Source organism: Lipingzhangella rawalii (genome assembly GCF_031628175.1).
GTDB lineage: Bacteria > Actinomycetota > Actinomycetes > Streptosporangiales > Streptosporangiaceae > Lipingzhangella_A > Lipingzhangella_A rawalii.
On sequence record NZ_JAVLVT010000005.1, the window covers coordinates 346152 to 392519 of the forward strand.

A 46368-nucleotide genomic window follows, 5' to 3' on the forward strand; every position below is an offset into this window, starting at 1 on the left:
CGTTCCCCCCGGGGGAACGTCGGATGCGGGCGCATCCCTCCAGCCGCGCCGTGGGCGTTGTTGCACGCCCGGGGGCTGCCCCCACACGGTCCCCCGGGTGGATGCGGGCGCATCCCTCCAGCCGCGCCTGGGCGAATCGGCGCGCATCAGCACAGCCAGCAGCCCCCATGCGGCCCCCGGAGAGAGTTCCCGGCCTGCCCCATCCCCACCGAGACGGCCCGAGCAGCGTCCCACCCCACCCCACAGACCTTCCAAAACACCTGCCCGAACCGGGGCGTGCTCAGCGGTCGACCTGGAAATAGCCGTTGAAACTCAGTGCGCTCCAGAACCGTGCCTGGGTGTTCCAGGTGGCCTGGTGGGTGCGCCACGGTGCCGGAGATCGGGACCAGGCCCGTTCCGCCACCCCCACCAGCCGGGGGAGTAGCAGAAACGCGAGATCGTCCATGCTGGTGAGGGTTTCCCCCCACATGGCCGCCTCCACCCCGGCGACGGTTGCTCCCTCCGGGGCGATCTCGGCGGCGAGCCCGTCCGGGGTCCAGGAGTAACTCTGTTCCAGGGTGGTCGGTCTGTAGGCGGGTAGCCCCAGGCGGCTGCGGTCGTGCTCCTGGGAGGACGTGGCGGCCTGTTCGGAGTACGGCCGGTCCAGGTAGATCCGGGAGTTCGGTGACATCAGTAGCGGTACCCCGGACCGTACAGCGGCCGGGGGGTCCCCGGGCGCGGCCCGGAACGTCTCAGCTGCGTGGTCGACCAGTGGGTGGTACTCGGACGGCACGGTGGTTTTGATGGCCTCCGGGTCAAACTCGTCCGGAAGGTCAAGCCAGTACTGCACCACATCCCGATGGTCCAGAACGCCGGTGCGCGCGGTCTCCTGCCAACCCACGACCCGCTTACCGCTCTCCCGGGCCACGGTGTGGACGTGGTGCACGAATCGTGCGTAGTCCTCGTAGTGCATGCCGAACGGTTCGTCCCCGCCGATGTGCAGGAACGGCCCCGGGGCGATCTCGGCGAACTCCCGGACCACATCGGTGGCGAACGACCGCGCCAGGTCGACGTCCGGGTGGAGGAAGCGCAGACGCGGGTGCCGGGCGGGTCGATCTCCCTCCAGGTCCGGATAGGCGTCGATCGCGGATCCCGTGTGCCCCGGCAGGTCCACCTCGGGGATGATCGTCACCTGGCGCCGTGCCGCGTAGGCGACGAGGTCGTTGAATTCCGCACGCGTGTAGTAGTTCCGTGCCCCGGACGTTTCGGATCTGGTCAGTGCGGGCCAGGTGCGGGATTCCAGGCGCCAGCCCTCGGTGTCGGTCAGGTGTAGGTGTAGGACGTTGAGTCCGTACAGCGCCAGCAGGTCGATGACACTCCGAATATCCGCGGCCGGCAGGAAGTGTCGCGCCACGTCCAGGGAGAGGCCACGCCAGGCGTACCTCGGGACGTCTGCCACTGTTGCCGCGTGCGCCCACACCTGCCCCTCGCGCACCTCGAGTATCTGGGCGGTCGTCGACAGTGCCCGAAACGCCGCGGCCGGGGACGCTGCTGTGATGCGGATCCCGGCAGTGGAGGCGACCAGCCGGTAGTGTTCCGCGGCGTGCGGATGCGGACGTGGGTCGATCCCGGAGGGGCTGGGGCCGGGCTGGCTGGGGTCGATGTCCACCACGATGTCGGCGCGGCTGTGGCCGGTGCCGTGGGGGTGGGTGACGTCGATCCCGTGGAGCGTGTTGGCGAGTTCGGTGAACCAGTCGGAGCTGCCCTGGTCCGCCCCGGTCAGTGTGAGATGGCGGCCCGGGGCCAGGCGAATCGGAGGGCCGGCCCGGAGCTGGGCCGGCGTGGGGATGGCGGGCCAGACGGTGGATGTGGTCTCAGCACTGGGCACAGGACAGGCTCTCCAGTTCCTCGCGTCGTTTCTGCTGGCGTTGCGGATCGGCGACGGGCGCCGACAGCAGGAGCCGTTGGGTGTAGGGGTGGTCTGGGCTGCGTGTCACGGTGTCCGCGTCGCCGCTCTCGACGATCTGTCCGCCGCGCAGCACCGCGACCCGATGGCTCAGTGCGCGCACGACCGACAGGTCGTGCGAGATGAAGAGGTAGGCGACCTGGGTCTGCTCCTGAATATCGATTAACAGGTCCAGCACGGTGCGCTGGGTGGTGAGGTCCAGGGCGGACACCGGTTCGTCGCACACGATCAGCCGCGGCGACATCGCCAGGGCCCGGGCGATCGCCACCCGCTGTCGCTGACCTCCGGAGAACTCTCGGGGGAGGCGGTGCAGTGCGTCCTGGGGGAGTTCGACGCGTTCCAGGAGTCTGCTGACGCGGCGACGTGCCTCGATTGGCGAGATGTGCTGGACGGTGAGTGGCTCGGCGAGGGTATCCCCAATGGTCCGGGAGGGGTTGAGGGACGTGTAGGGATCCTGGAAGATCACCTGGAGATCGTGACTCAGCTTCCGACGTTGCCGACGGGACATCGTGTCGATCCGGCGGCCGTCCAGACGGATCCGCCCGGCGGACACGGGGACGAGCCCCAGGATCGCCCGGCCCAGCGTCGACTTTCCCGAGCCGGATTCGCCCACCAGGCCCAGGGTCTCGCCGCGGCGAATATCCAGCGAGACGCCGCAGAGCACAGGTGTGCGGGCGGCCCGCCAGCCACGCCCCGCGAACGACACGTGCAGCTCCTCCACCGCCAACAGGGGCTGGGGAGTCGGAGTGGTGGTTTCGTCGATACTCATCACTGGGCGTCCACCTCTCGGGGGCTCCACGGTTGACGTGCCGGCACGTCGTCGAGGACCGCGTTGCGTAGCTCCTGGGCATGTGTGCTCTCCGGTGCGGTGAGCACCTGCTCGGTGGTGCCCACTTCGACGATCCGACCGCGGTGGAGCACCGCCACCCGGTCACACAGGTCGGCGACCACCCCGAGGTCGTGCGATACCAGCAGCACCGCCATACCCCGACTGGCGCGGAGCCGACGCAGCAATCCCAGAACCTCGGCCTGCACGGTGACGTCGAGGGCGGTGGTGGGCTCGTCGGCGATGACGAGTTCCGCCGAACAGGACAGCGCCCCCGCGATCAGGACTCGCTGGGCCATCCCTCCGGAGATCTGGTGCGGATAGCTGCGCAGGATCCGATCCGGATCGGTGATCTCAACCTGGTGCAGGAGTTCTCGCGCATACTTCCAGGCGGCGGAACGCGGCATCCTGGCCGTGGCGCACAGTGGCTCGACGAGATGGTCACCGATGGTGAAGGAGGGGTCCAGGTTGTTCATCGGTTCCTGGGGAACGTAGGCCACGGTGCGGCCCCGTAGCCGTCGCAGTGTGCGTTCGTTCGCCCCGACCACCTCGGTGCCACCGATCCGGATACTGCCTCGGGACACCCGCCCCCCGGCGGGGAGCAGCCCGAGGATCGAGAACGCGGTCTGGGTCTTGCCCGATCCGGACTCCCCGACCAGTCCCAGGATCTCTCCGGGATGGACGTCCAGGTCGACCCCGCGTACGACCTTGTTGGGGCGCGAGTCCGCCCCCGGGTAGGTGATCGTCAGGTCCCGGACGGACAGCAGCTCGGAACGCGCGCCCGCATGGCGCGGGGTGGTGGGGGTATCCGCTTCCCGGGGGTGTTCCCCAGGCCCCGAGGTGTGGGGCTGGTCGTCCCGATCTTCGAGGACGTCCCGCAGGGCACTGGCCAGCAGAACCAGGGAGCCGCTGGTCAGGCCGAGGGCCAGCCCTGGCCAGAGCATCCCCAGGGGGTTCTGGTGAATGTTGGTGAATGCCTCGTTGAGCATGGCCCCCCACGTGGGGGCGTCGCCGCTCCCGATTCCGAGGAACTCCAGTCCCGCCTGGAGGTTGATGGCGAGGCCAGCAACCAGGGCGGTCTGGATGATGATCGGCGCGCGAACCACGATGAGTACGTGGCGGGCAATGATTCGACTGTCGCGGAGGCCGAACACCCGGGCCGCGTCGACGTAGGGCTCGGCGCGCATGTTGGCGACCGTGCCCCGGACCAGTCGGAAGAAGCTGGGGGAGACGAGGATGCCCAGTACCACCATGAGGACCCACACCGTGGAACCGAGCACCGCCCGGGAGGCGAGGAGTACCACCATCGCGGGTAGGGCCATGATCAGGTTGACCCACCAGCCGGAAACAAGGTCGAACCAGCCGCCGTAGAATCCGGCGGCGAGCCCGGTCGGCACCCCCAGGGTGAGGGCGACCGCCAGGGCCAGGGCGGCCCCACCGAGGGTGAGCTGTCCGCCGTGCAGGAGCCGGGACCACATGTCCCGCCCGGAGGAGTCGAAGCCCAGTGGGTGCCCCGGTTCGGGCCCGCCGAAGGCGGAGCTCAGGTCCGCGCTGGTGGGATCGGGTCCCGCCACGAGGGGGGCGAGGGCAACCAGTGTGAGGATCACCAGCAACACCAGCAGGGACAGTAGCGCCTGCACGTTGCCGATGATCCGGCGGAGGAAGGTCGCGGGGGTGGTCGCGGATGTGGCGGTGCCGCTCATGAGACCCTCGCTTTCGGGTTGAGCCAGCCGATGAGGACGTCGACGAGCAGATTGGCCACGACGACCACAATGACGGTGGTCATGACCACGCCCATGATCATCGGAATATCGCCGCGGACCGTGTACTGCACCGTCATCGCACCGACCCCGGGCAGCCCGAAGATCTGCTCGACGATGACCGCCCCACCGAGGAGCCCGACGAACTGGAGACCCAGCACGGTCAGGGCGGGGGTGGCCGCGTTGCGGAGGACGTGCCGGAAGACGATGCGGGGACTGGACAGGCCACGGGTGCGCAGGGTCCGGATGTAGTCGCGGTGCAGCACATCGATGACGGCGCTGCGAACCTGCTGGGTCACGCCCGCGATCGCCGGGATGGACAGGGACAGGATGGGCAGGGTGACGGTGGCGAGCCAGCCCGTGGGGGAGTCGGTCAGTGCGGTGTAGCCGATGGCGGGGAACCACCCCAGCTGCACTGCGAAGACCAGCACGATCACGAGCGTGATCAGGAATCCGGGCAGGGCATAGCCCACCACGGCCAACACCTGGACCAGTCGGTCGACCAGCCCGCGACGGACCCCGGCCCAAACTCCCAGCGTGAACGACACCACGGCCGTGACCAGGGTGACGCCGAGCATCAGGCTGAGGGTCACCGGAATCCGGTTGGCCAGGGTGGTGCTGACATCCTCGCTGGTGAACCAGGAGCGTCCCAGGTCGCCCTGGAGCGCGGCGGTGGCCCAGTCCAGGTAGCGGACCCAAATCGGCTGGTCCAGTCCGAGCGATGCATTGTGCGCGTCCACGTGCTCCTGCGGTGCCGCCGGGCCGAGGAGGTGCCGTCCCACATCCGTGTCGGGGATCGACAACAGGCCGAAGGTCAGCACCGAGATCACGACCATCAACACGAGTCCGCTGGCGACCCGGCGAAGGACGAAGTTGATCATTTCGATCCTCACGGTCGGCGGCCCCCGGCGGGTCGCCGGGAGCCACCGCTGCTAGTCGAGGGGGGAGTAGTTGTACAGCGAGGGGACGGCCATACCGGACTGGGGTTCCACCTCGACACTGTCGTCGGTGACGTGCTGGTAGGTCATTCGGTAGAAGGGAACGAACCATGCCTCCTCGACGAGGTGGCGGTTGAGTTCCTGGGCCGCGTCGGCGGCCTCACCCTCGGGGGCCTGCTGGATCTCCGCGGTGCGCTCGGCGATGGTGTCGTCCATGGTTCCGAGGAAGTTGAAGGTTCCGGGCAGCACGAGCTCGACGATGGTGACCCACTCGCTGGCGGGCTGCGCATTGTTCATGACCATTCCGGGGTAGGCCTGCTCCACCATGATGCTTTGAATCGCGTCGCCCTCGTCGAGGTTGTCCCAGGTGACGTCGATCCCGACATCCCCGAGGTCGTTCTCGATGCTCGTGGCCAGGGGGTCGCCCACGATCTCCTGCATCTTCGGCAGGGTCAGCTCCACCCCGTCCTCGTGGCCCGCCTCGGCCAGGAGCTCCCGGGCCCGTTCCGGATCGTGGTCGTAGTAGGTGTCCAGCTCCGGGTCGTAGGCGACCGATTCCGGGCCGAAGATCTGGTTGGTGATCTCGCCCTGCCCGGAGCGCAGGTGCTCCAGCATCGCCTCGCGGTCCAGGGCGTAGTTGAGGGCCTGGCGCACCTCCGTATCGCCCAGGGCCGGGTTCATCTCCCCCTCGCGGTCGAACAGGAGCAGGCTCTGCATGTCGATGTCCTGGTCGACGGTGTGCAGGTCCTCGTCGTCGGCGACGACGTCCTGCTGGTCCACCTCCTGGATCAGCGCCGAGTTGATCTGCCCGGTACGCAGGCCGTTGACGAGCGCGTTCTCGTTGTCGAACACGGTGATGGTGACCTCGTCGTAGGGCAGATCCTCCCCCCAGTAGTCGTCGCTGCGGGTGTAGGCCCAGGTGCTGCCGATCGCGGTGTTGCCGGTGTCCAGCTCGTAGGGGCCGGTCCCGTCGGGTTCGGTGGCCAGGGTGTCGTCGTCGAGTGCGTTCGGGTTGGCCATGAGCCCGGCGGCGTCGCTGAGGTAGAACAGCAGCGCGGGGTTGGGCTGTTCCAGGTGGATCACCACGTCGTGGTCATCGACGATCTCGACCTCTTCCAGGTCGGACAGGGTCTGTGCCTGCCCGCCGCCCGCCTCGGGAAAGCGCTCCAGGTTGGCCTGGACCGCCTCGGCGTCGAAGGGGGTGCCGTCGGTGAAGGTCACGTCGTCGCGCAGTTCCAGTTGGAGTTCGGTTCGGCTCTCGTCGTAGGACCAGTCGGTGGCGAGCATCGGGGCATAGCTGCCATCGGGTTCCCGCAGCAGCAGCGTGTCGTAGACCGCCTGGAAGAAGGGCAGAGCGGCCCCCATGGCTTCGGCGGGATCGAGACTCTGCGGCATGGTCATCGTGCCGATGGTGAGCTCTCCGCCAGCTTCGCCGTCATCATCGGCCCCGGTCCCGCAGCCGCTCAGGGCCAGCGCGGTGGCTCCGAGGGCCGCCAACGCGGTGTGTGCGCGTGTTCTTCGCATTCTCCGCAACATCAGTTCTCCGGTAGGTCAAACCCGGGTGGGCGCCGGGTGGGTGGATGCCGAAAAAACTAACCACGTGGTAGGTTCTGTGGCGGTAACCGTACATGACCTACATCACTCTGAAAAGGCCATCCCGTCGGATCACCGCCCTCCTACGCTCGGAGAACCCCAGAGCACCGGCCGGCTCCGCAGTCATGCGGGGCGCGGCGCACCGATCGAAGAGGAGTCCTCCCGTGACCGAGCACAGCCAGGGCACGCCGCGCATGTCGAAGGGCGAGCGCACCCGCTGTCGCATCATGGATAGCGCGATAGAACTGTTCGCCCGCTCCGGCTACCGCGCAGTCTCCCTGCGGGACATCTCCGCCCACGCCGGACTGACGCACGCCGGGGTGCTGCACCACTTCCCGAACAAGGACGCTCTGCTCATCGCGGTACTGCGTCGACGGGACGAGCTCGACGCCCCGCTCGTGCTCGACGAACAGCTCACCCCGCGGGAGCGGCTGGCCAATGTTGTGGCGATCGTGGCCCGCAACATGCGGACCCCCAGCCTGGTGTCGCTGTACACGAAACTCTCCGCCGAAGCCACCGACCCCGACCACCCCGCCCACACGCACTTCGCCTTCCGGTACCAGGTTCTGCGTGACCATCTCGTCCCGGCCTTCGCCGAGCTGATGGCCCACACGTCCGCGTCCGGCGCCCCCACCCCGGTCAGTCCGGAAGTCGCCGCCCAACAGTTCCTGGCCGTGATGGACGGGTTGCAGGTGCAGTGGCTCCTCGATCCCTCCGCCGTTGATATGGCGCTGGCTGTGCGGTCCTACCTGGCATCCCTGGGGATCGACACGAGTGAGCTGGCCGCAGGCGCTGCGGCCCCCGCCACCGTGCACGGCACCGCCGACGATCCAGCCAGCACCACCGTCCGAAACGCAACCGAACCCGAAGGGCAACCATGAGCACCACACCAGACCTCGCGGCCCGGGCCGCCGCCACCTCGGGCAGCGACATGTGGCACACCACGCCCATCCCGGGGGAGCTGCGCCGGATCAGCCTGGCCGACGGACCCCACGGCCTGCGCAAACAACCCGAGGACAGTGACCACCTCGGCATCGGCACCAGTCTCCCCGCCACCTGCTTTCCGCCGGCCGTCGGCCTCGGAGCCAGCTGGAACCCCGAGCTCGTACACCAGGTGGGTGCCGCACTCGGTGCCGAGGCCAGCTCCCTCGGCGTCGACGTGCTGCTGGGCCCCGGGATGAACATCAAACGTTCCCCGCTGTGCGGACGCAATTTCGAGTACGTCTCCGAAGATCCCCACGTCACCGCACGAATCGCGGCCGCGTTGGTCACCGGGATCCAGTCCACGGGGGTCGGTGCCTGCGTGAAGCACTTCGCGGTCAACAACCAGGAGACCGACCGGATGCGGGTCAGCGCCGACGTGGACGAGCGAACCCTGCGCGAAATCTATCTCGCCGCCTTCGAGCAGGTGATCCGCGAGACCAACCCGTCCATGGTGATGTGCTCCTACAACCGCATCAACGGGGTGTACGCCAGCCAGCACCCCTGGCTGTTGACCGAGCTGCTGCGGGGGGAATGGGGATTCGAGGGGCCCGTGGTCTCGGACTGGGGGGCGGTCGCGGACCGCGTCGCCGCCCTCGCCGCCGGCCTGGACCTGGAGATGCCCCCCTCCGGAACCGACGACCGGATCGTTTCCGCCGTACGCAACGGCGATCTGCCCGAGTCCGTGGTGGACACGGCGGTGGGGAGACTGAAGCACCTCCAGGATCGGGTGTCCAGCGATTCGAGCCGGAATGTGGACCACGCCGGCCATGACGCTCTGGCCCGCGCGGTTGCGCGGGAGTGCGCGGTGCTGCTGAAGAACGAGAACGACGTGCTGCCGCTCGATCCCACCAGCTCGCTCGCGGTAATCGGGGAGTTCGCCCGTACTCCCCGGTTCCAGGGGGGCGGCTCCTCGCACGTGGTGCCGACCACGGTGCATGCCGCGGTGGACGTGCTGGACGGTTCCTGCTCCGGTCCGGTGACCTTCGCCCCCGGGTTTCGCCTGGACGGCCAGCCCGATGCGGCGCTGGTCGAGGAGGCGGTGCAGGTGGCCGCGAACCACGACATTGCGGTGCTGTTCCTGGGACTGCCGGACGCGGCCGAGTCGGAGGGCTACGACCGGGAGGACATAGAGCTGCCCGAGGTGCAGCGCGACCTACTGATCCAGGTACGCGGGGTCTGTGACCGGGTCGTGGTTGTGCTGTCCAACGGCGGGGTGGTCTCGGTCAGCGACTGGGAGGACAACGCCTCGGCCGTGCTGGAGGGATGGCTGCTCGGCCAGGCCGGGGGAGCGGCCCTGGCGGACCTCCTCACCGGGGTGGTTTCCCCCTCCGGCCGCCTCACCGAGACGATTCCCCTGCGTCTCGCCGACCACCCCTCCTATCTTTCTTTCCCCGGGGAGCACGGGCACAGCCTCTACGGCGAGGGACTGTACGTCGGATACCGCTACTTCGACACCGTGCAGCGGCCCGTCGCCTACCCCTTCGGGCACGGACTCACCTACACGAGCTTCTCCTACTCCGATCTGGAGCTCACCACCGAGAACGACACCACCTGGACGGTCAGCTGCACCGTCACCAACACCGGAGGCCGGGCGGCGGCGGAGGTTCCGCAACTGTACGTGGGCGTGCAGGAGTCACATCCCACCCGCCCCAGCCACGAGCTGCGTGGTTTCGCGAAAGTCTTTCTGGAGCCGGGGGAGAGTACCCGGGTCCAGTTCCCGTTGACCGGACGGGACCTGTCCACCTGGGATCGAACCCACCAGCGGTGGTCCCTGGCCGCAGGCACCTACACCGTCACCGTCGGGGCCTCCTCCCGGGACCCGCGGCTGAGCACCACCCTGGTCACCGCCGGAGACCGCTTCGTCGCTCCACTCGGTGCGCACTCCACCATCTCCGAGTGGCGAGCCCACCCCATCGGGGGCCCGGTTCTCGCCGAGCAGATGCGTTTCATGCGCGGCGCCGACGGTATCTCCGAGGAGATGGTGCAGATGGCCGGTGGCATGCCCCTGTCCGCCCTGTGTTCGTTCAACATGGGCGTCACCACCGAAATGCTCGATCAGCTGGTGGCCGGGGTCGAAGAGCAGCGGCAACAGGCCATCGCCCGCGGCGAGATCACCGGATAGGCGGGGAACGACCATGCATGCCGACACCACCTTCCTGTGGGGAGCGGCCACGGCCGGGCACCAGATCGAGGGCAACAACACGACGAGCGACATCTGGGCACTGGAACATCGCCCCGACTCTCCCCTGCCCGAGCGCAGCGGAGACGCCTGCGACAGCTACCACCGCTGGCCGGAGGACCTGGACCTCCTCGCCGAGCTCGGCCTGAACAGCTACCGGTTCAGCCTGGAGTGGGCCCGGATCGAACCGGAGCCCGGCCACATCTCGCACGCACAGCTCGCCCACTACCGCGCCGTGATCGAGGGGTGCCTGCGGCGGGGGATCGTCCCGGTGGTCACCCTGCACCACTTCACCAGCCCGGCCTGGTTCAGCGCCGCCGGCGGTTGGACCGCACCGGACGCCATCCAACGGTTCCGCCGCTACGTGCAGCAGGTGCGGCCGATCCTCGACGGTGTGCCCTGGGTGTGCACCATCAACGAGCCGAACATACTGGCGATGGTGGCCCGGCTGCGCTCCGGGGACGACCCCCCGGAGTCGGAGCGCGGGGAACCGCAGCTGGTCGCGGGGGCCCTGCCGCCGCCGGACCCAGACGTGTCCGCGGCGCTGTTCGCCGCCCACCAGGAGGCCCGTGCCGAGCTGTCCGATCTGGCCGGGCTACGCTCCGGCTGGACCGTAGCCAACCAGAACTTCCAGGCGCTGCCCGGGGCGGAGGCGCTCCGACCCGAATGGAGCTACCCGAGGGAGGACCAGTTCCTGGACGTCGCCATCGACGACGACTTCGTGGGGGTGCAGGCCTACACGCGGGTGCTGCTGGCGCCCTCGGGCCCGGTCGACCCTGGTGCGGACGTGCGGCGCACCCAGACCGGATGGGAGTTCTATCCCCACGCCCTGGCGGGAGCCGTGCGCCACACGGCCGAACGAACCGGCGGTGTTCCGATCCTGGTGACCGAGAACGGGATCGCCACCGACTCCGACGAGGACCGCATCGAGTACACCGACGCCGCGCTGCGCGGCCTCCGGGACGTTATCGACGAGGGTGTGGACGTTCGCGGATACCTGCACTGGTCGTTGTTGGACAACTACGAGTGGGGGTCCTGGGGACCGCGGTTCGGTCTGGTTGCGGTGGATCGCACCACCTTCGCCCGCACCATCAAACCCAGTGGGCGCTGGTTCGGCGAGCGCGCACAGGTCGGACTGGCGCCCGCGTGACGCACGCATCACCATCGAGGTGATCCCGGGACTCGGCACAGTCGAGCCGAGTCCCGGGATCAGCGGTGTGGCTCAGCCACGTAGATGGACCGTCCACGCCTCGGCGCGCACGGTCAGCCACACTCCGTCATGCAGGCGCGTGTAGCTGGTATAGCTGGCAGGATCCAGCTGCACCACCGGAACGGCCAGACCGTACAGCTCCGCCGCGGCCAGCGCCCCCAGCACCAGGATGGGGTCCGGCTCGGCTAGGAGCAGTCCGGCCGGTGCGGTTCCACCTCGGATCGCCTCCGCGAGCACGCTCGAACTGGAACTCGAGCCCCGCCCACTCGGCAGAACGACCACACGGCCGGCCAGCTCCGCGCCGTACTGGGGGTGGTGCTCGTCGGTGATCCGCCCCGTCGTCGGATCCATCCCACCCCACAGCGACAGTGGGGCCTCCAGGACGAGTAGTGGGCCGTGGGCCTGGCCGGGATGCAGGGTGCGGCTCTGGGTGGCCGAGGCGGCGGGTTCGCTGGTCACGACAGCCTCACCCGTCCCTGCTGTGCCGAGGTCACACACTCTGCGAGGTTGGCCAGAACCACCTGAACGCCCAGGTTCGCCGGGGCGTAGTAGGCCCATTTCGCGGAGTTGGTCAGCACCACCCGGGTCTGCGGGCGCAGGATCGGGGTGACGTAGGTGCAGGTGTCCACAACGACGGTGCCTCCCGCCGCGCGCAGTGGCGCCACCAGCCCCTCCTCCTCGGCCTGGGCCAGGACGGCACGACTGGTGGACACGTACACCTCCACCCCCGCAGCGAACCGGGTGACGTCCGCCGCATCCTCGGCGAGCAGCGCGGCCAGGTTTCGGAACTCCGGCAGGGAGAAATGCGGTGTGCCGAGACTGACCGCGTCGACGCGGTCGCATACGGCGGTGGTCAGTTCCCGGCGGGCGTCCGCCAGGTCCTCGGGCCGCACCCGCCAGCGTGCCGGGACGTCGGCCCCGCCGAGCGCCGCCGACAGGGTGGGTGCCTCCGGGGTGATGCCCACCGCGTGGAACATTCCGACCCCGCCGCTGGAGGCCGCGGCCGAGCCCAGGGCCTTGAGTCGATCCTCCGAGGTGTCCGCCGGTAGCCCCACGAACACCGGCACCTCCAGTCCGGCGTGTCTGCCAGCCAGATGACCCAACAGCGGGTAGGTGAGTTCCGCATGCAGGATGGTCGCCGGCAGGTCCGACACGTCCAGGATCGCAGTGCCGCGGCGCGCGGCCGTACAGTGCAGCCCGACCCGTGGTGCCCGCCCGGTCAGGGCCGCGCAGATGTCCAGGAAGTCGCCGTAACGAGCGGTGCGCGCACCCAGTACCGAGTTCGCGAACACGATCGCGTTGGATTCCGCCCAGGCCACATGTTCGCCGAGACCGGGGCGATGACCGGACTGGTAGGGGGCGCACGTCCAGGTGGGCCGGGCGCCCAGGGTGGTGTAGGCGTCCATCAGGGACCGGGCGTGCGTGCGTACCTGGGCATCGGCCCGGGACAGCTCCGGGTGCAGCAGATCTAGCGAGCCCACATTCAGGGTGGTCGGGACCCGAACCTGCCCTCCGAGCTGCACCAACCGCTGCGCGAAGTCCAGTCCGGCCCGCCCGTGGTACAGACAGCTGTCGACATGCGCGGAGGTCACCGGCAGTAGGTCCGGGGCGTCCATGGCGTCGGCCAGTCCCGTGACGATTCGCATGGCCAGTGCCACGGCCGGCCCCTCGTCGCCGTGCAGCATGCCCAGTTCCGTGGCGGTGAGTCGGACGTTTCGGGGACCGCCGGTGCGGTGGCCATTCAAAGCAGGAATCCGTTCGGGAACGGGTCATCTGGGTCCAGCAGGTACTGGGCTGTGGCGGTGATCCACGCCCGCCCGGTGATTTCCGGAATCACCGCGGCACGATCGGCCACCGTGGTCTCCTTCACGATCCGGGCGAAAAACCGGCTTCCGATGAACGACTCGTTGACCAGCTCCTGTCCGGGGGCCAGGTCACCGCGGCTGCGCAGCTGGGCCAGGCGTGCCGAGGTTCCGGTGCCGCACGGCGAGCGGTCGAACCAGCCGGGATGGATCGCCATCGCGTGTCGGGTGTGGGTGGCCGTGCTGTCCGGTGCGAGGAACTGCACATGGCCACAGCCCCCGATCCGTGGATCCTGCGGATGCGTGGGGCGGTCCGCTGCGTTGATGGCCTCCATCAGCGCCAGCCCGGCCGTGAGGATGTCCTGCTTGGCGGAGCGGTCGAAGGGCAGACCCATGCGGTCCAGGGGGAGGATGGCGTAGAAGTTGCCGCCGTAGGCCAGGTCGTAGCGCACCGGGCCGTGGCCGTCGACGTGTACCTCCCGGTCCAGGCCCACGGTGAACGAGGCCACGTTGCGGATCGTCACCGACTCCGCCACGTCCGCCCGCACCGCGACTTCGGCGGTGACCAGGCCGGCCGGGGTGTCCAGCCGGATCGTGGTCACGGGCTCGGTGACCGGGACCATGCCCGTCTCCACGAGTACCGTGGCCACCCCCATCGTGCCGTGCCCACACATGGGCAGGCACCCCGACACCTCGATGAACAGCACCCCCCAGTCCGCCTGCGCGTGGGTGGGCGGTTGCAGGATCGCTCCGGACATCGCCGCGTGGCCGCGGGGTTCGTACATGAGTCGGGTGCGTAGGTGGTCGAGGTGCTCCAGAAAGTATCGGCGCCGCTCGGCCATGGACGTTCCGGGAATCGGGCCGATCCCACCCGTGACAACCCGGGTCGGCATTCCTTCGGTGTGTGAGTCCACCGCGTGCAGGACCTGACTGGAGCGCATCACACACAGCCTCGTGCCGCGGCGTCCTGGGTCGCGTGGCGAACCGTACGCTCGGTGTGTGGCTCCAGGGGCGTGCGCGGGGGCCGACATGGTCCCCCGTGTCGGCCCACCAGGTCCATGGAGTACTTGATCGCCTGCACGAACTCGGTCGTGGTATCCCACCGCAGGGCGGGGTGCAGGGTACGGTACAGCGGCAGTGCCCGTTCCAGGTCACCGCGGCGGCAGGCGTGATAAAGCTCCACACAGGACCGGGGAAAGACGTTGGTGTATCCGGAGATCCATCCGCTGGCTCCCGCCATGACCAGCTCCACCAGGACGTCGTCGGCTCCCACCAGCAGATCCAGCTCCGGAGCTTGTTCGACGATCTGGTAGGCGCGCCGCACATCCTGGGAGAACTCCTTGACGGCGACAATGAGGCCCTCAGCGTGCAGTCGGGCCAGCAGTTCCGGGGTCAGGTCGACCTTCGTGTCCACCGGGTTGTTGTAGGCCACCACGGGCAGCCCCACCTCGGCGACGGCAGCGTAGTGCTCCAGCACCGACCGTTCCTCCGCCCGGTATGCGTTCGGTGGCAGTAGCATCACCGCCGGGCATCCGGCCTGTTCCGCCTGCTCGGCCCAGCGCCGCGCCTCGGCGGCACCATAGGCGGCGACTCCGGGAACGACGGTGAATCCTGGGGGAGCAGCCGCCACCGCGGTACGTACCACCGCGGCCCGCTCCGTGTCGGTGAGGGTCTGGTACTCCCCCAGGGAGCCGTTCGGGACCACACCGTCGCACCCGTTCTCGGCGAGCCAGCGGACCTGGTCGGCATAGCGATCCAGGTCCACCTCCAGCTGTGGGGTGAACGGAACAGTGGTGGCGACGAGAACTCCGTGCCAGGCTGCGTCAGGCATCGTCCGAGGTCCCTTCGTGACTGGGCGGCGTGGATTCGGCAAGCAGATGCAGGGGGATCGGACGAGCCAGTGGGCGGCGTGCGGTCCCGGTGAGTTCCACGGTGGTGGGTGCCTGGCCGCTGAGGCCGGCGGTGAGGCAGGTGGTGGCCCAGCCGCACATTCGCCCTTGACACCACCCCATTCCCGGGCGTGCCAGGAGCTTCGCCGTGCGGGCGTCGGTGGCCCCCAGCTCGGTGGCCGCGATCCGGAGCAGGGACAGGGGCACGTCCTCGCAGCGGCACACAATGGTGTCCTCGGTGAGCCAGGTACTCCAGCCGGGCGGAGCGTGGCGTCCGTCCGGGACGGGGTAGGCGGCGTGCAGGGCGGCTGCGAACCGGTGTAACCGGGAGCGGTGTGCGCGCAGTCGTCGCAGGGCGGTTTCGTGGCTCCGGGATGGCGCACCGGCACCGCAGTGGCCCGCCGCAACCCGACCGGCGATGGTGCCTTCGGCCAGTGCCGTCTCTGCCCCAGCGACTCCGGTGCTTTCCCCGGCGGCCATAACCCCCGGCACGCTTGTGCGCTGGTCCGCGTCCACAGACACCACGAGGTTGCCGTCCGTGTCGGTGCGTATCGTGCAGCCCAGGCTGATCGGGAGCTCCAGCTGTGGGGTGAAACCATATCCGACCGCAAGGGTGTCGCAGGGCAGGCGCCAGGATCGGTCCATGCGGGGGTGCCAGTCTCGGTCCACGGGCGCCAGCGTGACCGCGTGGACGCGGTCGGCCCCGTGGGCGGCCACCACGGCGTGGCCGGTGTACACGGGGATCCGGTTTCGGGCCAGTGCGGCAGCGTAGCCCGCCGCCTCCACCAGTTTTGTGCCCAGGTGCGCCCCGGCCCCCACGACGGACTTTGCCATTCGGGGTCCGGACACCCGGGCGGCACTGGCCTCCACCACGGCGGGCACCCGGCACCCGGCCCTGGCGAGGCCCGCCGCGACGGGCAGCAGGAAGGGCCCTGTTCCGGCGACCACGACGTTATGTCCCGGGGGTGTGTCCTGCGCCTTGATGAGGGACTGTGCGCCACCGGCCGTGAGCACCCCCGGCAGGTCCCAACCGGGAAACGGGAGAGTGCGGTCGTAGGCACCCGTTGCCAACACCAGACACCGGGCATGTACGACGCGCCGACGTCGGGGTGGTTCCCCGACGGCGGCATGCAGGGTTACGGCCCGTTCCGTATTGGTCGGATCGGTGGCCACATGCCACACGTGATGCTGGAACAGCTCGGTCACCCGACCGTCGTCGCGATGATTGGCCCGGGACAGCGCCGCGGTGAGTGCCCGAAAGGCGCGGTGGCCACGGTGGCGCGGCCGGGTGATGCCCGGGCTGAACGCGAGATCCGGTGCGGGTTGCCGAAAGAACTGGCCACCCGGGCGGGCGCCGCTGTCCACCAACGCCACGGTGCAGCCCGCACCGGCCGCGGTCACGGCCGCGGCGAGTCCGGCGGGTCCGGCTCCGATGACGGCGACGTCCACCGTGACCTCCGGTCCTGGCTCCGGGTCCACACTGGTCGGGAGACCGGCCCCCTCAGCATCCGCGTGCATCGTGCCCCGTCCCCTCCTGGGTGTGGATCGTGTCTCCGGGCTGGGCCTCGGCCAGGCAGACACGCACATTCGGTATCCCGTTCACCGTGGCCAGGCAGTCGAAGCAGACCCCGATCCCGCAGAACAGCCCGCGGGGCCGCCCGTCGCCACGGGTGCGGCGCCAGGACGCCCGCCCGGAGGCGAACAGCGCGGCGGCGAGGCTCTGGCCGCGGCGGGCCGGAACCGGCTCCCCGTCGACGGTGATTTCAAAGTTGCCTGGCGGTCGCGCCGGTGTGCTCACGGTTGGACCTCCCGATTCACGCCCTGGCTGCCCACGAAACGTCCGGCGTGGAACGGCGCCATGTCCAGGCTCGGCTCCGTGCCGGTGAGAGCCTCTGCGATGAGTGTTCCCGTGCCCGCGGCCAGCCCCACCCCGGCCCCCTCGTGGCCACAGGCGTGCAGGAGCCCCGGCGCGCGCGGGTCCGGCCCCAGCACCGGAAGATGGTCGGTGCACAGTGGCCGAAACCCCACATAGGTGCGCAGCGCGGCCACGTCCCGGAGGAAGGGGAACAGGGATATCGCGTTCCTGGCCAGAACACCCAGTACATCCGGGGAGACGGTGCGGTCGAAACCCACACGTTCCCGGCTGGAGCCGATCAGTACCGTCCCGGAGCGCGTTCCCTCGATGACCGGGGAGACGGCCAAGGCCGCCTGGTCACTGGCCACGGCGGCGACGTAGGACGCGGCGTAGACCTTGTGTCGGATCATCCGGGGCAGCGGTTCGGTGACCAGGACGAATCCACGGCGTGGTTCGATCGGTAGGGGGCTGTCGGCCAGGGTGGCGATCTGCCCGGCCCACGGCCCGGCAGCATTGACCACGGCACCGGCGAACAGATCTCCCCGATCGGTGCGTACGCCCGTGATTCGCCCGGACGATCCCCGCAGTAGCCCAGTGACGGTGGTTCCGAGCCGGATCCGGGCCCCGTGCCGCCGGGCGGAGCGCAGCAACTGTGCGGTGGCCAGCATGGGTTGGGTTTGGGCGTCCTGGGGATAGCGGACACCGCCCGCGATCTGCGGGGTGAGGTTCGGTTCGTGCGTGGCCACCTCGGCGGTGGTGAGGGGCTGGGCCGTGACGCCGGCACTGCGCTGGGCGTCGGCCTGCTGGTGCAGTGCCGCCAAACTGCGTTCGTCGGGCGCCACGACGAGGCCGCCCTTGGCGTCGAATTCGATATCCGTTGTGGGGTCCTCGGCGTGGAGTTCGTCGGCGAGTTCGGACCAGCGACGCGCCGAGAGCAGGGCGAGGTCGAGTTCCGCCCCGGGAGGCTTATCGGAGACCAGAATATTGCCCTCGCCCGCACCACTCGTCCCGGAGGCGACCCCGGAACGGTCCAGGACGAGAACGGAGAGCCCGGCGCGAATACTGTGGTAGGCGCACGAGGCACCGATGATTCCGGCCCCGATCACGATCACATCGGGCGTTGAGAACCAATCATCCGATGACTTCTGTGTCACAAGTCACACCGTAGTCGAGGTGGGGCCGCTCGTACACCCCCGAGTCCCGGGGAACGAGCGGCCCCTGTGTGCTGTGGGTCAGGCGTCGCTCTCGGACGTGGTCTCCGACGGTTCCGTCCCGCCGGACATGGGACCCCGCTGGATCCGCCGGGACAGCCAGTTGTTGGCCACCAGCAGAATGATCAGCAGGATGCCCCACTGCATCGCGATCGATGCCGGGCTGAACGGCTCCAGCGGGTTCCACGCCTGAATGTCCGGATCCATGGCCAGCGTCCACATCCACCAGCCGAACAGACCGGCGATCAACACCGGCAGGATCGCGGTGCAGGCAGCCCACCAGGCGCCCATCCGAACCGGAGAGACCGCGTCCAGCTCGGCCCGGGCGCGCCCGATCCCGTACTTCCACATCGCCACGCAGGCCAGGGCGCCACTGGCCAGCAGGCCGAAGCCCCAGACGTTGTCCTGGTTACTGAACACGTCCATGCTCACCGCCGAGGGAATCCCCACGATGAAGGTGACGATGACCACGCCCACGACCGCGCGTTGCCGGGTTGCTCCGAGGTCCATCACATTGCGGGTCGCCAGTTCCACCATGGCGATCAGGCTGGACACACCGGCGAGAGCCACCGCGAGGAAGAACAGGGGCGCGAATACGACACCACCCGGCATCTCCCCGAACAGGCCGGCAAAGTAGATGAAGGCGAGCCCCTCTTCCGCACCCAAGGCCTCCTCGGCCTGGGCCACGGTCGTCAGCGCGAACAGGGTGCACAGCACCGTCACCCCGGCGATCAGCCCCGCCAGCAGGTCACCGACGGTGATGATGGCGGCGTTTCCGGCCATGTCTTCCCGCTTGCGGGAGTACACCGAGTAGGTGAGGTACAAGCCCCAGCCAGCGCCGGTCGAGAACGCGACCTGGGTGAAGGCCTCCAGCCAGACCCGCGGGTTGGCGAACTCCTCAGGACGCACGGTGAAGAGGTGAGCCAGCCCCGCGCCGCTGCCGGGAAGCGTCACCGCGCGCACCATGAGCACCAGCAGGATCACGAACAGGACCGGCAGGGCGATCTTCAGCAGCCCTTCGAAGCCCCGCTTGAGTCCCCGCACCACGATGGCACCCACCAGCAGGATTGCGGCCAGGTGGAACAGGATCGTCTGCCAGGGTGTGCCGGTGAACCCGTCCCACATGCTCTGCATGGCCTCGGTGTCGAGGTTCGGATCGGCGAAGGTCCCCGTCATCGAGTGTGCGAAGTAGTACAGGGCCCACCCGCAGATGACCGAGTAGTAGAACATGATGCCGATCGTCACCATGCCCATGAAGCCGCCGGCCCAGGAGAAGCGCTGTCCCATGAAGTCACGGAAGGCACCGACCGTGCCCAGGCGGCTCTTCGAACCCAACAGGGACTCGGTCATGAGTAGTGGGACGGCGAAGATCACCGCCGCGAGTACCAGGACGATCAGGAACGTGCCGCTCCCGTACTCGGCGGCCACACGTGGAAACCGCCAGATGTTTCCGGTGCCGACGGCCATGGCAACTGCGGCCGCGATCAACGCGTATCTACTGCCGAATCTCTCGATACTCATGAACACCCCTAAGCGTCGGGGATCGGATCCGCCCGGTGATCCGGTGGCTGTCGGTGGCTGGTAAGCCCCAAAGAGTGTGACCGAAATTACACCTATGGGTGGATCTGGGGAAGTGGTGTCGCCGATCCGCAGTCAGGTTGTGATCAAGTATTCCCCGCACCCCGACCCCACACTCCGGACGAGGCACGCCCCAGAGCCTGTTAGTATCGAGACAGCGCAACACGGGGCTATGGCGCAGTTGGTAGCGCGCCTCCATGGCATGGAGGAGGTCTGGGGTTCGAATCCCCATAGCTCCACCCCGAACGGGGCGATCCTCACTCAGGATCGCCCCGTTGTTTTCTGGGAGCACCCCCATCGGCTTTTTGCCACCCCCATGGTCTGGGGGCGGCCCCCGATATGCCATAGCGACCCTGGAGCTACCCGCGCCCGCCACATGTGCGGATCCCGGGCCAAACGCGTCGCACACGTCCCGCACTCGCTGTTGCCTCGCCGCTGCCTCCGGGGCTGCCCCTGCCGGGGGCCTGTGGATTGTGGCCGGGGACGTCGGTGCGGGCCGGTACGCTCGCCACGTGGCCGAGCTTCCCAAGACCTCCGAACTGTTGGCCGCCGCAGTCACCGCCGTCGGCGGCACACACCGCTCCGGACAGCAACGCATGTCCGAAGCCGTGGATGCGGCGATCGCCAACGAGGAACACCTGGTCGTACAGGCAGGAACCGGAACCGGAAAGTCCCTGGCCTACCTCGTCCCCGCGATTCGACACGCCGTGGCCAACAACCAGACCGTTGTCGTGTCGACCGCCACCATCGCCCTCCAGCGCCAACTCATCGAACGCGACCTTCCCCGCGTGTGCGCGGCACTCCAGCCGGAGCTCGGCCGCGAGCCGAGCTTCGCGATCCTCAAAGGGCGGGGCAACTACCTGTGCCTCCAGCGCCTCAACGCCGCCCCGGGGGAGGATCCGGAGGCGGAACTGTTCGACCCCCGGATGCTGTCGCACATCGGGCAGCAGGTACAGCGACTGCACAGCTGGGCCGAGGACACCGCCACGGGGGATCGGGACGAGCTGGTTCCCGGAGTCAGCGATCGCGCCTGGCGTCAGGTCTCGGTCACCTCCCAGGAGTGCCTGGGAGCCTCGGCCTGCCCCTACGGTGACGACTGCTACGCCGAACAAGCCAGGGTCGAGGCGTCCGGCGTCGACGTTGTCGTAACCAACCACGCCCTGCTCGCGATCGACGCCGCCAACGGATTCCAGCTGCTCCCGGACCACTCCCTGCTCGTCGTCGACGAAGCACACGAGCTCGTGGACCGGGTTACCTCCGTGTCCACCGGTGTCCTCTCCGAACGGAGTGTGACCATCGCCGCCAACCGGGCCGGACGTGTCTGTGCAGAGATGACCGCACGGCGCCTCGGCGAGGCTGCGGAGGGACTCGGTGTGATCCTCGCCGAGGAGGAGACCGGTCGGATGGACCAGATCTCCGATGCCCTGGCCAGCGCGGTAGCCGCGGTTCGTGACGCGGCCGCGAGCTGCGCGGGCGAATGCTCCAGCCGGGAGCACGAGGTCGACGAGGATCAGGATCCCGACGACGCGGACTCAACGGATCCCGAAAGTCGCGAATCAGGTTCCTCCCCGGAGCGCAGGCGGGCCCTGGCCGCCTGCGAGGAGGTTCGGGACACGGCGGCTCGCCTCCTGGCCTCGTTCGAGTCCACGATTCGGGAACGCACCGAGGTCGTGTGGCTCGACCGTGGGGAGCGGCAGACCCCGGGGCTGCGCGTGGCTCCGCTGGCGGTCCGCGAGATGTTGCGGGACCGGCTTTTCGGGGACCGCAGAACCGTGGTCCTCACCTCGGCCACACTGGCGTTGGGTGGCTCCTTCGGGCCGTTGGCCAGCCAATGGGGCCTGGCAGCGGGGGGAGCCGAGGTGGAGGGCGGCGTCGCGTCCACCGCTGTGGGCTCGCCCACGGACACGACCACCGCGGGCGAGCCGGAGGGCGAAGCCCCTCCAGCACATCCGCAGTCCCCGACGGACACCGGCGATCCCGAACCGCGGTGGCAGGGTCTGGATGTGGGCTCGCCCTTCGACCACGCACGCAGCGGCATCCTCTACGTTGCCCGGCACTTGCCGACCCCGGGGCGGGACGGGCCCGATCCCCGCTATCTCACCGAACTGGCGGAACTGATCGAGGCTGCCGGCGGGCGCACCCTGGCCCTGTTCTCCTCGACCCGCGCCGCAACCCAGGCAGCCGAGGAACTGCGGGAACGCCTCACGCACCCAATCCTGTGCCAGGGCGAGGACTCCACCGCGGAACTGGTGCGCCAGTTCGCCGCCGAGGCCCGGTCCTGCCTGTTCGGAACCCTGTCGCTGTGGCAGGGGGTGGATGTGCCCGGCCCTTCCCTCCAACTGGTCGTCGTGGACCGGATTCCCTTCCCACGGCCCGACGATCCCCTGGCTTCGGCACGGCAGCGTGCTGTGGGCGCCCACGGGGGGAACGGGTTCATGGAGGTGGCGGCCACACACGCCGCACTGCTCCTGGCACAGGGAACCGGCCGCCTGCTGAGGTCGGTCGAGGACCGGGGGGTGATCGCGGTTCTGGACTCGCGGCTGGCGACGGCACGGTACGGCGCCTTTCTGCGTGCCTCGCTGCCGCCGTACTGGGCAACCACCGACCCGCAGGTCGCCAGGGACGCGCTGCGCCGCCTCGACGAGTCCGCCACCGACGAGCGGTGAGGCTCCCGTCGCCGCCGGGGTTACGTATCAACTGTTGGCTCGATAGCCGAACAGCCGAACCGCATACCCGGGTGACTCCTCGTCCGGCGGCTGAATGTGCCAGCGGTCCGGAGCCCCACCGGTGCTCAGTTCCACCCAGATCAGGTCGATGAGCTTGAGCCGGGCCACGACCGAACAGCCCGGATCCAGGATCACGGCGTAGGTGTGGTCCGACAGCCGCTGGGTGACCATCCCCACCGACTGCCCGTCCCAAACGGCGGGGACCTCGGCGTGCGTGATGTCCACCCCGCACAGGCTGAGTTGCTCGACCTCCTCGTCCAGGGCCTCTGCGGCCAGGGCCTCGTCCAGCTGGAGGGCCTCCTCGAGCTCGTCCCGTTCCTCGTCCTCGCGTAGGTAGGCGTGGTAGGTCTGGCGGCCACACTCGGTACAGGACCGCCGCACCACACACCGGGCGTGACCGTGGGCAGACTGGGCTTCGCCGATTCCCCGATGGGTGCTGACATCGCGCACGGTGCCGCACTCGCAGCACAGCGCTGTGTTCTCCTGTCGCATCCTTATCCTCCCCCTCCCCGGCGAGTATGCGACGGAAGACCCGTCTCGGGGAACCGCTTGGGGGAAGGAATGCACCAAAGTGTCCCCAGAGGAGGTCAAAACCTCAGGTGCACCGTGTCCGATTTCACCGGTGCGACGCACGGCGCCGTAGTGGCGACCGGCTCTGGTCAGGTATGTGGTGTCCGGTTACTCGAGGCTGAGGCCGCGCTTATTGCGGGCGGTCCAGTCCCGCATCCGCTTCGGATAGCCCACCACCTGCACGTCGTAGACGGGGAGGCGAAGATCCCGGGCAACTTTCGCGATCACCGAGGGGGAGCCCACCCGGCGGCGGGTCCACTCACCGTCCGTTGCTACGGCTACAGCGGTGGTGTTTGTTGCGAAAGTCTCGGGCTCCACGAAGAACTCCACCCCAACCCGGCTCTTCGCGAATTCGATAAGGGCGTCGATATCCGCCTTCTCCGCCGAACGGTCGAGCTTGTTCTTCGAGTCCTTGCGCCGGTTGGCCTTGCGGAGCCCGAACCGGTCTCGCCATCCCATTCCCAGCTCCCTAGGGTTCCCCGGTTGCTCTGCCTATCCCAAGCCTACGGGACGCGGGTGTGGCCTGTGGGAAGGCGGCCCGTGGTCGCGTCGCCCGGAGTCGGAGACGGAGCGGGAGGCAGCTGCGCGCCGCCCACCGTGGCGGGGTCGGATGCAGGGGCGGCCCTCAGGGTTCAGCCCCGGTTCGGGACGGGGGCGTCCACGGAGTTCGCGGCCAGGAGCGCACCCGCCGGGTAGGTGGTGGCTGCGGGAGACAGCTGGCTCCTGCGGCCGCTGGCCAACACCAGCAGGCTGCCGGTCGGCGGAGCGTCTGGCTGTGCGGAGCGGCCCATCCGGCGCAGTGTCTGGTTTGCCACGGCGCCGGCGGCGCTGAAGAGAGTGACCCCCGCGGGTAGGGCACTGTGGATGTGGTCGCGCACCAGGTCGTAGTGCGTGCACCCCAGCACGACCGCCGAGGTGTCCTGGGGGGTGCGGCCGGCGGCGTCGGCGATGGCCGCGGCCAGGGACCGGGTGTCGGCCGTGTCCACCGCCGGGGCCAGGCCGGGGCAGGCTACCGGGGTGACGGCAACCCCGTTGGCGAAGCGGGCGATGAGCCTGTTCTGGTATGCGCTTCCGGTGGTGGCGGGGGTGGCCCACACGGCGACCGGGCCACCCAGGTCGGCGGCGGGTTTGATGGCGGGAACGGTGCCCACCACCGGAATCTCTGGCTCGAGTTCGGCACGCAGGGTCGCCAGGGCGTAGACCGAGGCTGTGTTACAGGCTATGACCACGGCTTGGGGTGGGGCCTCCGCGGCGGCCAGCGCCGCCTGGACCCCGGCACGGGCCCGTTCGGTGATCGCGTCGCTCGACCGTGGCCCCCACGGCATGTGGTCGGGATCGGTGGCCAGAATCAGGTGGGCGTCCGGCCGGGCACGGCGCAGCGCCGCCGCGGTCGAGAGCAGTCCCAACCCGGAGTCGATGATGGCGATGCGCGGAGCCGCGCGCTGATCGTCTCGCACGAACCATCAGGATAGCCGGGGGTGAACACGCTCGGCGCCTCGGGTGCGGTGCTGGGGCCACCGCCAATCCACGGTCAATCCGCGGCGGAAACCGTGCCATTGAGCATTGGAATTCAGTGTGTGTCGGCGGGTGAACATGCGCACAATCCACCTGCCCCGGCACAATCCATACCAACCGGTAGCACTAGGGTGTACGAGCGGTTCAGTCGATGGCGGGGGTTGTCGGCATCGGCCGCGATCAGACAGTGGCACAGTGGCGCCGTGAACAGGACAGCGGTGAATCGTGAGTTCCCAGTCATCCCAGCAAGACATGGCCGACCATATTGCGGCCGTCCACGAGCTGCGCCGGTCGTTCCGGCGGTTGCCCAAGGACGCTCCGGTGCGGTTGGGTAAACCAACCTCGAACCTGTTTCGGTTCCGAGAGTCGACCAACACGCACCGCTTGGACGTCAGTGCCTTCAGCTCGGTGCTCAGTGTCGACCCGGTGAGTCGCACGGCCGAGGTCGGTGGCATGACCACCTATGAGGACCTGGTCGCCGCAACCCTGCCCCACGGCCTGATGCCACTCGTGGTTCCGCAGTTGCGCACGATCACCCTCGGTGGCGCGGTGACCGGACTCGGGATCGAGTCCTCCTCGTTCCGGAACGGGCTTCCGCACGAATCGGTCCAGGAAATCGAGATTCTCACCGGCGCCGGTGACGTGGTGGTCGCACGACCGGACAATGAGCACCGGGAACTGTTCCGGGGATTCCCCAACTCCTACGGCACTCTCGGGTACAGCCTGCGGATCCGGATCGAACTGGAGCCCGTCCGGCCCTACGTGCACCTGCGGCACCTGCCGTTCACGGACGCCCCGGCGGCCATGTCCGCTCTGGAACGCGTGTGCGCGCAGGGAGAGCACGCAGGGCAGCGTGTGGACTTCGTGGACGGGGTGGCGTTCGGCCCCAACGAGCTCTACCTGACCCTGGCCACGTTCGTGGACCGAGCGCCCTGGACCAGTGACTACACGGGCTCGGACATCTACTACACCTCGATTCCCCGCTACGCCGGTTCGGGGCCGGGAGACTACCTCACCACCGAGGACTACCTGTGGCGATGGGACACCGACTGGTTCTGGTGTTCCCGTGCCTTCGGCGTCCAGCACCCGGTGGTTCGTCGGCTGTGGCCGCGGCGCTGGAAGCGTTCGGACGTGTACCGCAAACTCGTGGCGCTGGACCGGCGCACCGACTTCAGTCGTCTGTTGGCCCACTACCGCGGCAAACCCCAGAGCGAGCCGGTGATCCAGGACATCGAAGTCGGCGTGGACCGGGGGGCGGAGTTCCTGGAGTTTTTCCATGCCCAGATCGGGATGCGTCCCATCTGGATGTGTCCGCTGCGGCTCCGCCCCGACGCCAAGGATGGCGTGCGCACTGGCGCGGATGCCGAGGCCGGCGCCGACGCCGCGCCGCGGGACAGTGGAGTCGCGGGAGCCGCGGAGGCCGGTCCGCGGTGGCCGCTGTACCCCCTCGACGAGGACCGCCTGTATGTCAACTTCGGGTTTTGGGGGTTGGTGCCGTCCCTGCCCGGGCTCGCACACGATCACCACAACCGCCTGATCGAGCGGGAGGTGAGTCGACTCGGTGGTCACAAGTCCCTGTACTCCGACGCGTTCTACGACGAGGACGAGTTCTGGGAGCTCTACAACGGGGTGGGATACCGCGACCTGAAGACCGCGTACGACCCGGACGGTCGGCTGCTCGACCTGTACGCGAAGTGTGTTGGAAACAGGTAGCGCGGAGCGGTAGGACAGGCCTGAGCGGGCATACACGACAGTCAAGAAATTTGGGGCAAACAAGGACACGTGCGGCGGACGGGGGGCGGAGCCTCGCCAGGGCTCCGAGGTTCGTCGGACCACCAGGCCGCGAAGGCCGGCCGGGTCCTAGGGCAGCTGCGGAAAGGAATGGCTATGCGGTTGGCGGAGATCTTCGAACGTGTGGTCGGCCCGGAGTCGTCAGTGGCGTTTCGCGCCTACGACGGCAGTACGGCCGGCCCGCAGGATGCGGACGTCACCGTGGTGGTGCGGACGCCCGTGGCACTGCACTACCTGGCGCAGGCCCCGGGTGCCTTGGGACTCACCCGCGCCTACGTCTCCGGACACCTCGATCTCGAGGGGGACATGTACACGGCGCTGCGCCGCATGTCGGACGTGGCCCTGGACGGTGCGTTCACGCTGGGGGACGTGGCCCGGATCGTCCGCAGCGTCGGCTGGGAGAAGTTCGTGAACCGGGTCGCTCCACCACCACAGGAGGTGCAGCCGCGTCGCCTGCTGGGGCGGGGGATCCGACACTCCAAGGCACGGGATGCGGAGGCCATCCACCATCACTACGACGTGTCCAACGCCTTCTACGAACTCGTGCTCGGGCCGTCGATGACCTACACGTGCGCGGTGTACCCCGATGCGGACGCGAGCCTGGAACAGGCACAGTTCCATAAGCACGATCTGGTGGCACGCAAGCTTGGGCTGGAGTCCGGCATGCGGTTGCTGGACGTCGGGTGCGGCTGGGGCGGAATGGTCATGCATGTCGCCCGGGAGTACGGGGTGCGCGCACTGGGGGTCACTCTCTCCGCACAGCAGGCCGAATGGGCCCAGGAGCGGATCGAGAAGGAGGGGCTGTCGCACCTTGCCGAGGTGCGGCACATGGACTACCGGGATGTCCCGGACGGGACCTATGACCGGGTCAGCTCCATCGGCCTGACCGAGCACATCGGCAAGCGCAACGTGCCCGACTACTTCGCCTCCCTGCACGCCAAGCTCCGGCCCGGGGGGCGCCTGCTCAACCACTGCATCACCCGCCCGGACAACCACTCCCCGGCGATGCGCCGGAACGGTGTGATCAACCGTTACGTCTTCCCGGACGGAGAGTTGGAGGGGCCGGGGTGGCTCCAGACCCAGATGAACGAGGCCGGGTTCGAGATCCGACACCAGGAGAACCTGCGGGAGCACTATGCGCTCACCCTGCGTGACTGGTGCGCCAACCTGGAACGCAACTGGGATGAGGCCCTTGGCGAGGTGGACATTGGAACCGCTCGGGTTTGGCGCATGTACATGGCGGGTTCCCGGTTGGGATTCGAGCGTAACGTTGTCCAGCTGCACCAGATTCTCGGTGTGAAGCTCGATGGAACCGAGTCGCGGATGCCGCTGCGGCCGCGGTTCGAACCCTAGTCCGGGGCCGGGTTTCCCGGCCTGTGGCTCCGGGGCGTCGGCCCGCCCCGGGCCATTGCGGACCATTCTGGGTGGAAGCGCGGGGGTGTGGCGGCTGGGGCGAACCCCAGGCCATGGACCAGTTCGGGTCGCTGGCGGACATCGGGGATAGCGCCAGGCATGATGGGAGGCATGCCTGGCAACACTGACCCCGACGGGACCAAGCACCGAACCATCACCCTGGTAGAGGCCTACGTCGCCAAGGACGCCACGGCCGTGGCCGAGGCGGTGGACGCCATCGACACCGAAGAACGGGTCACCGCGAGTATCTCGGAACTCAAGGTCCTCGCATCTTTTCTCACCCGGCGGGTCCAGGACACGGGGGTGGCCTGGCAGCCGGCGGACGCGCGGGAGGCGGTGGCCCGGGCGGTCGCCGACCTGTTGGAGCCCGAGGTGGAACTGGCCGTGGTATCCACCTGGGAGGCCTACTCCGTGGGGGAACGCGCCGCGGCCGAGCACTTCACCCAGGGCGATCCACTCGTGTTCGCCCACATGCTCGCCGCGTTCACAGCCGCGATCGGGCAGGCTGTGTACACCCCCACGGAACTCATGGCAACCCTGCGAATGGCATCAGGACTTGCGGAGTGACCCAGTGACGACATTCACGGTGCACAGCGTTCCCGCCAACGGACTCCGGTTCGGCTACATCGAGGCGGGGGAGGCGGGTGAGGCTCCGCTGGCGCTGTGCCTGCACGGGTTCCCGGACACAGCCCACACCTTCCGGTACCTGCTCCCGGAGCTGGCGCGGGCCGGCTACTGGGCGGTGGCGCCGTTCATGCGTGGCTACGCCCCCACCGAGGTGCCCGAGGACGCCTGCTACGAGACGGCGGCTCTGGCCACCGACGTTAACGCGCTGCACGCGGCCCTGACCGGCAGTGGCCCGCGCAGCAGTACGGAGGACGGGCTGGGGCCGGGGGTCCTGATCGGACACGACTGGGGTGCGTTCGCCGCCTACGGCGCCGCGGCTCTGGAACCACGACGGTGGCGCAGTGTCGTTGCACTGAGCTCGCCACCGACACGGGCCATCATCCCGTCCTTTCTGGATTACGACCAGCTCCGCCGCTCCTTCCACCAGTTCCTGTTTCAGACCCCTCTGGCCGAGGCAGCGGTTATGCGCGACGACTACGCCTTCCTGCGGCGGCTGTGGACAGACTGGACGGTCGACTACGACCCGAGCACGGATCTCACCCACGTCCGCGCGGCCCTGCGGGACCAGGCCAACGTCACCGCGGCCATCAGCTACTTCCGCGGCATGTTCGACGTCTACCCGCGCTCCTCGCGCTACGCCAGCATCCGGCACCGGGCGCAGGCCGTCCCCACACATCCCGTGCTGTACCTCCAGGGGGAGCGGGACGGTTCCCTGGGGACGGATCTCGCGGAAAACGCCCGTTCGGTGTTCGCGGCGGATTCCGTGGTTGAGCTGGTGGAGGGAGTAGGACACTTCCCGCACCTGGAACGGCCCGCTCCGGTGAACCGACGGATCCTCGACTGGCTCAGCTAGCTCGGTGCTGGGGTGTCCCGATGGTTGCCGGGGCTGGACCGCCGCGAGAGTGCAGCCACCCCGCCAGAGCCCCAGACCCCGGGTGGAGCTGAGGCGGGGTCGGCACCTCGGGGCGGGCACCCATAGCATGAAAGCCGCCGAATGCCGCGGCGGCTTGGGGTCTGTTTCTTGGGGGTGGATATCGCCAGGCCAGACCCCAACCGCGCTCCCAGCCCCACGAAACAGGCTGGGGCCGGGGTGCGGGTTACTGCGGCGGTTCCCACGTCCCGGTCCGTAGCAGCTCCATGATCGCCGTGGTGTATGGAGCGAGGTCCATCCCCTGGTCGGCGACCCAGCCGTCGTCGTAGTAGCTGTGCCGATACCGGTCGCCGCTGTCACAGATGAGTGTGACCACACTGCCCTGGCGCCCCTCCCGCCGCATCTGCGCGAGCAGGTGCCACACGCCCCACAGGTTGGTGCCGGTGGAGCCGCCCGCACTGAGTCCGGTCACCTCGTACAGATGACGCATCGCGGCCACACTCGCGGCGTCCGGGACGGGAATCATCCGGTCGATGACCTCGGGGACGAAGCTGGGCTCGACCCGCGGGCGCCCGATCCCCTCGATCCGGGAGGGCAGTCCCGTCGCATAGTCGGGCGCACCGGTGACCCAGCTCGGGAAGAACGCGGAGTTCTCCGGATCCACCACTGCCAGCCGGGTGGCGTGTCGACAGTACCGAACGTAGCGTCCGACGGTAGCCGAGGTGCCGCCCGTGCCCGCCCCAACGACGATCCAGTCCGGGACGGGAAACCGCTCCAAGGCCATCTGTTCGAAGATCGACTCGGCGATGTTGTTGTTGCCGCGCCAGTCGGTGGCCCGTTCGGCATAGGTGAACTGGTCCATGTAGTGGCCGTTGGTCTCCGCGGCAAGCCGTTCGGCCTCGGTGTACATGTCCGCCGGGCGTTCCACGAAGTGGCAGCGTCCGCCGTGCCGTTCGATCAGCGCGATCTTTTCCGGGCTGGTGGATCGGGGTACCACGGTGACGAAGTCCACGCCGATCAGCTGCGCGAAGTACGCTTCGGACACGGCGGTGGAGCCGCTGGAGGCCTCCACGACGGTCGTACCTTCGGTGATCCAGCCGTTGGCCAGTCCGTACAGGAACAGCGACCGCGCCAGCCGGTGCTTGAGACTGCCCGTGGGATGCACGGACTCGTCCTTGAGGTACAGGTCGATTCCCCACTCCGGTGGAAGGGGGAACACGTGCAGGTGGGTGTCGGCGGAACGGTTCGCATCGGCCGCAACCCGGCGGATCGCCTCGTCCACCCAGGAGCGGGTGCGGACACAGGTCCGATCCACCGGGCCGTCGCGCCGGGGCTCGGGAATGGAATCGTCGGGCATGGGCGCAGGGTAGCCGGAACCCGGGACGCCGCTGGGCAGGACCCTGCCCGTTCAGTCGAGCGACCCGCCGGCCATTGCGGAGTGTAGCCGTCGGTAGCGATTGGCTTCGTCGTCGCGGCTCTGTCGTTCCAGCGCACGAGCGAGCGCGATGTGCGCCCAGTCGTCGGCCGGGTCGAGGTCGATGAGCAGCCGGAACACGTCCTCGGCCTTGCGCAGCTGGGCAGCGTGGAAGTAGGAGCGCCCCAGCAGCTCCAGCAGTGAACGGTTGTACGGTTCCTCTTCGGCCAGCGGGGCGAGCAGACGTGCCGCGGCCGCCGGATCCCCCAGCTCGAACCACAGCTGGGCGCGGGCATAGGTCTCGTAGGTCGTTTCCGACACCGGCAACTCCCTTCGTCGAGAACCGCAACAGCGGTGCCCTAGGAGGAATTCCCCGGATCCCGGAAGCTGAAAGGTCGCCCGCATCCCGAGCAGGTGCGGCAGCCGCCCAGCCCGCGCCTCACCGGTGTGCCGGGCGCAGATCCGTGAGGCGGCCGGTGTGCACGTCATAGCTGCCGGTGATGACCTCTGCACGCTCCCCGATTCGGGGATCCCGGGCCGCCGCGGATCCGTCCGCGCGGGCCCCGGCCAGCCGCTCCTCCCGGTCGGGCCGCGCCTTGCAGTCCTCGTGCACCAGCACGAGGAGGTCTACGGCACCGTGCGCGGCGACGTCGCCCGCCAGCCCGTCCAGCACCTCGTCGGTGACGTGGGCTCCGGCGTTGCGGCGTACCGTCACCGTGCCCAGATCCACATTCAGCAGCTCCTCGGGGTTGATGCGCGAGTCCATACAGGTGACCACGCTGAGATGCCGGGAACCGCGCGCGACGTCAACGGGCGGCTGGAACTGGGCCACGTAGCGCTCGTTGGCGGCGAGGACCGCCGAGATCTCGGACTCGGCGGGAACACCCGTCACCAGCTCCAGCCGGCCGGTGGTCACGTCGTAGCTACCCACGTGCACATCGAGCCCGAACAGCTGCGGATCCGCGCGCAGCGTCTCCAGGTCGGCACGCAGCGTCTCTGTGGTCTCCGGGGCATTTGGCGCGTCCGTGCTCAGTACGTGCAGGGCCTGCCTCGCCCCCAGGTGCTGTGCCACGGCGAGATCCCCACGCAGCGCGGCGGTGACCCGGGGCTCGGTGCTGCGGGGGAGTAGAGCGTCGCCCAACGCGAGCCCGAAGGCACGGTGCGGGTCGACGGCCGGATGCCCCACGATCGACACGGCCAACCCCCGGGACGTCCCCGCAGGAACCGCGCCGTGCCGGAACTGGGCGAGGTAGCGTTCGTTGACGGCCAGTAGCTCATCGATGGACATGTGACTCCCACAACCTGGTGAACACGCGGCCCGAGCAGTATCCCATCCCCAGTGTTGGGACGGGCAGCGCGGTGGTCAGTCGGTGGCTCGGTTCCCACCGCGCTGTGGCTGGGGAACCGTGCCGCTTCCCACCGACGCGATGGGGCGGGGAAGCCCCTCCCCGGAACCGTCCCGGCGTTCGTCGACGTCGGGAAGCCGCACCGGAGAGCCGTCGGACCGCGCGGCACGTGCCGGCCCCGGACCAACCCAGCCGAACAGCAGGGTGTCCTCTCCCTTGAGGAAACGGTGACACCGTACGCCGCCGGTCGCGCGACCCTTGCGGGGAAAGGCGGACAGGGGCGTTACCTTGGCCGCTCCAGGCTGGGTTCCGGGCAGGGCCGTGGACGAGCCCGCCACGGTCACCACCAGCGCAGCACCGGTGCCGCCCGCAGCGGCTCCGGCGGTGTCCCCAGTGTCCTCGTCCTGGTTAGCCACAGCGCCGAACCAGATCACCTCCGCACCGTCACCGAGTTTGATGCCGGTGACACCGCCGGCGGAACGCCCCTGGGGGCGGAGATTGCCGCAGCCGAACCGCAGCAGTTGGGCCTCGGACGTGACGAACACGACGTCTTCCTCTCCGCTGTGCAGTTCCGTCGCGCCCGCCAGGCGATCCCCGTCCCGCAGCGGGATGATCTCGAAGTCGTCTTTGTGGCTGGGATAGTCCGCCGTCACCCGTTTCACGATGCCCTGCCGGGTGCCGACCACCACCCCGGCACTGTTCTCGTCCAACGCCGCCAGCGCCACCGGACGTTCCCCCGCGTCGGCGTCGAGCTCCACGAACTCCGAGAGGGGGGCGCCGGAGGCTAACGGTGCGCTCTGTGAGGTCTCGGGGAGCTCGGGAATCTCCACCACGGGAAGCCGGATCATGCGCCCCAGGTCCGTCACCACGGCCACCTCCGCACGCACGGTGACCTCGGCACTGCTGGCGATGGCGTCGTGCTTGCCCCGGGGGCCGGTGTGTTGGGGCATCGGCGCGGAACCGGCGGTGCGGCCGAGCATGCCCGTCGTGGCAAGCACCACGGTGCACGGATCGTCGCCAACCTCCAGGGGCATGGCCGCGGTCCGGGTGACGCCGTCGCTCTCCACCAGCTGGGTGCGCCGGGGGTTGGCGTACTCCCGAGCGAGGTCCTTGAGCTCGTCCGAGACCAGGGCGCGCAGCTTCGGGTGGGACTCGAGGATGGCGGTCAGCTCGGAGATCTCAGAGTGCAGCTGGTCGCGCTCCCGTTCCAGTTCCAGACGGTCGAACCGGGTCAGTCGTCGTAGGGGGGTGTCGAGAATGTAGCGCGCCTGGACCTCGGACAGGTCGAAGGTGGCCATCAGGCGGCTGCGGGCGGTGGCCGTGTCGTCGGAGTCCCGGATCAGCGCGATGATCTCGTCGATATTGGTCAGCGCCACCAGCAGCCCGTCCACGAGGTGGAGCCGCTCCTGACGCTTGGTGCGCCGGTGTTCACACCGGCGGCGCACCACGTCCAGCCGGTGGTCGACGTAGACGGTCAACAACTCGCGCAGCCCCAGCGTCTGCGGCTGCCCGTCGACGAGAGCCACGTTGTTGATTCCGAAGCTCTCCTCCATCGGGGTGAGCCGATACAGCTCCTCGAGGACGGCTTCGGGATTGAACCCGTTCTTCAGTTCGATCACGAGCCGCAGGCCCTGGTTGCGGTCGGTGAGATCCTTCAGGTCCGCGATGCCCTGGATCTTCTTGGCCTGGACCAGCTCCTTGATGCGGGACACGACCTTTTCCGGGCCCACGTTGTAGGGCAGTTCCGTGACCACCAGGCCGGTGCGGCGGGCGGACACCTTCTCCACGGAGACGGTGGCACGGGTACGGAAGGTTCCGCGCCCGGTGCGGTAGGCATCCCGGATCCCGTCCAGCCCGATGATGGTGCCGCCGGTCGGCAGGTCGGGGCCGGGAACGAGCTCCATGAGCTCGTCCAATCCGGCGTCGGGGCGCTCCAGCAACAGGCGTGCGGCAGAGATGACCTCGCCCAGATTGTGCGGCGCCATATTGGTGGCCATTCCCACCGCAATCCCGGATGCGCCGTTGACGAGGAGATTGGGGAACGCCGCGGGCAGCGTCGTGGGTTCCTGCTCCTGGCCGTCGTAGTTGGGCTGGAAGTCCACGACGTTCTCGTCGATGGACGCGGTCATGAGCTGGGCCGCGGGAGGCAGCCGCGCCTCGGTGTACCGCATCGCGGCGGGGGCGTCGTCCCCACCGAGGGAACCGAAGTTTCCGTGCCCGTCGACCAGGGGAACGCGCATCGCGAAGGACTGGCTCATGCGAACCAGAGCGTCGTAGATCGCGGCGTCGCCGTGTGGGTGCAGTTTACCCATCACCTCACCGACGACGCGGGCGCACTTCACGTGGGCCCGGTCCGGGCGCAGCCCCATCTCGTTCATCTGGTACAGGATGCGTCTCTGTACCGGCTTGAGCCCGTCCCGGGCGTCGGGGAGCGCTCGCTGGTAGATCACCGAGTAGGCGTACTCCAGGAAGCTACCGCGCATTTCCTCGCCGACGTCGATGTCCACGATCTGTTCGGCGAGCTCGTCCGGTGGGTGGGAGGTTGTACGGGCCATGCTGGTCATTGTGGCCCGTGTCGAAGACTGGTTCGAACGTGGCCCGCCGCTTGTGGCGGACACGTGGCCCGATCCACGTACCGTGGCCAGGGGCGCGACCCCGCCGATCGCGGGTTGCGGTTGTGGACGCGCCGGTGCTCCGGAGCGGACGGCTCTGGTAGCAACAAGGTATGGCCATCCACTCCGGGGCGGGGCTCGAGCCGGACACGGGAGACGCCCAGCTCCGCCTCCACGCCGAACAACACCTACGGGCACTGGCAGGCCCACACGCCGAGCTGCGGGACGACCAGTGGTGGGCGATTCACGCACTGGTCGTCGACCGGCGCCGGGCCCTGGTCGTGCAGCGCACCGGATGGGGAAAGTCTGCGGTGTACTTCGTGGCCACCGCGTTGTTGCGGGCCCGGGGCGCCGGTCCGACCGTGATCGTCTCCCCACTTCTGGCGCTGATGCGCAACCAGATCGCCGCGGCCGAACAGGCAGGAATCCAGGCCCGCACCATAAACAGCGCCAACCTGACCGCCTGGGACGAGATCTACACCGAGATTATCGCCGGGGCTGTGGATCTTCTGCTGGTCAGCCCGGAGCGCCTCAACCATCCGGACTTCGTGGAGAAGGTGCTGCCCCCACTGTCGAGTGGGGCCGGGCTGGTCGTGGTGGACGAGGCACACTGCATCTCCGACTGGGGGCATGACTTCCGGCCGGACTACCGTCGCATCCGCAGTGTGCTCGCTGAGCTCCCGTCCAGGGTTCCGGTGCTCGCCACCACGGCGACGGCCAATGCCCGGGTCACCGAGGACGTTGCGGAACAACTCGGTGGTGGGGACGCGGAGCCGCCGCTGGTGCTGCGGGGTGCCCTGGACCGGAAGAGTCTGCATCTGTCCGTGGTGCGCCTGCCGGACACACCAACTCGGCTCGCCTGGCTTGCCACGCACCTGTGTCGACTGCCGGGCGCGGGCATTGTGTACACACTGACGGTTGCCGCGGCCAGCGAGGCCGCGGAGTTCCTGGCCGGCCGGGGATACCGGGTTCGTTCGTACAGCGGCCAAAGCGATGCGGCCGAGCGGCAGCAGGTCGAGGATGAGCTGCTCGCCAACCAGGTCGACGTCGTGGTGGCAACCAGTGCCTTGGGGATGGGGTTCGACAAGCCCGATCTTGGTTTCGTGGTCCATCTGGGTGCTCCACAGTCCCCGATCGCCTACTACCAGCAGGTGGGGCGTGCCGGCCGGGGGGTGCAGCGAGCCGAGGTCGTACTACTGCCCAGCGAGGCGGATCCCGAGATCTGGGAGTACTTCACCACCACCGCCATACCCGCCGAGGAGACCGTGCGGCAGGTCCTCGACACGCTCAACGCGGATGGGGAGCCCTGGTCCCTGCCCCGGCTGGAGACCCAGGTCAACCTCAACCGGGCGCGTCTGGAACAGATGTTGAAGATCCTCGACGTCGACGGTGCAGTGCGCCGTCAGCGCGGCGGTTGGACGGCCACCGGCCGGCCCTGGACCTACGACACCCAGCGCTATGCCGCGATCACCGCGGCTCGGCGCCGGGAGCAGCAAGCGATGCTGGACTACATTTCCACCTCCGCCTGCCGGTTGGAGTACCTGCGTCGCCAACTCGACGATCCGGAGCTCGCGCCATGTGGCCGCTGCGACAACTGTGTGGGCAGCTCCTGGACCGCTGGGACTGATCCCCAGCACCATGCCGCGGCCGAGGCTTTCCTCGACCGGCCCGGTGTGGCGGTGCATCCGCGGCGCCAGTGGCCCATCGGGATGCCCACCCTGGGGGTGCAGCTCAGCGGCCGGATTCCGGGGCAGGAGCAGGCCAGTACCGGGCGTGCACTGACCCGGCTGACCGGGCTGGGATGGGCCCGCCGCGTGCGGGAGCTGCTGGCCACGGACGCACCGGATCAGCCGGTAGACGAGGACGTGTTCCAGGCGGTGGTACGGGTGTTGGCGGACTGGCAGTGGGAGCACCGCCCCGTCGGCGTGGTCGCGATGCCGTCGCTGCGGCGGGCGCGTCTGGTCCACGAGCTCGCACGCCGAGTGGCGCAGCTCGGCCGGCTCACGTTCCTGGGCAGCTTGGGCTACACCACTCCCGCGGGTGTGGGCCCGCGCCGCGGCAACAGCGCGCTGCGGCTGGCCGACCTCACCAGCGCCGTGACCGTTCCGGAACCGACGTGTCGGGCACTGGCAGCGGTGTCTGGGCCGGTGCTGCTCGTGGACGACTATATGGACACGGGCTGGACGATGACGGTGGGGGCGCGTCTGGCGCGCCAGGCCGGCGCCGCCGAGGTGCTTCCGCTGGTGCTCGCCGCCCGTGGATAGTCTCGGATGGTCTCAACTCACCCGGCCGCTCCCCCGACACAGTAGACAGATGTAGCCCGGCTCCACAGTGTCGGTCGCTTCACCCCGACAGCGTGGGCAGGTGGTGGGAGTGACCGGGATGCCCATGGCCTGAATTCCGGCGCGACGCCGGTCGAGCTGCCGGCGTTCGGAGAGCAGCTGGGGCAGGCGTCCGTCCTCGATCATCGCGATGACCAGCTCCACGATGTCCTGGCCGGTGCCTAATCGCAGGGTTTGGACGTCCTTGACCATTCCGATCGCCTCGCCCATCGATGCGCCGGTGCGGATCCGGATTATGGCCAGGGCCCGATTTCCCGGACGTGGAGTGATTCCCTCACTCGGAATCGGTAGCTTCATGGCGCCGTCCATAATCGTACCGTCACGAAATGTTGGTCAAGGATCCGGGGAACACGGACCGGACACTCCAGGGAGTGCGGTTGTGGGCATTCCTGAACGACCTTCCGTCTCCGGATTTTTGTGGGATTCTCCACCGGTTCCGGGATTGCAGGATAGACTGCCGGCCACTCCCCTCCGAGTAGAGCAAGGCAATCGCGATGGCGAATGATCCCAACTCCCCCCAGTACTCCGAGTTCATCGACATCAATCTCTCCGTTCCCACCGTTGCACGGATCTATGACTGGCTGTTGAACGGCAAGGACAACTTCGTGGCCGACCGTGAGGCCGGCCACGAGTTTCTCAGGATCGCACCCGAACTGCGACAGATCGCTCTGGACAACCGTGCGTGGCTCTCCCGGGTGGTGACCAGGATGGCTGCGGACTGCGGTGTCGATCAGTTTCTGGATGTCGGCTCCGGACTTCCCACTGTGGACAACACCCACCAGGTGGCCCAGCGTGTCCTCCCCGGTGCGCGGGTGATCTACGTCGACAACGATCCGGTTGTCCTCACCCACGGGCGCGCGATTCTCGACGACAATCTCAACACCACGGTGATTACCGCGGACGTCCGCGAACCGAAGAGCATTCTCGAACACCCTGACACCCAGGCACTTCTCGACTTTTCCCGCCCCGTGGGGGTGCTGCTGATCGCACTGACCCACTGCCTCAAGGACGATGACCACCCCGCGGTGATGTACGAGCAGCTCCTGGACGCGATGCCGTCCGGATCCTACGTGGCCTACTCACACATCGTGTGTGCGGACGAAGCGGTGGGCCAGCGCCTCACCGACTCCGTGCTGGAGGCGACGCACGGCAGCTGGGGACGGGTGCGCACCCCGGAGGAGGCCGTGAGTATCGTGGACCGGCTCGGACTTCACGTCCTGGAGCCCGGCTACGTGGACATTCGGGGCTGGCCGGAGCGCGAACCTCCCGAGGCAGCCACCGGGGTGTGGGAGATCGGGGGACTGGCTCGCAAACCCTGACCTGGGAAGCGACCTCCCGCCGTCGCGGGCAGCGCCCGCACGTGGGGGTGGGAAGCCCCGCCCCCACGCACTCCCGTCACCCGCGTGCTCCAGCATGCTGGGCTACGGCGGTTCCATACCCCTGCGGGTGGCACTCCAGACGGCCATCCCGCAGAACCGAGACATGGTCGGTCCGGGCGAGGTGTTCGGTGTCGTGGGTGACGACCACGGTCGCCAGCCGGTGGGCGTGGGTCACCTCGGCCAGCAGCGCCATCACCTGCGCTCCCCGCTCCTGATCGAGGGCGGCGGTGGGCTCGTCCACCAGCAGCACTGCCGGATCCCCGGCCAGGGCACGCGCGATGTTCACACGTTGACGTTCCCCACCGGACAGGGCGGCCGGGCGACGATGCTCCTTACCGTCAAGACCGACGGTAGCCAGCAGCCGTCGCGCCGCGGCGCGACGGTCCCGGGGGCGCTGGCCGCGCATGTGCGCGGTGACGAGGAGTTGATCGATGGCGGTCAGCGATGCCAACAGGTTGGGTTGCTGGAACATGATCCCGATCCGGTTTAGCCGTAGCCGCGCCAGGGAGGCCGCACTGTGGGCGGCCGTGTCGGTCCCGTCGATGCGTACGCGTCCCGATGTCGGGGTGATGAGGGTTGCCGCGACCGCGAGCAGGCTCGACTTCCCCGAACCCGACGGCCCCACGATCGCGTGCAGTTCCCCCGGAGCCACCTCCAGGGAGACGTGGTCGAGGGCGGTCACGGTCGTGTCCCCGTCGGGATAGGTCAGGGTGATATCCCGCAGGCTGATGCTCATCGTGCACTCCCCAGGGCGGTCAGCGGGTCGACGGACGTGATGCGGCGCACGGTGAGTACGGCACCGAGCATGCCCAGACCGAGCATGCCGAGGACGGGTGGAATCGTGGTGGCGCCGCTCAACTCGAACGGGACAGTGCGCTCGGCGAGGGCACCCACCCCCCAGCCGAGGGTGGCTCCGACCCCGGCGCCCAGCGTCAGTACGATCGCCGCCTGCACCAGGGCATCGCGCACCAGGTAGCTGGTGGATCCACCCAGTGCCTTGAGTACGGCGACGTCGCCGGCCCGTTGGATCGTCCACACGGTCAGAAACGCCCCCACGACCAGCGCCGAGATCACATAGAGGAAACCCTGGATCATCAGGAGCGACCCGTTCTCGGCGGAGAAGGATGCCACTCCGGCGCGGCTGTCGGTGTGGGTTTCGGTGACGGTGGTCGCGGCCTCGTCCAGCTCCGCGGGATCCTGCCCGTCCAGATCGGCGACCAGCACGGTTGCGGTTGGGGGATCGCTTCCGGTGGGGACCATGTCCCGCCAGGATTCCAGCGAGGTCCACACCACCGGGGTGTGGCTGTAGTAAGCCGCTGGTGTGGTCCCGGTGACCGGGTAGTCGACATCGCCGAGCCCGATCGTGTCACCGGTGTCGACCCCCTCCTCCTCGGCCAGCGACGCACTGACGACCACTCCCGTGTCTCCGAGGTCGTCGGGGGCCAGCACACTGTGCGGTCGCGCCGCCAACACGGTGACCGCGGTGCTGCCGGAGTCCTCGAGCTCGGCCTGGCCGGGCGTCAGCCCCAGGGGTTCCACCCAGGCCGGTGCTTGTGCGTCCCGCCAGGTGTGGAGTTGCTGCTCGGTGATCGCACTGTCGGCGAAGGACACCTCCGGAGTGGCCTCGCCGGTGGCGCCGAAGACGATGTGACTACCCGGAAGGCTGGTGACGGCCGAGGTGGACTGGCTGGCCAGACCGGCGGTCAGGCCGGACAGCAACACGACCAGCAGTGTGATGAGGCCGACCACCAGCCCCAGAAGCGCGAACCTTCCCCGGGCGGAGTAGATGTCGCGGATGGCGAGAAACACGGGACCCCTTCCTGCGTGTGGTGATGCCCCGGAGGGGACGGTGCGGGCGCTGGAACGAACGCCGCGGTCAATCACCACAGTGCCGCCACCCACCCTCGCCCCGCGTCGCGCCACCGGAGGATCCGGCCACGTCGTACGGGGGAGCCCCGGATCAACCGTTTGGTTGAGGCGCCTGAGCAGGCAGGACGTTAGCCTTGGGGCATGGTCTCGGGGTGGCAGCCGGCCGTCGGCCAACTGTCCGCGGGCAGTACCACCGTGCTGCGCTCGCTGCGTGTGGCTCTGCACACCGCGTTTTTCATGTTGGTGGCGGTCGCCGTGGTCCGCCTGTTCACCGTGCATCCGATGGGGCCACACACCTGGGCTGCGGCCGGCGGAGCCGTCGCCCTGGTCGTGCTCTACACGGCCGGTGCCCTGGTACGCAGGTGGCGTCCCAGTCGCGGTTGGGCGCTGGTGTGGTTGGCTGCGGTCACCGCCGTGTGGGCGCTGTTGCTGGCGCACAACCCGGATTTCTCCTGGGTCGCCTTCCCCCTGTTCTTTCTGCACCTGTACCTGTTGCGGGGCCTGCACGCCCTAGTGGCCGTTGGGGTGATCACCACGGCTGTGGTGCTCGCGCAGGTGTGGCACGTCCAGCAGGTGTCGATTCCGATCGTGTTGGGGCCGGCGCTGGGAGCCGGCTGCGCCGTTGTCCTGGCCGTGGGCTACGCCGTGCTGTACCGGGAGAACGAACACCGCAGACAACTGATCGAAGACCTCACCCGCACCCAGGACGAGCTGGCCCGGTCCCAGCACACCGCCGGAGTACTCGCCGAGCGCGCCCGCCTTGCCCGCGAGATCCACGACACTCTCGCCCAGGGATTGTCCAGCATCGTGTTGCTGTTGCGTACGGCGGAGCGGGACCGGGAGGCCGGAGGTGTGGGGAATCGCGGGGATGCGGGGGAGCGGGCCGTGGGGAAGATCGAGGCGAGCGCCGCGGTGGAACCGCTCCGCGAGGCACGGCAGGCCGCTGAGGCGAACCTGGCCGAGGCGCGTCGCTTCGTGCGGGCCCTGACCCCGCCAGACCTGGAGCACGACACACTCCCGCAGGCCCTGGAACGTCTGTGCGCGCGGGTGGGCCGGGAGGCCGGGATCGACTGCCGGTTCCACCTGGTCGGTGCGGTAGCTACCCTCCCCCGTGGCCACGAGATCGCGCTGCTTCGGGCTGCCCAGGCGAGTTTGGCGAACGTGCGTGCCCACGCCCGCGCGAACGGTGCCGTGGTCACCCTCGCGTTCCTGGACACCGAGGTGACCCTGGACGTGGTTGACAACGGGGTTGGCTTCGAACCGGGGCAACCGCCCACCGCGGGCGACGACACCACCGGCTATGGGCTGTCCGCGCTACGGGAACGCACGGCCGTTCTGGGTGGGGAACTCACCGTGGAGTCCACGGTGGGTGCGGGAACAGCCGTGGCCGTGCGACTGCCCCTCGCCGAGGGTTGGGAGGTGCCGGATTGAGTCGCGATCCGATCCGGATCCTGCTGGTGGATGACCATCCCGTTGTCCGGCGCGGACTCCGGGCCATGTTCGCCGAACGTGCGGATATGGCGGTGGTCGCCGAAGCCGAGGACGGACGTGCGGCCTGTGCCCGGAGCGCCGAGGTGGACGTTGACGTGGTGTTGATGGACCTCCGGATGCCCGGCGGCACCGACGGGGTCACGGCCATCCGGGAGATCACCGCACGCCCGCAGGCGCCGCCGATCCTGGTGTTGACCGTCTACGATACCGACGCCGACATCCTCGCCGCCGTCGAGGCGGGCGCCACCGGATACATGCTCAAGGACGCACCCCCCGAACAGCTCTGCGACGCTGTCCACGCGGCCGCCCGCGGCGAGACGGCCCTCGCCCCCGGCGTCGCCGCGCGCCTCATGGAACGGGTTCGGGGGCCACAGCCGGCCCTCAGCAGTCGGGAGATCGAGATTCTCGGGTTGTTGGAACACGGGTTGACGAACCGGGAGATCGCCCGGGAGCTGGTGGTCAGCGAAGCCACCGTCAAAACGCACCTGGTGCACATCTACACCAAGCTCGACGTGGACAATCGGACGGCCGCCATTTCCGTGGCCCGCCACCGTGGCCTGATCCGCAGCCACTGAGGGGCCGGCCGGGACCCTACTCGGACAGGTCGGGCCGTGCCCCCGGCTGTTGCAGGGCCTTGGCCGCCAGGCGATGCCCGTTGACCAGACCGTCCTTGGGGTGGCGACCACCCAGCCACGGTGGCAGGAAACCAGCCATGAACGCGTCCCCGGCACCGATAGAGCCCGGTGTGGGCTCCACAGGCTCCGGCTGTACCGTCACAATGTCGTCGTGGGTCTTGGACGCCCACAGTGCCCCCGCGTCGCCCAGCTTCAGCACGACATTCGGGTACCAGGCGGTCAGGACTTTCGCGGCCGCGGCACTGTCCTCCCGCCCCGTCAATACGGTGGCCTGCTGCGCGTTGGCGAACAGCAGCTGGGCGCCGCTGGTCCATTCCAGGAAGGACTCAGGGCCGGCCCGTTCCAGGGGCGCGTGCGACCCGGCGTCGACCGAGACGGACATCCCGGCCTCGTGTCCGAGGCGCAGTCCGCGGCGGGCCGCGGTGCGCGACCCCTCCTGGAGCAGGGTGAAACCCGAGACGTGCAGATGTGTCTTGGGAGCGAACACGTCCGGTGGCAGGTCCTCCGGCTGGAGGGCGGCGTTGGCTCCGGCGTCGCTGAGCATGGTGCGGTCGCCGCGATGCGTGATCATCACGACGCACGTTCCGGTCGGGCGTTCCGGGTCCATCACCATCCGGGCCTCGATGCCGTAGCCCATCAGCTCCATCTCGCGGGTTCGACCGGTGATGTCCGAACCACGACGGCCCACAAGGGTGGTGTCCACCCCCTCGATTGCCAACCACGCCGCCACGTTGGCGCCCGAACCACCGCCGTACATGATGACCGAGGCCGGTGTGTCGCTGCCGCGCGCCAGGGGATGGAACGCCCGGGCGACAGCGTCGGTCATGAGATCTCCGATCACGACCACTCGCGTCATTGTCTGTGCCACCACCTATTGCTGGCCGCTCTGGGCCACTCCTCCGCGTCCTCCGCGATATCAGCGCGAACATGACGGTAACAGGTCTCGATGCAGCCGCGGGTAACGAACTCGCACACATGTCTGTGGGGCCGCCGGGGCGACGCCTGCCCGCGGTATGCCGGGGGTGGAGCCCACCGCGTGCCACGCGATGTCGGAGGCACATGTGATACCGCGCCGGCGGGCACGTCGTCTAATCTCGGGGGCGTGCAGCCCTACCCGAACCATTGGGAAGCCGACGTCGTACTGACCGACGGCGGAACCGCCCACCTGCGCCCGATCACCCCCGACGACGCGGACCTACTGCGGGATTTTCACTCCCGCCTCTCCCCGGAGACGATCTACTTCCGCTTCTTCGCCCCGTATCCGAAGCTGTCCAGTCGGGACGTGGAGCGGTTTACCCAGGTTGACTACGACGACCGGGTGGCGCTCGTCGCCACCATCGGTGACGTCATGGTGGCGGTGGTGCGCTACGACCGCATCGACGCCGAATCTGCGGAGGTGGCCTTCGTGGTCGCCGACGCTCACCAGGGGCGTGGCCTGGCCTCCGTGCTTCTGGAGCACATCGGGGCCGTGGCACGGGAACGCGGAGTGCGGCGGTTCATCGCCGACGTGTTGCCTGAGAACCGCCGCATGGTCAATGTTTTCCGGGAAGCCGGATACACCGCCCAACAGACCTTCGACGAGGGGGTGCTGCGCCTCACCCTTGACCTCGAACCAACCGAGGACGCGGTGGAGGTGATGCGGGCCCGAGAACAGCGTGCCGAGGCCCGGTCGATTTCCCGGCTGCTCACCCCCGCTTCGGTCGCCGTGATCGGTGCGAGTCGCGCCGCGCACAGTATCGGCCAGACGGCACTGCGCAACCTGCTCTCCGGGGACTTCCGCGGACCGGTGTTCCCCGTGCACCCCCAGGCTCCGGCCGTCGCCGGCGTGCGCGCCTATCCCAGCGTCCTCGACATTCCCGATCCTGTGGATCTGGCCGTGGTGGCGGTGCCCGCAGAGATGGTGCACGACGTCGTCGAACAGTGCGCCACCGCCGGCGTACACGGTCTCGTGGTGGTCAGCTCCGGCTTCGCCGAGTCCGATTCCCCGGAAGGTAGGGAACGCCAGGAAGACCTGGTGCGTACGGCACGGGCCGCCGGACTGCGCGTGGTGGGTCCCAACTGCCTCGGCATCGTCAACACCGACCCCGATATCCGGCTCAATGCCACCCTCGCCGCCGACATCCCCACCCGCGGGCCGATCGGTTTCTTCTCCCAGTCGGGTGCCCTGGGACGTGCCATCCTCCAGCGGGTCGCCCAACGGGGGATGGGACTGTCAACGTTCGTCTCCGCCGGCAACCGGGCCGACGTGTCCGGCAACGATCTGATCCAGTACTGGGAGGAGGATCCCGCCACCAAAGTCGTGTTGCAGTACCTGGAGTCGCTCGGAAACCCGCGCAAGTTCACCCGCTTGGCTCGACGCCTGGCACAGCACAAGCCCGTGGTCGCGGTGCGCAGCGGCGGGTCCTCACACGGCATCCCTCTTGGGCATGCGGCGGAGGCGGTGGCTCTGCCGGACTACGCGGTGACATCATTGTTCCGTCAGGCTGGCGTGGTGCGCGTGGAGGACATCACCCAGATGTTCGACATCGCCCAGCTGTTCGCCTATCAGCCACTACCTCAGGGGCCACGGGTGGCGATTGTGGGCAACTCCGACTCGCTCGGGCTCATCGCCAAGGACGCCTGCCTGGGGGCCAGTCTACGACCCCGGGAGCCCATCGACCTGGGGCCCAATGCCACCGCAGACGACTTCGACCAAGCCCTGGCCTCAGTGCTGGCCGACGACACGGTGGACTCGGTGGTGGTGGTGTTCACCCCCGCCCTCGCCCCGATCACCGGCGACGTCGCCGAGGTGATGCGGTCTCGGTCCGCCACGGCAAGCAAGCCGATCGTGACCACCTACCTCGGTTACCAGGGGCTTCCGGAGGATCTGCGGCACGTGGACGCCGATGGTGCCACCACCGCCGGATCGATTCCCTCTTATCCCGCGCCGGAGGATGCCGCCCGTGTGCTGAGCCACGCCACCCGGTACGCGATGTGGCGGCGACGTGACCCCGGCCGGCATCCCGAACTCGCCGACATCGACAGGGCACGGGCACGGGCACTGATTACCGATGCTCTGACCAGTGGCGAGGAGAGTGTTGCCCCGAGTTCGGTCTGGTTCTCCAGTGAGCCCTCCCACAACGAGGAGTCGGCGCTGTCCATCTCCGCGACGCGTGAGCTCCTCGCCTGCTACGGCATCTCGATGCTGCCGGATGCGCAGGTGTCCTCGGCGGAGGAGGCTGTGGCCGCCGCCGAACGGATCGGATACCCCGTCGTGGTCAAGGCGGATGCTCCGGACCTGCGGATGCGTGCCGGCGGCAGCGGTATCCGCGCCGACCTGTACGGGCCGGATGACGTGCGGGGCGCATTCACCTCCCTGGACGATCGGCTCGGCTCGGAGGCCATGCTGGTCGTGCAGGGGATGGTCGACCCGGGAGTGCCCGTGGTGATCCGGGCCGGGGAGAATCCGTCGTTCGGGTCGGTCGTGGCCTTCGGGCTCGCCGACGTCACCGCGGAACTCCTCGACGACCGGGCTTATCGCCTGGCGCCGCTGACCGACACCGACGCCGCCGACCTCGTGCGTGCCGTCCGTGCCTCCCCACTGCTGTTCGGACTGCCGGCTGGCGCGTCCTCACTGGCCGAAGCCCCGGACGTGGAAGCCCTGGAAGAGCTGTTGGTGCGCGTGTCCCGCCTGGTGGACGCGCTTCCCGAAGTCGCCCACATGGACCTGCACTCGGTCATCGTGAACGCCTCCGGCGCCCAGGTCCTCGGGGCGCGGGTGTGGCTGCGTCCAGCCCCGGAAGTGCGCCTCGACCACGGTCCGCGCCGGTTGCGTGCGCCGTTCTGAGCACGGGGTCGCTATGATGCCGCCTGCCGGTGCGTTTCGGCTGGCGGTGGTGGTCGCAGCCCCCGTTCTTGTTCGGAGGTCGGGTGCGGGTTCGGACATGGGAACCATCCGTTGCGGGGATGAAGGTGCCGGTGGTCGGGTCGCCGTGAGTCGTAGGCGCCGTGTCGGCCG

Annotated in this window: 37 protein-coding genes and 1 tRNA gene; 14 read left to right on the forward strand and 24 right to left on the reverse strand. The window is 68.8% G+C overall.

The features are described 5' to 3' along the window. Positions 1-280: 280 nt before the first annotated feature. From RIF23_RS12535 to RIF23_RS12555, 5 genes are read right to left on the reverse strand one after another with little or no spacing between them, the layout of a single operon-like run. Positions 281-1867, reverse strand: coding sequence for a family 20 glycosylhydrolase (locus RIF23_RS12535; RefSeq protein ID WP_310912673.1), 1587 nt, complete (start codon positions 1865-1867; stop codon positions 281-283). Further along, a complete protein-coding gene (locus RIF23_RS12540) occupies positions 1854-2714 on the reverse strand; it encodes an ABC transporter ATP-binding protein (RefSeq protein ID WP_310912674.1) in 861 nt (286 codons plus the stop codon). The genes RIF23_RS12535 and RIF23_RS12540 overlap by 14 nt, the downstream gene beginning before the upstream one ends. Beyond that, complete coding sequence (locus RIF23_RS12545) at positions 2714-4474, reverse strand: dipeptide/oligopeptide/nickel ABC transporter permease/ATP-binding protein (RefSeq protein WP_310912675.1); 1761 nt, start codon at positions 4472-4474, stop codon at positions 2714-2716. The genes RIF23_RS12540 and RIF23_RS12545 overlap by 1 nt, the downstream gene beginning before the upstream one ends. After that, positions 4471-5412 (reverse strand): ABC transporter permease, encoded by a 942-nt coding sequence (locus tag RIF23_RS12550; RefSeq protein ID WP_310912676.1) that lies wholly within the window; start codon positions 5410-5412, stop codon positions 4471-4473. Before RIF23_RS12550 ends, RIF23_RS12545 begins: the two co-directional genes overlap by 4 nt. A 51-nt stretch (positions 5413-5463) precedes the next feature. Continuing rightward, the gene (locus RIF23_RS12555; protein ID WP_310912677.1) at positions 5464-6993 is read right to left on the reverse strand and encodes an ABC transporter substrate-binding protein; all 1530 of its coding nucleotides are present in this window, start codon (positions 6991-6993) and stop codon (positions 5464-5466) included. 233 nt (positions 6994-7226) lie between these two features. On the opposite strand from RIF23_RS12555, the gene RIF23_RS12560 reads away from it, so the two are divergent. Genes RIF23_RS12560 through RIF23_RS12570 form a run of 3 tightly spaced genes read left to right on the forward strand, consistent with a single transcriptional unit; the run spans position 7227 to position 11375 of the window. Continuing rightward, a complete protein-coding gene (locus tag RIF23_RS12560) occupies positions 7227-7943 on the forward strand; it encodes a TetR/AcrR family transcriptional regulator (protein WP_407659460.1) in 717 nt (238 codons plus the stop codon). Beyond that, on the forward strand, positions 7940-10168 hold the full coding sequence (locus RIF23_RS12565; protein ID WP_310912678.1) for a glycoside hydrolase family 3 C-terminal domain-containing protein: 2229 nt from the start codon (positions 7940-7942) through the stop codon (positions 10166-10168). The genes RIF23_RS12560 and RIF23_RS12565 overlap by 4 nt, the downstream gene beginning before the upstream one ends. Before the next feature lie 13 nt (positions 10169-10181). Further along, complete coding sequence (locus RIF23_RS12570) at positions 10182-11375, forward strand: glycoside hydrolase family 1 protein (protein WP_310912679.1); 1194 nt, start codon at positions 10182-10184, stop codon at positions 11373-11375. Between the two features lie 72 nt (positions 11376-11447). On the opposite strand, the gene RIF23_RS12575 is transcribed toward RIF23_RS12570, so the two are convergent. The 8 genes from RIF23_RS12575 to RIF23_RS12610 all read right to left on the reverse strand — a co-directional run bounded on the left by RIF23_RS12575 (position 11448) and on the right by RIF23_RS12610 (position 19713). After that, entirely contained in the window at positions 11448-11894 is a 447-nt protein-coding gene (locus RIF23_RS12575) for an aconitase X swivel domain-containing protein (protein WP_310912680.1), read from the reverse strand. Then, the gene (locus tag RIF23_RS12580; RefSeq protein ID WP_310912681.1) at positions 11891-13180 is read right to left on the reverse strand and encodes an aconitase X catalytic domain-containing protein; all 1290 of its coding nucleotides are present in this window, start codon (positions 13178-13180) and stop codon (positions 11891-11893) included. Before RIF23_RS12580 ends, RIF23_RS12575 begins: the two co-directional genes overlap by 4 nt. Beyond that, on the reverse strand, positions 13177-14178 hold the full coding sequence (locus RIF23_RS12585; protein ID WP_310912682.1) for a proline racemase family protein: 1002 nt from the start codon (positions 14176-14178) through the stop codon (positions 13177-13179). The genes RIF23_RS12580 and RIF23_RS12585 overlap by 4 nt, the downstream gene beginning before the upstream one ends. Then, positions 14178-15068 carry a dihydrodipicolinate synthase family protein gene (locus RIF23_RS12590; RefSeq protein ID WP_310912683.1) on the reverse strand — a complete coding sequence of 297 codons (891 nt, stop codon included), beginning with the start codon at positions 15066-15068 and terminating at the stop codon, positions 14178-14180. Before RIF23_RS12590 ends, RIF23_RS12585 begins: the two co-directional genes overlap by 1 nt. Next, on the reverse strand, positions 15061-16644 hold the full coding sequence (locus tag RIF23_RS12595; RefSeq protein ID WP_310912684.1) for an FAD/NAD(P)-binding oxidoreductase: 1584 nt from the start codon (positions 16642-16644) through the stop codon (positions 15061-15063). The genes RIF23_RS12590 and RIF23_RS12595 overlap by 8 nt, the downstream gene beginning before the upstream one ends. After that, positions 16628-16924 (reverse strand): (2Fe-2S)-binding protein, encoded by a 297-nt coding sequence (locus tag RIF23_RS12600; RefSeq protein WP_310912685.1) that lies wholly within the window; start codon positions 16922-16924, stop codon positions 16628-16630. The genes RIF23_RS12595 and RIF23_RS12600 overlap by 17 nt, the downstream gene beginning before the upstream one ends. After that, a complete protein-coding gene (locus RIF23_RS12605) occupies positions 16921-18135 on the reverse strand; it encodes an NAD(P)/FAD-dependent oxidoreductase (protein WP_310912686.1) in 1215 nt (404 codons plus the stop codon). The genes RIF23_RS12600 and RIF23_RS12605 overlap by 4 nt, the downstream gene beginning before the upstream one ends. A gap of 78 nt (positions 18136-18213) precedes the next feature. After that, entirely contained in the window at positions 18214-19713 is a 1500-nt protein-coding gene (locus RIF23_RS12610; protein ID WP_310912687.1) for a sodium-dependent transporter, read from the reverse strand. A 223-nt stretch (positions 19714-19936) separates the two neighbouring features. Between RIF23_RS12610 and RIF23_RS12615 the strand changes: the two genes are divergently transcribed. Together RIF23_RS12615 and RIF23_RS12620 are read left to right on the forward strand one after the other, a co-directional pair. Next, positions 19937-20009, forward strand: a tRNA-Ala gene (locus tag RIF23_RS12615). 273 nt (positions 20010-20282) lie between these two features. Continuing rightward, complete coding sequence (locus RIF23_RS12620) at positions 20283-22436, forward strand: ATP-dependent DNA helicase (RefSeq protein ID WP_310912940.1); 2154 nt, start codon at positions 20283-20285, stop codon at positions 22434-22436. Positions 22437-22463: 27 nt separating this feature from the next. On the opposite strand, the gene RIF23_RS12625 is transcribed toward RIF23_RS12620, so the two are convergent. From RIF23_RS12625 to RIF23_RS12635, 3 genes are all read right to left on the reverse strand, one after another. Further along, positions 22464-22988 (reverse strand): DUF6315 family protein, encoded by a 525-nt coding sequence (locus RIF23_RS12625; protein ID WP_310912688.1) that lies wholly within the window; start codon positions 22986-22988, stop codon positions 22464-22466. A 186-nt stretch (positions 22989-23174) separates the two neighbouring features. After that, positions 23175-23525: a hypothetical protein gene (locus RIF23_RS12630; protein WP_310912689.1), complete on the reverse strand. Its 351-nt coding sequence runs from the start codon at positions 23523-23525 to the stop codon at positions 23175-23177. 173 nt (positions 23526-23698) lie between these two features. Further along, positions 23699-24523 (reverse strand): glutamate racemase, encoded by an 825-nt coding sequence (locus tag RIF23_RS12635; RefSeq protein ID WP_310912690.1) that lies wholly within the window; start codon positions 24521-24523, stop codon positions 23699-23701. A 310-nt stretch (positions 24524-24833) separates the two neighbouring features. On the opposite strand from RIF23_RS12635, the gene RIF23_RS12640 reads away from it, so the two are divergent. The 4 genes from RIF23_RS12640 to RIF23_RS12655 all read left to right on the forward strand — a co-directional run bounded on the left by RIF23_RS12640 (position 24834) and on the right by RIF23_RS12655 (position 29265). Continuing rightward, a complete protein-coding gene (locus RIF23_RS12640) occupies positions 24834-26294 on the forward strand; it encodes an FAD-binding oxidoreductase (RefSeq protein ID WP_310912941.1) in 1461 nt (486 codons plus the stop codon). 174 nt (positions 26295-26468) lie between these two features. Continuing rightward, positions 26469-27725, forward strand: a complete 1257-nt coding sequence (locus RIF23_RS12645) for a class I SAM-dependent methyltransferase (RefSeq protein ID WP_310912691.1) — start codon at positions 26469-26471, stop codon at positions 27723-27725. Between the two features lie 171 nt (positions 27726-27896). Further along, complete coding sequence (locus RIF23_RS12650) at positions 27897-28352, forward strand: hypothetical protein (RefSeq protein ID WP_310912692.1); 456 nt, start codon at positions 27897-27899, stop codon at positions 28350-28352. A 4-nt stretch (positions 28353-28356) separates the two neighbouring features. After that, positions 28357-29265, forward strand: coding sequence for an alpha/beta fold hydrolase (locus tag RIF23_RS12655; RefSeq protein WP_310912693.1), 909 nt, complete (start codon positions 28357-28359; stop codon positions 29263-29265). A 244-nt stretch (positions 29266-29509) separates the two neighbouring features. On the opposite strand, the gene cds1 is transcribed toward RIF23_RS12655, so the two are convergent. The 4 genes from cds1 to RIF23_RS12675 form a co-directional block, all read right to left on the reverse strand. Beyond that, positions 29510-30640, reverse strand: a complete 1131-nt coding sequence (cds1, locus tag RIF23_RS12660) for an L-cysteine desulfhydrase Cds1 (protein WP_310912694.1) — start codon at positions 30638-30640, stop codon at positions 29510-29512. A 51-nt stretch (positions 30641-30691) separates the two neighbouring features. Next, complete coding sequence (locus RIF23_RS12665) at positions 30692-31018, reverse strand: tetratricopeptide repeat protein (RefSeq protein WP_310912695.1); 327 nt, start codon at positions 31016-31018, stop codon at positions 30692-30694. A gap of 118 nt (positions 31019-31136) precedes the next feature. After that, entirely contained in the window at positions 31137-31985 is an 849-nt protein-coding gene (locus RIF23_RS12670) for a carbonic anhydrase (protein ID WP_310912696.1), read from the reverse strand. 75 nt (positions 31986-32060) lie between these two features. Continuing rightward, positions 32061-34598 (reverse strand): DNA gyrase/topoisomerase IV subunit A, encoded by a 2538-nt coding sequence (locus RIF23_RS12675; protein WP_310912697.1) that lies wholly within the window; start codon positions 34596-34598, stop codon positions 32061-32063. A gap of 170 nt (positions 34599-34768) precedes the next feature. Here RIF23_RS12675 and RIF23_RS12680 point away from each other — a divergent pair, with 170 nt between their 5' ends. Continuing rightward, positions 34769-36919 carry a RecQ family ATP-dependent DNA helicase gene (locus RIF23_RS12680; RefSeq protein WP_310912698.1) on the forward strand — a complete coding sequence of 717 codons (2151 nt, stop codon included), beginning with the start codon at positions 34769-34771 and terminating at the stop codon, positions 36917-36919. A gap of 12 nt (positions 36920-36931) precedes the next feature. On the opposite strand, the gene RIF23_RS12685 is transcribed toward RIF23_RS12680, so the two are convergent. Next, positions 36932-37294, reverse strand: coding sequence for a hypothetical protein (locus RIF23_RS12685; protein ID WP_310912699.1), 363 nt, complete (start codon positions 37292-37294; stop codon positions 36932-36934). A gap of 197 nt (positions 37295-37491) precedes the next feature. On the opposite strand from RIF23_RS12685, the gene RIF23_RS12690 reads away from it, so the two are divergent. Continuing rightward, positions 37492-38316 (forward strand): SAM-dependent methyltransferase, encoded by an 825-nt coding sequence (locus RIF23_RS12690; protein ID WP_310912700.1) that lies wholly within the window; start codon positions 37492-37494, stop codon positions 38314-38316. Positions 38317-38392: 76 nt separating this feature from the next. Here RIF23_RS12690 and RIF23_RS12695 read toward each other — a convergent pair whose 3' ends face one another. Continuing rightward, positions 38393-39112 carry an ABC transporter ATP-binding protein gene (locus RIF23_RS12695; RefSeq protein WP_310912701.1) on the reverse strand — a complete coding sequence of 240 codons (720 nt, stop codon included), beginning with the start codon at positions 39110-39112 and terminating at the stop codon, positions 38393-38395. Further along, the gene (locus tag RIF23_RS12700) at positions 39109-40185 is read right to left on the reverse strand and encodes an ABC transporter permease (protein ID WP_310912702.1); all 1077 of its coding nucleotides are present in this window, start codon (positions 40183-40185) and stop codon (positions 39109-39111) included. Before RIF23_RS12700 ends, RIF23_RS12695 begins: the two co-directional genes overlap by 4 nt. A 201-nt stretch (positions 40186-40386) precedes the next feature. Between RIF23_RS12700 and RIF23_RS12705 the strand changes: the two genes are divergently transcribed. Further along, complete coding sequence (locus RIF23_RS12705) at positions 40387-41676, forward strand: sensor histidine kinase (protein ID WP_310912703.1); 1290 nt, start codon at positions 40387-40389, stop codon at positions 41674-41676. After that, positions 41673-42311 carry a response regulator transcription factor gene (locus RIF23_RS12710; RefSeq protein WP_310912704.1) on the forward strand — a complete coding sequence of 213 codons (639 nt, stop codon included), beginning with the start codon at positions 41673-41675 and terminating at the stop codon, positions 42309-42311. The genes RIF23_RS12705 and RIF23_RS12710 overlap by 4 nt, the downstream gene beginning before the upstream one ends. Before the next feature lie 16 nt (positions 42312-42327). Here RIF23_RS12710 and RIF23_RS12715 read toward each other — a convergent pair whose 3' ends face one another. Beyond that, on the reverse strand, positions 42328-43218 hold the full coding sequence (locus tag RIF23_RS12715; protein WP_310912942.1) for a carbohydrate kinase family protein: 891 nt from the start codon (positions 43216-43218) through the stop codon (positions 42328-42330). 255 nt (positions 43219-43473) lie between these two features. Here RIF23_RS12715 and RIF23_RS12720 point away from each other — a divergent pair, with 255 nt between their 5' ends. Continuing rightward, the gene (locus tag RIF23_RS12720; RefSeq protein WP_310912943.1) at positions 43474-46197 is read left to right on the forward strand and encodes a bifunctional acetate--CoA ligase family protein/GNAT family N-acetyltransferase; all 2724 of its coding nucleotides are present in this window, start codon (positions 43474-43476) and stop codon (positions 46195-46197) included. Positions 46198-46368: the final 171 nt, after the last annotated feature.

Bases quoted from the DNA above. Each gene is read 5' to 3' on its own strand.
- RIF23_RS12640 (WP_310912941.1), top strand. From the start codon at position 24,834: ATGGCCGACCATATTGCGGCCGTCCACGAGCTGCGCCGGTCGTTCCGG.
- RIF23_RS12680 (WP_310912698.1), top strand. From the start codon at position 34,769: ATGGCCATCCACTCCGGGGCGGGGCTCGAGCCGGACACGGGAGACGCC.
- RIF23_RS12550 (WP_310912676.1), bottom strand. From the start codon at position 5,412: ATGATCAACTTCGTCCTTCGCCGGGTCGCCAGCGGACTCGTGTTGATG.
- RIF23_RS12630 (WP_310912689.1), bottom strand. From the start codon at position 23,525: ATGGGATGGCGAGACCGGTTCGGGCTCCGCAAGGCCAACCGGCGCAAG.
- RIF23_RS12585 (WP_310912682.1), bottom strand. From the start codon at position 14,178: ATGCGCTCCAGTCAGGTCCTGCACGCGGTGGACTCACACACCGAAGGA.
- RIF23_RS12540 (WP_310912674.1), bottom strand. From the start codon at position 2,714: ATGAGTATCGACGAAACCACCACTCCGACTCCCCAGCCCCTGTTGGCG.
- RIF23_RS12695 (WP_310912701.1), bottom strand. From the start codon at position 39,112: ATGAGCATCAGCCTGCGGGATATCACCCTGACCTATCCCGACGGGGAC.
- RIF23_RS12565 (WP_310912678.1), top strand. From the start codon at position 7,940: ATGAGCACCACACCAGACCTCGCGGCCCGGGCCGCCGCCACCTCGGGC.
- RIF23_RS12610 (WP_310912687.1), bottom strand. From the start codon at position 19,713: ATGAGTATCGAGAGATTCGGCAGTAGATACGCGTTGATCGCGGCCGCA.
- RIF23_RS12590 (WP_310912683.1), bottom strand. From the start codon at position 15,068: ATGCCTGACGCAGCCTGGCACGGAGTTCTCGTCGCCACCACTGTTCCG.
- RIF23_RS12685 (WP_310912699.1), bottom strand. From the start codon at position 37,294: ATGAAGCTACCGATTCCGAGTGAGGGAATCACTCCACGTCCGGGAAAT.
- RIF23_RS12705 (WP_310912703.1), top strand. From the start codon at position 40,387: ATGGTCTCGGGGTGGCAGCCGGCCGTCGGCCAACTGTCCGCGGGCAGT.
- RIF23_RS12675 (WP_310912697.1), bottom strand. From the start codon at position 34,598: ATGGCCCGTACAACCTCCCACCCACCGGACGAGCTCGCCGAACAGATC.
- cds1 (WP_310912694.1), bottom strand. From the start codon at position 30,640: ATGCCCGACGATTCCATTCCCGAGCCCCGGCGCGACGGCCCGGTGGAT.
- RIF23_RS12625 (WP_310912688.1), bottom strand. From the start codon at position 22,988: ATGCGACAGGAGAACACAGCGCTGTGCTGCGAGTGCGGCACCGTGCGC.
- RIF23_RS12670 (WP_310912696.1), bottom strand. From the start codon at position 31,985: ATGTCCATCGATGAGCTACTGGCCGTCAACGAACGCTACCTCGCCCAG.
- RIF23_RS12555 (WP_310912677.1), bottom strand. From the start codon at position 6,993: ATGCGAAGAACACGCGCACACACCGCGTTGGCGGCCCTCGGAGCCACC.
- RIF23_RS12570 (WP_310912679.1), top strand. From the start codon at position 10,182: ATGCATGCCGACACCACCTTCCTGTGGGGAGCGGCCACGGCCGGGCAC.
- RIF23_RS12645 (WP_310912691.1), top strand. From the start codon at position 26,469: ATGCGGTTGGCGGAGATCTTCGAACGTGTGGTCGGCCCGGAGTCGTCA.
- RIF23_RS12690 (WP_310912700.1), top strand. From the start codon at position 37,492: ATGGCGAATGATCCCAACTCCCCCCAGTACTCCGAGTTCATCGACATC.
- RIF23_RS12650 (WP_310912692.1), top strand. From the start codon at position 27,897: ATGCCTGGCAACACTGACCCCGACGGGACCAAGCACCGAACCATCACC.
- RIF23_RS12595 (WP_310912684.1), bottom strand. From the start codon at position 16,644: ATGCACGCGGATGCTGAGGGGGCCGGTCTCCCGACCAGTGTGGACCCG.
- RIF23_RS12545 (WP_310912675.1), bottom strand. From the start codon at position 4,474: ATGAGCGGCACCGCCACATCCGCGACCACCCCCGCGACCTTCCTCCGC.